The 57,329-nt window shown below is 38.3% G+C and carries 60 protein-coding genes (2 of these 60 cut by a window edge); 38 read left to right on the forward strand and 22 right to left on the reverse strand.

The genetic code is table 11. The annotated features are described in order from the left end of the window. The 13 genes from map to ACLCDV_RS02585 all read left to right on the forward strand — a co-directional run. Nucleotides 1-251: the 3' portion of a type I methionyl aminopeptidase gene (gene map / locus ACLCDV_RS02525; RefSeq protein ID WP_411972848.1), read on the forward strand. Its footprint begins 532 nt before the window's first position; only the last 251 of its 783 coding nucleotides appear in the window; its start codon lies beyond the left edge, outside the window; it ends in the stop codon at nt 249-251. Between the two features lie 74 nt (nt 252-325). Beyond that, nucleotides 326-544, forward strand: a complete 219-nt coding sequence (gene infA / locus ACLCDV_RS02530) for a translation initiation factor IF-1 (protein ID WP_002997456.1) — start codon at nt 326-328, stop codon at nt 542-544. A 45-nt stretch (nt 545-589) separates the two neighbouring features. Further along, nucleotides 590-706 carry a type B 50S ribosomal protein L36 gene (ykgO, locus tag ACLCDV_RS02535; protein ID WP_013665024.1) on the forward strand — a complete coding sequence of 39 codons (117 nt, stop codon included), beginning with the start codon at nt 590-592 and terminating at the stop codon, nt 704-706. A gap of 30 nt (nt 707-736) precedes the next feature. Further along, nucleotides 737-1,114, forward strand: coding sequence for a 30S ribosomal protein S13 (gene rpsM, locus ACLCDV_RS02540; protein ID WP_046674884.1), 378 nt, complete (start codon nt 737-739; stop codon nt 1,112-1,114). Between the two features lie 10 nt (nt 1,115-1,124). Continuing rightward, nucleotides 1,125-1,514: a 30S ribosomal protein S11 gene (gene rpsK / locus ACLCDV_RS02545; protein WP_046674885.1), complete on the forward strand. Its 390-nt coding sequence runs from the start codon at nt 1,125-1,127 to the stop codon at nt 1,512-1,514. A gap of 60 nt (nt 1,515-1,574) precedes the next feature. Next, the gene (gene rpsD, locus ACLCDV_RS02550; RefSeq protein WP_046674886.1) at nt 1,575-2,183 is read left to right on the forward strand and encodes a 30S ribosomal protein S4; all 609 of its coding nucleotides are present in this window, start codon (nt 1,575-1,577) and stop codon (nt 2,181-2,183) included. A gap of 95 nt (nt 2,184-2,278) precedes the next feature. After that, a complete protein-coding gene (locus tag ACLCDV_RS02555; RefSeq protein WP_046674887.1) occupies nt 2,279-3,271 on the forward strand; it encodes a DNA-directed RNA polymerase subunit alpha in 993 nt (330 codons plus the stop codon). 108 nt (nt 3,272-3,379) lie between these two features. Further along, nucleotides 3,380-3,886, forward strand: a complete 507-nt coding sequence (gene rplQ / locus ACLCDV_RS02560; protein WP_333576942.1) for a 50S ribosomal protein L17 — start codon at nt 3,380-3,382, stop codon at nt 3,884-3,886. A gap of 157 nt (nt 3,887-4,043) precedes the next feature. Further along, entirely contained in the window at nt 4,044-5,189 is a 1,146-nt protein-coding gene (locus ACLCDV_RS02565; RefSeq protein ID WP_317668564.1) for an aspartate aminotransferase family protein, read from the forward strand. A gap of 144 nt (nt 5,190-5,333) precedes the next feature. Next, nucleotides 5,334-6,296 carry an acetylornithine carbamoyltransferase gene (locus ACLCDV_RS02570; RefSeq protein WP_075990879.1) on the forward strand — a complete coding sequence of 321 codons (963 nt, stop codon included), beginning with the start codon at nt 5,334-5,336 and terminating at the stop codon, nt 6,294-6,296. A 51-nt stretch (nt 6,297-6,347) separates the two neighbouring features. Beyond that, complete coding sequence (argB, locus tag ACLCDV_RS02575; RefSeq protein WP_070570388.1) at nt 6,348-7,145, forward strand: acetylglutamate kinase; 798 nt, start codon at nt 6,348-6,350, stop codon at nt 7,143-7,145. Nucleotides 7,146-7,172: 27 nt separating this feature from the next. Next, entirely contained in the window at nt 7,173-7,979 is an 807-nt protein-coding gene (gene proC, locus ACLCDV_RS02580; RefSeq protein ID WP_411972849.1) for a pyrroline-5-carboxylate reductase, read from the forward strand. Next, nucleotides 7,969-9,033: a M20 family metallo-hydrolase gene (locus ACLCDV_RS02585; protein ID WP_317668563.1), complete on the forward strand. Its 1,065-nt coding sequence runs from the start codon at nt 7,969-7,971 to the stop codon at nt 9,031-9,033. Before proC ends, ACLCDV_RS02585 begins: the two co-directional genes overlap by 11 nt. 37 nt (nt 9,034-9,070) lie before the next feature. Here the strand turns inward: ACLCDV_RS02585 and ACLCDV_RS02590 are convergent, their stop codons facing one another. Beyond that, nucleotides 9,071-9,544, reverse strand: coding sequence for an Lrp/AsnC ligand binding domain-containing protein (locus ACLCDV_RS02590; RefSeq protein WP_046674894.1), 474 nt, complete (start codon nt 9,542-9,544; stop codon nt 9,071-9,073). Between the two features lie 387 nt (nt 9,545-9,931). On the opposite strand from ACLCDV_RS02590, the gene ACLCDV_RS02595 reads away from it, so the two are divergent. Then, nucleotides 9,932-10,978 carry a hypothetical protein gene (locus tag ACLCDV_RS02595; protein WP_046674895.1) on the forward strand — a complete coding sequence of 349 codons (1,047 nt, stop codon included), beginning with the start codon at nt 9,932-9,934 and terminating at the stop codon, nt 10,976-10,978. On the opposite strand, the gene ruvC is transcribed toward ACLCDV_RS02595, so the two are convergent. Further along, nucleotides 10,979-11,545 carry a crossover junction endodeoxyribonuclease RuvC gene (gene ruvC / locus ACLCDV_RS02600; RefSeq protein WP_088160095.1) on the reverse strand — a complete coding sequence of 189 codons (567 nt, stop codon included), beginning with the start codon at nt 11,543-11,545 and terminating at the stop codon, nt 10,979-10,981. It lies immediately after the preceding gene. A gap of 100 nt (nt 11,546-11,645) precedes the next feature. On the opposite strand from ruvC, the gene ACLCDV_RS02605 reads away from it, so the two are divergent. Continuing rightward, nucleotides 11,646-12,620 carry a lysylphosphatidylglycerol synthase domain-containing protein gene (locus ACLCDV_RS02605; RefSeq protein ID WP_411972850.1) on the forward strand — a complete coding sequence of 325 codons (975 nt, stop codon included), beginning with the start codon at nt 11,646-11,648 and terminating at the stop codon, nt 12,618-12,620. Next, nucleotides 12,604-13,734: a glycosyltransferase gene (locus tag ACLCDV_RS02610; protein WP_317668560.1), complete on the forward strand. Its 1,131-nt coding sequence runs from the start codon at nt 12,604-12,606 to the stop codon at nt 13,732-13,734. The genes ACLCDV_RS02605 and ACLCDV_RS02610 overlap by 17 nt, the downstream gene beginning before the upstream one ends. Before the next feature lie 7 nt (nt 13,735-13,741). On the opposite strand, the gene ACLCDV_RS02615 is transcribed toward ACLCDV_RS02610, so the two are convergent. Next, nucleotides 13,742-14,476, reverse strand: a complete 735-nt coding sequence (locus ACLCDV_RS02615; RefSeq protein WP_317668559.1) for a lysophospholipid acyltransferase family protein — start codon at nt 14,474-14,476, stop codon at nt 13,742-13,744. Between the two features lie 123 nt (nt 14,477-14,599). Between ACLCDV_RS02615 and ACLCDV_RS02620 the strand changes: the two genes are divergently transcribed. Genes ACLCDV_RS02620 through ACLCDV_RS02635 form a run of 4 tightly spaced genes read left to right on the forward strand, consistent with a single transcriptional unit; the run spans nt 14,600 to nt 17,396 of the window. Beyond that, nucleotides 14,600-14,899, forward strand: coding sequence for a DUF2089 family protein (locus ACLCDV_RS02620; protein WP_411972851.1), 300 nt, complete (start codon nt 14,600-14,602; stop codon nt 14,897-14,899). Nucleotides 14,900-14,944: 45 nt separating this feature from the next. Next, nucleotides 14,945-15,436, forward strand: coding sequence for a hypothetical protein (locus ACLCDV_RS02625; protein ID WP_317668557.1), 492 nt, complete (start codon nt 14,945-14,947; stop codon nt 15,434-15,436). After that, on the forward strand, nt 15,426-16,010 hold the full coding sequence (locus ACLCDV_RS02630; protein WP_317668556.1) for a YIP1 family protein: 585 nt from the start codon (nt 15,426-15,428) through the stop codon (nt 16,008-16,010). Before ACLCDV_RS02625 ends, ACLCDV_RS02630 begins: the two co-directional genes overlap by 11 nt. Before the next feature lie 12 nt (nt 16,011-16,022). Continuing rightward, nucleotides 16,023-17,396 (forward strand): alpha/beta hydrolase family protein, encoded by a 1,374-nt coding sequence (locus ACLCDV_RS02635; protein WP_411972852.1) that lies wholly within the window; start codon nt 16,023-16,025, stop codon nt 17,394-17,396. A gap of 159 nt (nt 17,397-17,555) precedes the next feature. Here ACLCDV_RS02635 and ACLCDV_RS02640 read toward each other — a convergent pair whose 3' ends face one another. From ACLCDV_RS02640 to ACLCDV_RS02650, 3 genes are all read right to left on the reverse strand, one after another. Further along, a complete protein-coding gene (locus ACLCDV_RS02640; protein WP_411972853.1) occupies nt 17,556-18,263 on the reverse strand; it encodes an SDR family NAD(P)-dependent oxidoreductase in 708 nt (235 codons plus the stop codon). Between the two features lie 2 nt (nt 18,264-18,265). Further along, on the reverse strand, nt 18,266-19,180 hold the full coding sequence (locus tag ACLCDV_RS02645; protein WP_411972854.1) for a lysylphosphatidylglycerol synthase transmembrane domain-containing protein: 915 nt from the start codon (nt 19,178-19,180) through the stop codon (nt 18,266-18,268). Nucleotides 19,181-19,267: 87 nt separating this feature from the next. Beyond that, nucleotides 19,268-19,600 carry a hypothetical protein gene (locus tag ACLCDV_RS02650; RefSeq protein ID WP_313188686.1) on the reverse strand — a complete coding sequence of 111 codons (333 nt, stop codon included), beginning with the start codon at nt 19,598-19,600 and terminating at the stop codon, nt 19,268-19,270. 54 nt (nt 19,601-19,654) lie between these two features. Between ACLCDV_RS02650 and ACLCDV_RS02655 the strand changes: the two genes are divergently transcribed. The 3 genes from ACLCDV_RS02655 (at nt 19,655) to ACLCDV_RS02665 (ending at nt 22,635) form a co-directional block, all read left to right on the forward strand. Next, nucleotides 19,655-20,209, forward strand: coding sequence for a lipocalin family protein (locus tag ACLCDV_RS02655; protein ID WP_075994619.1), 555 nt, complete (start codon nt 19,655-19,657; stop codon nt 20,207-20,209). Nucleotides 20,210-20,457: 248 nt separating this feature from the next. Beyond that, complete coding sequence (gene gmd / locus ACLCDV_RS02660; protein ID WP_046674906.1) at nt 20,458-21,609, forward strand: GDP-mannose 4,6-dehydratase; 1,152 nt, start codon at nt 20,458-20,460, stop codon at nt 21,607-21,609. Between the two features lie 99 nt (nt 21,610-21,708). Continuing rightward, nucleotides 21,709-22,635, forward strand: coding sequence for a hypothetical protein (locus ACLCDV_RS02665; protein WP_317668552.1), 927 nt, complete (start codon nt 21,709-21,711; stop codon nt 22,633-22,635). 309 nt (nt 22,636-22,944) lie between these two features. On the opposite strand, the gene ACLCDV_RS02670 is transcribed toward ACLCDV_RS02665, so the two are convergent. From ACLCDV_RS02670 to ACLCDV_RS02690, 5 genes are all read right to left on the reverse strand, one after another. Further along, nucleotides 22,945-26,697 (reverse strand): ATP-binding protein, encoded by a 3,753-nt coding sequence (locus tag ACLCDV_RS02670; RefSeq protein WP_411972855.1) that lies wholly within the window; start codon nt 26,695-26,697, stop codon nt 22,945-22,947. A gap of 162 nt (nt 26,698-26,859) precedes the next feature. Beyond that, entirely contained in the window at nt 26,860-27,633 is a 774-nt protein-coding gene (locus tag ACLCDV_RS02675) for a succinate dehydrogenase/fumarate reductase iron-sulfur subunit (RefSeq protein WP_317668550.1), read from the reverse strand. A 14-nt stretch (nt 27,634-27,647) separates the two neighbouring features. Then, a complete protein-coding gene (locus ACLCDV_RS02680) occupies nt 27,648-29,582 on the reverse strand; it encodes a fumarate reductase/succinate dehydrogenase flavoprotein subunit (protein ID WP_317668549.1) in 1,935 nt (644 codons plus the stop codon). 57 nt (nt 29,583-29,639) lie between these two features. Continuing rightward, the gene (locus ACLCDV_RS02685) at nt 29,640-30,410 is read right to left on the reverse strand and encodes a succinate dehydrogenase cytochrome b subunit (protein WP_333576944.1); all 771 of its coding nucleotides are present in this window, start codon (nt 30,408-30,410) and stop codon (nt 29,640-29,642) included. A gap of 171 nt (nt 30,411-30,581) precedes the next feature. Further along, entirely contained in the window at nt 30,582-31,178 is a 597-nt protein-coding gene (locus ACLCDV_RS02690) for a porin family protein (protein ID WP_411972856.1), read from the reverse strand. Between the two features lie 87 nt (nt 31,179-31,265). Here ACLCDV_RS02690 and ACLCDV_RS02695 point away from each other — a divergent pair, with 87 nt between their 5' ends. The 6 genes from ACLCDV_RS02695 to pruA all read left to right on the forward strand — a co-directional run bounded on the left by ACLCDV_RS02695 (nt 31,266) and on the right by pruA (nt 35,620). After that, entirely contained in the window at nt 31,266-31,475 is a 210-nt protein-coding gene (locus ACLCDV_RS02695) for a hypothetical protein (protein ID WP_120333145.1), read from the forward strand. After that, nucleotides 31,472-31,813: a tRNA-binding protein gene (locus tag ACLCDV_RS02700; protein WP_411972857.1), complete on the forward strand. Its 342-nt coding sequence runs from the start codon at nt 31,472-31,474 to the stop codon at nt 31,811-31,813. Before ACLCDV_RS02695 ends, ACLCDV_RS02700 begins: the two co-directional genes overlap by 4 nt. A 9-nt stretch (nt 31,814-31,822) precedes the next feature. Further along, the gene (locus ACLCDV_RS02705; protein ID WP_411972858.1) at nt 31,823-32,290 is read left to right on the forward strand and encodes a nucleoside deaminase; all 468 of its coding nucleotides are present in this window, start codon (nt 31,823-31,825) and stop codon (nt 32,288-32,290) included. Nucleotides 32,291-32,391: 101 nt separating this feature from the next. Next, nucleotides 32,392-33,000, forward strand: coding sequence for a superoxide dismutase (locus ACLCDV_RS02710; protein ID WP_411972859.1), 609 nt, complete (start codon nt 32,392-32,394; stop codon nt 32,998-33,000). A 155-nt stretch (nt 33,001-33,155) separates the two neighbouring features. Continuing rightward, on the forward strand, nt 33,156-33,815 hold the full coding sequence (gene msrA, locus ACLCDV_RS02715; RefSeq protein WP_411972860.1) for a peptide-methionine (S)-S-oxide reductase MsrA: 660 nt from the start codon (nt 33,156-33,158) through the stop codon (nt 33,813-33,815). 167 nt (nt 33,816-33,982) lie between these two features. Beyond that, complete coding sequence (gene pruA, locus ACLCDV_RS02720) at nt 33,983-35,620, forward strand: L-glutamate gamma-semialdehyde dehydrogenase (RefSeq protein WP_411972861.1); 1,638 nt, start codon at nt 33,983-33,985, stop codon at nt 35,618-35,620. 63 nt (nt 35,621-35,683) lie between these two features. On the opposite strand, the gene ACLCDV_RS02725 is transcribed toward pruA, so the two are convergent. The 5 genes from ACLCDV_RS02725 to ACLCDV_RS02745 all read right to left on the reverse strand — a co-directional run bounded on the left by ACLCDV_RS02725 (nt 35,684) and on the right by ACLCDV_RS02745 (nt 41,680). Continuing rightward, nucleotides 35,684-36,865, reverse strand: coding sequence for a metallophosphoesterase family protein (locus ACLCDV_RS02725; protein ID WP_336836800.1), 1,182 nt, complete (start codon nt 36,863-36,865; stop codon nt 35,684-35,686). Nucleotides 36,866-36,884: 19 nt separating this feature from the next. Next, nucleotides 36,885-37,652 carry an endonuclease/exonuclease/phosphatase family protein gene (locus ACLCDV_RS02730; protein ID WP_411972862.1) on the reverse strand — a complete coding sequence of 256 codons (768 nt, stop codon included), beginning with the start codon at nt 37,650-37,652 and terminating at the stop codon, nt 36,885-36,887. Between the two features lie 193 nt (nt 37,653-37,845). Further along, on the reverse strand, nt 37,846-38,871 hold the full coding sequence (gene recA, locus ACLCDV_RS02735) for a recombinase RecA (protein ID WP_411972863.1): 1,026 nt from the start codon (nt 38,869-38,871) through the stop codon (nt 37,846-37,848). Between the two features lie 91 nt (nt 38,872-38,962). Beyond that, nucleotides 38,963-39,616, reverse strand: a complete 654-nt coding sequence (gene nth / locus ACLCDV_RS02740) for an endonuclease III (RefSeq protein ID WP_411973924.1) — start codon at nt 39,614-39,616, stop codon at nt 38,963-38,965. Nucleotides 39,617-40,054: 438 nt separating this feature from the next. Next, complete coding sequence (locus tag ACLCDV_RS02745; protein ID WP_411972864.1) at nt 40,055-41,680, reverse strand: S8 family peptidase; 1,626 nt, start codon at nt 41,678-41,680, stop codon at nt 40,055-40,057. Nucleotides 41,681-42,006: 326 nt separating this feature from the next. On the opposite strand from ACLCDV_RS02745, the gene ACLCDV_RS02750 reads away from it, so the two are divergent. After that, nucleotides 42,007-44,115, forward strand: coding sequence for a S9 family peptidase (locus tag ACLCDV_RS02750; RefSeq protein WP_411972865.1), 2,109 nt, complete (start codon nt 42,007-42,009; stop codon nt 44,113-44,115). Nucleotides 44,116-44,137: 22 nt separating this feature from the next. Here ACLCDV_RS02750 and ACLCDV_RS02755 read toward each other — a convergent pair whose 3' ends face one another. After that, complete coding sequence (locus tag ACLCDV_RS02755) at nt 44,138-44,401, reverse strand: hypothetical protein (RefSeq protein WP_075990905.1); 264 nt, start codon at nt 44,399-44,401, stop codon at nt 44,138-44,140. Nucleotides 44,402-44,976: 575 nt separating this feature from the next. Here ACLCDV_RS02755 and ACLCDV_RS02760 point away from each other — a divergent pair. From ACLCDV_RS02760 to argC, 3 genes are all read left to right on the forward strand, one after another. After that, entirely contained in the window at nt 44,977-45,693 is a 717-nt protein-coding gene (locus tag ACLCDV_RS02760; RefSeq protein ID WP_070561978.1) for a GNAT family N-acetyltransferase, read from the forward strand. Between the two features lie 161 nt (nt 45,694-45,854). Continuing rightward, nucleotides 45,855-47,039 (forward strand): argininosuccinate synthase, encoded by a 1,185-nt coding sequence (argG, locus tag ACLCDV_RS02765; protein WP_411972866.1) that lies wholly within the window; start codon nt 45,855-45,857, stop codon nt 47,037-47,039. A gap of 102 nt (nt 47,040-47,141) precedes the next feature. Beyond that, entirely contained in the window at nt 47,142-48,155 is a 1,014-nt protein-coding gene (argC, locus tag ACLCDV_RS02770) for an N-acetyl-gamma-glutamyl-phosphate reductase (protein ID WP_317668536.1), read from the forward strand. Nucleotides 48,156-48,592: 437 nt separating this feature from the next. On the opposite strand, the gene ACLCDV_RS02775 is transcribed toward argC, so the two are convergent. Further along, a complete protein-coding gene (locus ACLCDV_RS02775) occupies nt 48,593-48,727 on the reverse strand; it encodes a hypothetical protein (RefSeq protein ID WP_411972867.1) in 135 nt (44 codons plus the stop codon). A 359-nt stretch (nt 48,728-49,086) separates the two neighbouring features. Between ACLCDV_RS02775 and ACLCDV_RS02780 the strand changes: the two genes are divergently transcribed. Beyond that, complete coding sequence (locus tag ACLCDV_RS02780) at nt 49,087-50,379, forward strand: DUF3472 domain-containing protein (protein ID WP_317668534.1); 1,293 nt, start codon at nt 49,087-49,089, stop codon at nt 50,377-50,379. A 105-nt stretch (nt 50,380-50,484) separates the two neighbouring features. Here ACLCDV_RS02780 and ACLCDV_RS02785 read toward each other — a convergent pair whose 3' ends face one another. Continuing rightward, nucleotides 50,485-51,321, reverse strand: coding sequence for a hypothetical protein (locus ACLCDV_RS02785; protein WP_317668533.1), 837 nt, complete (start codon nt 51,319-51,321; stop codon nt 50,485-50,487). Nucleotides 51,322-51,593: 272 nt separating this feature from the next. On the opposite strand from ACLCDV_RS02785, the gene ACLCDV_RS02790 reads away from it, so the two are divergent. Genes ACLCDV_RS02790 through ACLCDV_RS02805 form a run of 4 tightly spaced genes read left to right on the forward strand, consistent with a single transcriptional unit; the run spans nt 51,594 to nt 53,920 of the window. Then, nucleotides 51,594-52,109, forward strand: a complete 516-nt coding sequence (locus tag ACLCDV_RS02790) for an RNA polymerase sigma factor (protein WP_120333163.1) — start codon at nt 51,594-51,596, stop codon at nt 52,107-52,109. A gap of 41 nt (nt 52,110-52,150) precedes the next feature. Then, entirely contained in the window at nt 52,151-52,840 is a 690-nt protein-coding gene (locus ACLCDV_RS02795; protein WP_411972868.1) for a hypothetical protein, read from the forward strand. 6 nt (nt 52,841-52,846) lie between these two features. Then, on the forward strand, nt 52,847-53,368 hold the full coding sequence (locus ACLCDV_RS02800) for a DUF4252 domain-containing protein (protein ID WP_120333165.1): 522 nt from the start codon (nt 52,847-52,849) through the stop codon (nt 53,366-53,368). Nucleotides 53,369-53,374: 6 nt separating this feature from the next. Continuing rightward, entirely contained in the window at nt 53,375-53,920 is a 546-nt protein-coding gene (locus ACLCDV_RS02805) for a DUF4252 domain-containing protein (RefSeq protein ID WP_317668531.1), read from the forward strand. A 92-nt stretch (nt 53,921-54,012) separates the two neighbouring features. On the opposite strand, the gene hemL is transcribed toward ACLCDV_RS02805, so the two are convergent. The 3 genes from hemL to hemC form a co-directional block, all read right to left on the reverse strand. After that, nucleotides 54,013-55,323 carry a glutamate-1-semialdehyde 2,1-aminomutase gene (gene hemL, locus ACLCDV_RS02810; RefSeq protein ID WP_317668530.1) on the reverse strand — a complete coding sequence of 437 codons (1,311 nt, stop codon included), beginning with the start codon at nt 55,321-55,323 and terminating at the stop codon, nt 54,013-54,015. Nucleotides 55,324-55,326: 3 nt separating this feature from the next. Beyond that, entirely contained in the window at nt 55,327-56,310 is a 984-nt protein-coding gene (hemB, locus tag ACLCDV_RS02815; RefSeq protein ID WP_317668529.1) for a porphobilinogen synthase, read from the reverse strand. Nucleotides 56,311-56,400: 90 nt separating this feature from the next. Further along, nucleotides 56,401-57,329 carry the 3' portion of a hydroxymethylbilane synthase gene (gene hemC, locus ACLCDV_RS02820; RefSeq protein WP_317668528.1) on the reverse strand. 658 nt of this gene lie beyond the right edge of the window, so 929 of the gene's 1,587 nt are visible here — the last part of the coding sequence; its start codon lies off the right edge, out of view — the gene reads right to left on this strand; its stop codon occupies nt 56,401-56,403.

Here is a 57,329-nt window from a genome sequence, read left to right on the forward strand (position 1 = left end):
AAAAACCTGAAGTTCCCAACTACGGAAAACGTGGTGCAGGTCCTAAATTGGAAGAAGGTTTGGTTATTTGTATCGAGCCGATGATCAATGCGGGGCGCGCAGGTGTTCGTTTTTGGGATGATGGTTGGACAGTAAGTACAGTGGATGGAAAATTATCGGCGCACTTCGAACAGATGGTTGCAATCCGTAAAGGTGAACCACATGTGTTGCTGACATTCGAACATGTAGAGAAAGTTTTGGGTAAAAAGTAATTGGTTTTCAATTATTTTTATTTATCTTTGCACTCCTGTTCGCAGGCTTTTAAATTAAATTTAATCGAGAATATATGGCTAAACAAGCCTCAATAGAACAAGACGGTATAATTAGAGAGGCACTTTCTAATGCTATGTTTAGGGTAGAGTTGGAAAATGGACATGAAATCATTGCCCATATTTCTGGTAAAATGCGTATGCACTATATCAAAATTTTACCTGGTGATAAAGTTAAATTGGAAATGTCTCCGTATGATTTGACTAAAGGAAGGATTACTTATCGCTATAAATAGCTGTAAGTCCTTGTATTAGCGCAAGCTTTTGAAAAAATAAATATCATGAAAGTAAGAGCATCAATAAAAAAACGTAGCGCGGACTGTAAGATCATCCGTCGTAAAGGTAAAGTTTTTGTAATCAACAAAAAGAACCCAAAGTTTAAACAACGTCAGGGTTAATTCATTTAAAAAATAATAGCTTAATATTATATGGCAAGGATAGCAGGTATTGATTTACCTAAAAACAAAAGAGGTGTGATCGGCCTTACCTATATTTTTGGTATCGGTCGTACAAGAGCTGAATATATCTTGGAAAAAGCTGGTATCAGCGAAGATGTGAAGGTACAAGAGTGGAATGATGAACAATTGGCAGCAATTCGTACCATCATTAACGACGAATTGAAAGTTGAAGGTGCATTGCGTTCTGAAATTCAATTAAACATCAAACGTTTAATGGATATCGGTTGTTACCGCGGATTGCGTCACCGTAAACACTTACCAGTTCGTGGTCAACGTACTAAAAACAACTCACGTACTCGTAAAGGTAAACGTAAGACAGTTGCAAACAAGAAAAAAGCTACTAAATAATAAATAAGAAATGGCTAAAACTAAAAAAGCTGCAAAAAAGCGTATCGTTGTTATCGAACCTGTAGGTCAGGCTCACATTAACGCAACGTTTAACAATATCATTGTAACTTTGACAAATAATCAAGGTCAAACTATTTCTTGGTCTAGTGCTGGTAAAATGGGTTTCCGTGGTTCTAAAAAGAACACTCCATACGCTGCTGGTCAAGCTGCACAAGACTGTGGAAAAGTTGCTCACGACTTGGGTTTACGTAAAGTTGAAGTGTTTGTTAAAGGACCTGGTGCTGGTCGTGAATCAGCAATCAGAACATTGCAAACAGTAGGAATCGATGTGACTACTATTAAAGATATCACTCCACTTCCTCACAACGGTTGTCGTCCTCCAAAACGCAGAAGAGTTTAATTAATTTAAAGATAAGATTCATCGGCTATAGGCTGATAGATACTTTAATTGTAAAAGAAAATGGCTAGATATACAGGACCTAAGTCCAAAATTGCCCGTAAATTTAGAGAGCCGATCTTCGGCCCAGATAAAGCGTTAGAAAAGAAAAATTACCCTCCTGGACAACACGGAGCTTCTAAACGCAGAGGTAAACAATCTGAATATGCTATTCAGTTGTTAGAAAAACAAAAAGCAAAATACACTTACGGTGTATTGGAGCGTCAGTTCTCAAACCTATTTGTTAAAGCTGCCTCTAAACAAGGTATTACAGGTGAGATCTTCTTGAAATTGTTAGAAGCTCGCTTGGATAACGTAGTTTACCGTTTAGGTATCGCTACTTCTCGTGCCGCTGCTCGTCAGTTGGTATCCCATAAACACGTTACTGTTAACGGCGAAGTTGTTAACATTCCATCATATAGCTTGCGTCCAGGTGACGTTGTAGCAGTTCGTGAACGTTCTCAAACACTTGAAGCCATCACAAATTCAGTTGCAGGTCGTACTGTAAACAAATTTTCTTGGTTAGAGTGGAATGCGAAAGAATTGACAGGTACTTTCTTAAGCTATCCAGAAAGAGCTGACATTCCTGAAAACATCAAAGAGAACTTAATCGTTGAGTTATACTCTAAATAATAAATAAAATAGAAGAATGCATAGTCCAATTTTGGGGTATGCATCTTCTATTGTATTACAATTATTATTACAAATAAAACATTAAAAGAAAATAAATGGCAATTTTAGCATTTCAAAGACCGGATAAAGTTATCATGCAAAAATCTACGGATTTTGATGGTACGTTTGAATTTCGTCCATTGGAGCCTGGTTTTGGTGTAACCATTGGTAATGCTTTGCGCCGTATTCTATTGTCCTCTTTAGAAGGATATGCAATTACGTCGATAAGGTTTTCTGGCGTTTCGCACGAATTTTCAACGATCAAAGGTGTTGTTGAAGACGTAACTGAAATTATCTTGAACTTGAAACAAATTCGTTTCAAAAAAACAGGTGAGATTGGTGACAACGAAAAGGTATTTGTAGTAATCAATGGTCAAGAGCAGTTCTTAGCTGGTGATATCACAAAATTCTCTAATAACTTTACGGTCTTAAACCCAGACATGGTAATCTGTAACATGGATAATTCAGTGACAATTGAATTGGAATTGAGTATTGCCAAAGGTCGTGGATACGTAAATGCTGATGAGAATAAAGTTGTTGATGCTCCAGTAGGTGTTATCGCAATCGATTCGATCTTTACTCCGATCAAGAATGTTAAATATACCATTGAGAATTACCGTGTAGAGCAAAAAACTGACTACGAGAAATTGTTGTTGGATATCTCTACTGATGGCTCAATTCATCCCGAAGAAGCTTTGAAAGAAGCTGCTAAGATCTTAATTCAACACTTTATTTTATTCTCTGATGAGAATATGCTTCTTGAGTCTCAAACGAAAGAAGAAACTAAAGTTGTTGACGAAGAAATCTTACATATGCGTAAGATCTTGAAAACAGAATTAGTAGATCTTGATCTTTCAGTTCGTGCATTGAACTGTTTGAAAGCTGCGGATATTCGCACATTGGCTGAGTTAGTAACTTATGACGTAGCTGATATGTTGAAATTCAGAAACTTCGGTAAAAAATCGTTAAGTGAAATCCAAGAGTTGGTTAAATCGAAAGGTTTATCATTCGGAATGAACTTGGCAAAATACAAATTAGACGAAGAATAATAATTTATTAAGCGACCACTAGTCGTAATTCCTTTTGGCTGTCTGGATATGTGATGTTCGCATAAATGACATATACAAAAACGGTACGATTAGTATAATAAAATCAAAATGAGACACGGAAAAAAAGTAAATCACTTAGGCCGTACGGATAGCCATAGAAAAGCAATGTTGGCTAACATGGCAACATCATTAATCCTACACAAACGTATTACAACTACTTTGGCTAAAGCTAAAGCATTACGTACGTATGTTGAGCCTTTGATTACTAAATCTAAAAACGACACAACACACTCTCGTCGTACAGTATTCGCTTATTTGAAAGATAAAGACGCTGTTTCTATCTTATTCCGCGAAATTTCTGAAAAAGTAGCTAACCGTCCAGGTGGTTACACTCGTATCATCAAAATGGAAAACCGTTTAGGTGATAACGCAGAGATGGCTTTCATCGAACTAGTTGATTACAACGAAATCTACGGTAAAAAAGCTGCTGCTGCTGAGAAAAAAGCTACTCGTCGTCGTGGTGGTGCTAAAAAAGCTGCTACTACTGCTGAAACTGAAGCTCCGGCAGAAGTTAAAGCTGAAGTAGAAGGTGAAGAAAAAGTAGACGGAGAATAGTCTTCTTCTGATCTAGCATAAAAAAGTCCTCTTTTTAAGGGGACTTTTTTTATTTTATGACCATTCCTACCGTTATAACTAATATATTTGTATTGCTAAAATCTGATAGCTTTTTCTATTACTAGCTATTTCGTTTATCAATCTATAATTCATTAAGATGAAACCATTTGATGTTTATCCCATTAATCCCATTAACATAGTAAAGGCTAATGGATCAACGGTGTGGGATGCCGAAGGAAATGCTTACTTGGACTTGTATGGTGGCCATGCTGTGATATCGATCGGACACACGCACCCACATTATGTACAACGCATCACAGAACAATTGAACCGTATTGGGTTCTATTCCAACTCTGTCGAGATTCCAATTCAGCGTGAACTTGCCCGATTGTTAGGGGAAGTTTCGGGAAAGGTTGATTATGATTTATTTCTTTGCAATTCGGGTGCGGAAGCAAACGAAAACGCATTGAAGCTGGCTTCTTTTTACAATAAGCGGAAAAAGGTCGTAGCGTTTTCAAAAGCTTTTCATGGAAGAACCTCATTGGCCGTAGCGGCAACAGATAACCCGAGTATCGTGGCTCCTGTCAACGAGACCGATAATATTGTATTTCTTCCTTTCAATGATGAAGCGGCTTTAACGGAGGCTTTCGCATCATATGGTAATGAAATTTCATCTGTTATCGTAGAAAGTATTCAGGGCGTAGGTGGAATCAGGGAAGCGTCAGTATCGTTTCTTCAGTTGATTCGCTCTCTTTGTGATCAATATAATGCCGTGTTTATTGCAGATGAAGTACAATGTGGGTATGGAAGAACAGGCTTATTCTATGCGCAGGATTATTCGGGCGTTGAAGCTGATATTTACACGATGGCAAAAGGGATGGGCAATGGTTTTCCAATTGGTGCAATCAGTATATCGCCCAAATTTAAGGCGACTTACGGGAGTCTGGGAACGACATTTGGTGGCAATCATCTCGCATGTGCTGCCGCACTGGCTGTATTGGAAGTTATCCAACAAGATAAGTTGATGGAGAATGCGGCGCAAGTCGGACAATATCTTATTGATGAGCTTAAACAAATCGAAGATATTGTTGAAGTGAGGGGAAGAGGATTAATGATCGGTATAGAACTACCTGAATCTTTGGCTCATGTAAAGAAAGATCTATTGCTAAAGAACCGTATCTTTACAGGGGAGGCTAAACCTTTCGTGATCCGCTTGTTGCCTGCTTTGAATATTACGAAAGATCATGCTGATCAGTTTTTATCAGCATTGAAAGCACATATCAAAGCAGTAACGGTTGCATAGAACCTTAAAGCTGTCGATCAAATCGTCCAATAGCCGCACATCGGCTAGTGTAAATTTGATTGCGCTGTAGTAGTTAGAATATATACTGAGTGTGACAGGCCTATTAATTGCCCGTTGAAAATGCACTCGAATAAATAGATATAGATGAAAAAGTTTTTCTCTGTTAAGGATGTGTCTAGTGTAGCAGACGTTGTTCAAGAAGCGTTAGCTTTGAAAGCGGCACCATATGACAATCAGGACCTTGGTCAACATAAAACGTTGGGACTTGTATTTTTGAATCCGAGTTTGCGTACGCGTTTGAGCACACAAAAAGCGGCAATGAATTTGGGTATGAATGTGATGGTCATGAATATGGATAAAGATGGTTGGGCGCTTGAAACACAGGATGGTGTTGTGATGAACGGGACAACTGTTGAACATATCCGCGAGGCCGCTGCTGTTATGGGCGAGTATTGTGATATTTTGGGACTACGTTCCTTTCCAAAATTGAAAGATCGTGAAGAGGATTATAGCGAAGACCTGTTCAACAAATTCATTAAGTACTGTGGTGTTCCTGTTGTTTCCTTAGAGAGTGCAACACGCCATCCACTGCAGAGTTTGACAGATATGATTACCATTACTGAGTACAAGAAGACTGAAAAGCCGAAAGTGGTATTGGCTTGGGCCCCACACGTTAAGGCATTACCTCAGGCGGTACCTAATTCTTTCGCAGAATGGATGTGCAAAGCACAAGAAGAGGGATTGGTCGATTTTACGATAGCTCAGCCTATGGGCTATGAGTTAAGTGAAGAATTTACCGCTGGAGCAACCATATCTAATAATCTTGAGGAAAGTTTAAAGAATGCTGATTTTGTCTATGTGAAAAACTGGTCTTCTTATCAAGAATATGGCGAGGTATATGGTGTTGATGAAGATTGGATGATGGATAACAAGAAGCTCAATTTGACGAATGATGCCAAAGTAATGCATTGTTTGCCAGTACGAAGAGATCTTGAATTGTCTTCTGAGATTTTAGATGGACCAAATTCACTCGTGATTAAAGAGGCTAGCAACCGCGTATGGGCTGCTCAGGTTGTTTTGAAACGTATGTTAGAGGATTTGGCATAGTCCAATCCTATAAATTATTGAAAAACTATTTTTATTGGGAAAAGTTGCGTAATGGCTAATAGTGTATTAAATATAATTAAAATTGGCGGGAATATTATTGATGATGAACGCCAATTGGATTCTTTTTTGGAAAAGTTCTCTGCATTGTCAGGGAAAAAGATTCTTGTACATGGCGGTGGTAAAATAGCGACTCGCCTTGCTAGTGAACTGGGAATTGAAGCCCAAATGATAGAAGGGCGTCGTGTGACAAATGAGGAAATGTTACGCATTGTAACAATGGTGTACGCTGGCTTGACAAACAAGACAATCGTTGCTAAGTTGCAAAATTTGAAATGCGATGCTGTTGGATTAACCGGAGCTGATGGGGATGTCATAAAAGCTATAAAGCGTCCTGTAAAAGATGTCGATTATGGCTTTGTAGGTGATTTGTTGCATGACTCTGTAAATACCCTAGCCATCAAGAAGTTTTTGGAAGCAGGGTTTGTTCCTGTGTTTTCAGCTATTACACACAATGGCCTTGGACAATTGCTCAATACCAACGCGGATACTATAGCTTCTTCATTGGCGGTGTCTTTGGCTTCATTATATGAAACTTCTTTGGTTTATTGTTTCGAGAAGAACGGCGTTTTACGCGATGTAACGGATGAGAATTCAGTAATCCCAACGATTAAGTCAGAAGAGTTTGAACATCTTAAGGAGTCCGGCGTGGTGAATGACGGGATGATCCCTAAGTTGCAAAATGCATTCAATGCTATAAATAAAGGTGTTCAAGAGGTCTATATTGGAAATGCTAATAATTTACATTTGTTTCAACAAGGACAATTTGGTACCTGCTTGACATTAAAATAAAAATCTAACCTAAACCCAACGATCGCTATGAAAAAGGTCACCATTATCGGAAGCGGTAATATCGGTCTTTCCTTGGCAAAAGGACTTGTAAAAAGTGAATTTGCAAATGCTGCCGATATTACATTGACGAGGAGAAATTTGAATGCATTGGCCGAAGAGGCGAGCCAGGGCTTCTCAGTAAGTAATGATAATAGTCTCGCTGTAAAGGGGGCTGATATTGTTGTTTTCGCAATACTACCTCAGCAACTAAAGAAGGTATTGGTGGAAGTGGCGCCTGTAATTGAAAAGACAAATCAGATTTTTGTCTCCATCGTGTCAGGAGTCTCTTGTGCCGATTTAAAAGCAGAGTTGGGGGCGGATGCCACGGTTATACGGGCAATGCCCAACACAGCAATAGCAATAGCGCAATCAATGACTTGTATCGCCAGCGACAATGCTTCAGACGATAGTTTGAAGGAGGTTGAAAAGATGTTTGAAACTGTCGGTTCAGTGGTTGTTATTAATGAAGACCTTATGACATCGGCAACGGCATTGTGTGCCTGCGGTATCGCATTCTTCCTACGTGCTATTCGTGCTGCTTCACAAGGTGGAGTTGAGATCGGATTTCATGCGCATGACGCATTAAAAATGGCCGTGCAAACTGCAAAAGGTGCTGCCGATTTGTTATTGCATACCAATGCTCATCCGGAAGGCGAGATTGATAAGGTAACATCACCAAAGGGCTGTACAATAGCGGGATTGAACGAAATGGAACATAACGGTTTTAGTTCTGCTTTTATAAAAGGAATTAAACTGTCTGCGGATAAAGCAGGAGGACTATACCATGAAGGATAAACAGCGTCTATTTGAAGATGCTCTAGCCCTTTTAAAACAATTAATTGGACTGTCGTCTTTAAGTAAGGAGGAAGAGTTCACGGCAGATTTAATTGATCGCTTCTTTCAGGAGCGTGCTATCAAAACACATCGGAAAGGCAATAATATCTGGGTGTATAACGCCCATTATGATAGCACTAAACCTACGATATTGCTTAATTCCCATCACGATACAGTAAAACCAAATACAGGTTATACAAGAGATCCTTTGGCGGCCACTGTAGAGGAAGGTAAATTGTTCGGCTTGGGAAGCAATGATGCTGGGGGCTGTTTGGTATCATTGATAGCTACATTTTTGTATTTTTACCAGCAGACGGAATTGAAGTATAACTTCTGTCTGGTCGCCAGTGCCGAAGAAGAGATCTCAGGTAAGAACGGTGTAGAATCTGTTTTGGATGATATTGGTCCAATTGATTTTGCAATTGTGGGTGAACCAACCTTATTGGATTTGGCGATTGCAGAAAAGGGACTCATGGTGTTGGATTGCACCGCTTTAGGGACGGCTGGACATGCCGCACGTAATGAGGGCGATAATGCGATCTATAAAGCGATCAAGGATATTGAATGGTTTCAAAATTATACATTTGAGAAAACTTCGTCAACTTTAGGCCCAATTAAGATGTCGGTAACCGTAATTCAGGCGGGATCACAGCACAATGTGGTACCGGCTACTTGTAACTTTGTTGTCGATGTCAGAACCACAGATGCTTATTCGAATGAAGAGACGTTGGATATTATCAAGTCTCATGTAAAATCAGAGGTCACAGCGAGATCGACGCGCCTGAAATCTTCTTCTATTCCTGAAACGCATCCAATCGTCAAAGCAGGTATTGTACTGGGACGTAAAGTATATGGTTCACCGACGATGAGCGATCAGGCTCTTATTCCTGTCCCTTCTCTGAAGCTGGGACCTGGTGATAGCGCGCGGTCGCATATGGCAGATGAGTTTATCTATATCGATGAAATTAGAGCAGGGATCGATCTCTATATCGCAATGTTAGAAAAGATAGTATAAAAAAAAGCTTCCATTTTTATGGAAGCTTTTTTTTATACTAGACTAAGCTGATTTGGCGTTTGATACTCTCTTCGAGAGAGATGATCGTCTCGGTACGTTGAATCCCCGGTACGGATTGAATATCTTCATTCAATACTTTTCTCAGGTGAACTGTATCTCTACAGATAATTTTTGCAAAAATACTGTATTGGCCAGTACAATAGTGTAATTCGACCACTTCTTTGATTTCTTTCAATTTATCTACCGCATCTGCATATTGTGAACCTTTTTCAAGATAGATACCCAAAAAGGCCGTGATATCAAATCCGACTTTTTGAGGATTGATAATTAGATTTGACCCTCTAATGATACCTAGTTCTTCCATCTTCTTCATTCTAACGTGAATTGTGCCACCTGATACAATTAGCTTTTTTGCTATTTCTGTATAAGGAATAGAGGCATCGTTCATTAGAATAGACAAGATTTGGATATCCAAATTGTCTAGATCATAGTTTGCATATTGATTTTCCATTAACAATGGTTTTTGTGTTCATTAATTGGTCGTTACATCAAGATCTGACCAATAGCTAAAATAATTAAATTTATTTCAAAATTACTAAGAATTTTCGGTTTATAGATGTAAATTTAATAAAAAATACTTATTCATATTGATAATGTTATATGTTTTTGATTGAAAGTGATTATAATTGTTTCATGGTGATCTTATTATAGGTTAAGTGATTGTTTTCATGTTTGATATCAAGATTATGATCAATTTATTTAGTATTGCCTTTTTTAGAAGTAGGAAAAACAGTTGGCATATTGAAGATCTAATCAGTTCAAATTTATAATATGATGGGGCAAAATGTAGCAAAATGTGTGATGTTTAAGTAAACGAAAAATAAAATACGGAATAGAGATGGAAGAAGTTCAAGATGTAAAGATTTCGAAAAAGAAACCAATTTTTGAAGTAGGGGAAGGACTTCATAAATACCTTAAGCTGTATCAGCGAGACGAAAAGTTACCGATAGGATACAAAGATCTACTGAATTTTACGGAGACAGTACCTGTCATGGATAAATTTGGCAATGATACTTTTTGGGAGACTCCACTGTATCCGCAATATCTTATCGACCAATTGTATGACGGATTAAAGGTGATATATGCTAAACTGAAAGCATCGGGTAATACGCGAATCGTACAACATAAATATATTGATCGTGTAGAGTACTGCGGTTTTGGTAATACGAAACCATTTCGTATTCGTATCGTAAATCGTTTAAATGATGTGTACGATTATTTTTACATCAAGCAGGCCGATGCGTCGCGAATATATGGATTGGAGCTAGAAGAAATATTGTCGCCCAATCAGGTGAATTATATGGTAGACCATGATACTTTGGTTGAAGAACATATAGTTGGAATTCCCGGGGACACTTTTTCGAAAACACGTATGTTCTCGCCTGATTATAATCTGACACGGATTTCCAAAGAATTTGTCAAGTTTAATGAACGATGTATTATTACGTTGTTGGGGGATATGAGGGCCTACAATTTTGTGATGCAGATTACACCAGATTTTGATGATTTCCAGTTTCGAATTCGGGCCATAGATTTTGACCAGCAGTTTTATGAAGGAAATCCGAAAGTATATATGCCACAATTTTTTAAGGAGAATCTTCCCTATGTCAAATTAGCGATGGAACATCTAAATGAAAAAACTGTGTTGCAATATCAACAGGAGGAGCGTTCTTCCATTGTGCATAGAGTCCGGAGTGAAAGACATCGGATCGCTGATCTGAGGGATGCTTCGCAAACGCAGGTCCTTTCGACGCAGGAGAATATCAAACAGCTACGTGAGGGCTATGCTGAATTTTATCAAAATAACTCTTACCTCAAATGCAAAACAATGACTGATATTGTTGAGTTGAATGTAAAGAATGTGATTCGTCAGGTGCAAATGTAATTATTTGATCCGATCTTTGTTGTCTTTGATAAATGCGGACCATCCAGTGTACGACTTGCTGCTGCCTGATACTGCATTTTTCTGAAAGGAGTGACAGACAGCGATTGCCAATCCGTCGGTGGCATCTAAAAATTGTGGTGTTTCCTCAAATTTTAATAGATTTTTTAGCATAGCGGAAACCTGCTCCTTTGTAGCATTTCCATTCCCTGTAACGGATTGTTTTATTTTTCTTGGAGAATATTCAAAGATTGGGATATCTTGCGCCAGCGCCGCCGCCATGGCAACACCTTGAGCTCGCCCTAATTTGAGCATGACCTGTATGTTTTTGCCATAAAATGGTGATTCAAGAGCTACGCAGTCGGGATTATATTCCTGCATTAGAGCAGAAGTTTTTTTGAATATACGTTGTAGTTTTAGGGCATGGTCATCTAAATGTCCCATTTTGATGACCCCCATGGAGACCAAGGATATGTTATTGCCGACTTCTTTGATGATACCATACCCAAGTATTACTGTTCCGGGGTCTATACCTAAAATTATTCTTTCTTTCGCCTTTTCCTTCTGCATATACAATAATACAAATTTTGCGTTTTATTCGCGGATTGCGTTCGACAAAACTTAATCATTTGGCTAAAATTTAGTAACATTGCTCTCTAATTATCAAAAGTTGACTGGAAGACAAAAAAAATACATCAGTCTTTTATTGAAGATACTGGTTTTCGCCCTAGCGACCTGGTATATCGTTGTGAAGGTATCCGATAGAAGCAATATTGAGAAGTTCAAAACCCTAATTGCTGGTTTGGAGCAGCATTCGGTTGTTTGGACCCTTGTTTTAATTGTGGTTTTAATGCTTGTCAATTGGTTGCTTGAAGTTGTGAAATGGCGGTATCTTGCATCTAAACTGGAGCATATTTCATTTTGGAAGGCTTTCCAATCCGTTTTCTGCGGGCTTACCTGGGCTATTTTTACACCCAATAGGATTGGAGAATATGGCGGGCGGGTACTTTTTCTACAGCCCCAACATCGAGCAAAGGGAGCCGTAGCGATGGGCGTTGGATTATTTGCGCAATTGGTGCTTACAAGCGTTGCGGGATCACTAAGTATCGCTTGGTTTATCTGTAAATTTCTTTCTACTCCTTTAACAGTACAATTTGGGGTATGGCTACTTGCTATTATCTATGCTGCAGGATTTGTCATCTTATATTTCAATGTAAAATGGATCGATTTATTGGTCGGTAAAATTAAGTTTTTGACGCGAATTAAACCCTTCTTTGAAGTGTTGGAGCATTATTCACTGCGCGAGCTCAGTATTGTTCTTTTAAATTCTTTGGCGCGATTTGTTATTTTTACTTCGCAGTATATCATCTTGATGAAGCTAACTTTGCCTGAGTTACCACTTTTATCCATGATTCTGATGATTTTTATCCTGTTTTTTGTTCAGGCAGCTCTACCTACATTGGATATTTTTGATTTCAGTGTGAGAAGTTTTGTTGCCAGCAATCTATATAGCTATATTACCACACAAGAGATTGCTGTAATGGCTATTGTTTCCTGTATTTGGTTCGTTAATTTGATTCTTCCAGCTATATTTGGTTCTATTTTTGTTTTTAAGATTAATTTTTTCGGTGATACAAATTCTTAACTATTTATTGATCATTTTTGCCTGCGTATATGCAATTCTAGTTTTATGGATGCGCAGAGGCTGGTCCTTGATTTCGGAACCTAACAATTCTATTAGGCCAACAATGACCGTATCTGTGATTATCGCTGCGCGGAATGAGGAGTTAAATATTAGACGCACCATTGAATCCATACTCGGGCAGAATTATCCTAATGAGCTCCTGGAGCTCATTATTATCGATGACCATTCAGACGACAATACGTCTTTGATTGTGAAAGAATATGAAGAGAAAGGTGTTAAGCTTATTCAATTGAATGAAAACGGACGTTTGAATTCGTATAAGAAACTAGCAATTTCAAGGGCGATAGAATGCTGTCAAGGTGAAATTATTATTACCACTGATGCAGATTGCCGCATGGGATCGAATTGGTTAGCAACGGTTATCAGCACATTTGAGAAAGAAGGTGCTTATCTACAATCTTCTCCAGTGGTGTATTCAGAAGAAAAGAGTTTTTTTGAACGACTGCAGACCCTGGAATTTTTGTATTTGATAGGTCTGGGCGCTGCAGGTATTGGTAACAAAAAACCAACGACCTGTAATGGTGCTAATTTGGCCTATCGAAAGGATATTTTTAAACAAATGGGCGGATTTAAAGGGATCGACGAGCTTGCATCCGGTGATGATGAACTTTTTTTACATAAGGTAGCAGAACAATACCCCGAGCGAATAACGTTTTGTAAATCAAAAGATGCTGTTGTTTATACGGATGCCAAACCGGATTTGAAGTCATTCATTAGCCAGCGAAGACGCTGGGCTTCAAAAAGTACCAAATATAAAAATAAAGGTGTCATCGCATTGGGGATTTCCATTTGGTTCTTTAATTTATTGATTTTGGTAGCTTCAGTTCTTGCTCTTTTCGGTGTGAAATTCGTTGCTTGGGTTGTACTTTTTGCATTGCTATTAAAGATGGTCGTCGAATTTATTTTTATTGAACCTTTGACAAGGTTCGCAAGCAGAAAGGAACTCTTATGGTATCTTCCTTTATTGAGCTTGGCTCATATCCTTTATCTGGCTTATATAGGCATATTGGGCAATGTAGGGAAGTACGACTGGAAAGGAAGGCAGGTCAAGTAGCTTATTCCTATTTTTCGACCTTTAGTTTTATTGCTTCCTCAGCTAATTTAACGATCTCTTCAATATTCTTACCCTCCGTATCCAAAGGATCTAGCACTTCCCAGGTCATATGAAGAAATGGCGTTAATGGATACATGCCATATTGTACCATTTCATATGACCCTCTAATGGCAATAGGAACAACGAGTGCATTCGGATTTTTCTTTAGTAAAGTGGCAATTCCACCAACATGAAAGGCCTTCATTTTTCCGGTTTTCGATCTTGTTCCCTCTGGAAAAATAAACGCGGACCAGTTTTTGGTTTTCATATTATTGGCAAGTTTCAATATTTCAGCAATAGATTGCTTGGGATCATTGCGATCTATATTTGCGGCACCACCATGTTTTAAGTTGAAGGAGATGCTAGGTATGCCACTGGCAAGTTCTATTTTAGAAATAAATTTCCCATGAAATCTACGCAAGAAATAGATCATTGGAGGAATATCAAAAGTACTTTGGTGATTTGCTACAAAGACAATGGGTTGTCCTGTTGGAATACTTTTATTGTCAATAAATGTCACCCGATTAAATAGCGTGTAATAGCAGGCAACGAGGCATGCATTTAATATATCTACACTCTTTTTATGTGCATTGTATCCACCCAGCTTTAAACATAACCACTGTATGGGGTGGAAAATAATTAGGGATAAACCAAAACAAAACCAAAATATAATAGATAGGAAATAGCCTAAAAACTTCTTCATAAACGTTATTTAATGATACAAATATATCATTAAGCAATGATTTTTGAAAAATATTGATTTTATAATCTTTTATTTTAACATTATTAATATTATCTTTAACAATGTTAATAATGTTATTATTTAATGAAAAAAATACCGGTTGATTGTCCTTGTTGTGAGGCGAAGTTAAAAGTCGCTAAATTGGTGTGTGACTCCTGTGAAACCGAAGTTGTAGGTAAGTTTTCTTTACCTGCGTTGATGCAGCTTACTGTAGAGGAGCAAGAATTTGTTTTGAATTTTTTGATGCACTCAGGTAGTTTAAAAGAAATGGCAAGTCAGATGGGCAAATCTTATCCGACGGTCCGTAATATTCTCGATGATCTGATTCGCAAATTGAAATCGCTTGATCATACAAACAATGGTGGCAGAAATAGAAGTATTTAGCAGTCTGGGCAATCGAATGATTGATAAACAAAGAATTATATCAAGATGAAAAATAATACGCTTTATACCGAAAGCCAGTCTTTTTTTAGCTGGTGGCTCTGTCTGATCCTGTTATCTGTCAGTGTGGCCAGTTTTTCTGTGCACTGGCATGAACTCTTGCGGTTGAATTTTGCTCCATTATTTCAATTACCGGGGTTTTGGATCAATGTGGTATTATGGGGATTGTTTGGCGTTCTACGATTAAGAACTACTATTCGTGAAGATGGAATTGAAGTCTTTTTTTTTCCGTTTAATTTCTATCGTAAAAGGATACGTTGGACAGATATTCGTGCTGTTGAGGTACGAAAATATAACCCGATTGGTGAGTTTGGTGGATGGGGTTTTCGGAGAGGGCAGAAAGGGCTGGCTTTTTCAGCTCGTGGTAATATGGGCTTACAACTTAGATTGGAAACTGATAAGATATTACTTATTGGGACCCAAAATCCAGTAGAAATCGAAAAGTTGAGCTTATCTCAATTCTTAAAAAATGAAAGTTAAACAGATTTTTCAGAATCCATTTGCGGAATTGCCGGAGTGGAAACTATTCTTTGCTGGTGTTATCGGATTTTTGTTATCAAGCTATATTATTTATTTATCGGGCCAGCAGTTTAATGGATTTATGCATTTCTATCAGCCAGATAAAGGGGTTTCTATATGGGCTGTCTTGGGCGTTCATGCCTGTATGGTTTTGGCTCCTTTTACACTTCTTTACGGTGCAGGGATGTTATTAAACAGAAGGACCAGAATCATTGATGTCATGAATGTCGTTTTGATTATACCATTTCCGCTCTATCTTGCCTTATTTTTAGGGAAGTTGTTACACCAGGATAAATTCACTGATCAAGTATTAAAAGCAGTGCAAAACGGCGATCATACATTGGCCGGAGTTGATAAAACTGAGCTATTTTTATTTGGTATGTTTGGAATAATCAGTTTGCTATTGCTATTCTACCAATTCTATTTATTGGTTAAGGGTATGAATGTAGCCGTTAATAATAAGAAGATTGGAATTAGTATAGTATTTGTGGCATTATATTTTATATTGGATTTATGCATACAGTTTAATTTCTAGTAAAAAACGACAATGAGAAAAATTTTATACCTATTTATCATTTGTTTTCATTTTTCATGTACCCACGCGCAGACATTTGATGGCTCATGGAAGGGCGAGGTTGAGGTTTCGGGGCAGAAGCTGCTGCTGGTGTTCAATATTCAAAAAGATAGCACAGGGAAGTGGAATGGAACCTTTGAGAGTCCGATGCAAACAGCGCAAAAATTTGCAATCACTCAAATACGTATAGAGCACGATTCCATTTGGATGGACGTTAGGAATATAGGTCTTCTGTATGCTGGCTTTTTAGATCGGGACAAAGATGTGATGAAAGGGGTGATGAAACAGGGAACGTTCGAATCTGCGATGATTCTGGTTAGAAGTGAAAATGAGCAGAGTGGACTTTCTCGCAAGCAGGATGTTTTTCCTCCATATAGTTATGTAGAGGAGGAGGTGTCGTTCAAAAATAGTAAGGGCAACGCATTTTTGACAGGATCTTTGACATATCCAAAGAGTGGAGGACCATTTCCAGCTGTGGTATTGGTCAACGGCAGCGGACAGCAGAACAGAGATTCTGAAATGTTTGGCCACAGACCTTTTAAAGTGCTCGCAGATCATCTTACGAAAAATGGTTTTGCTGTATTACGCTACGACGATCGTGGTATAGGAGGTTCCAAAGGAGAAGTTAATTTAGCGACAACGATTAACTTTGCTTCTGATGCCAATGCTGCAGTTGATTTTCTAAGCAAAAAAGCTGTAGTTGATGTGGATAAAATCGGGATGATTGGCCATAGTGAGGGAGCGCTAATTGCCGAAATCGTGGCATCCGAGAATAGTAAAGTAAACTATATTGCACTCCTGTCTGGACCTGTGATCAAAGGAGATTCTTTGCTGATTTTACAGAGCTATGCTTTAGGAAAAGCGGGTGGATTATCTGAAGCTGCTTTGCAGACCAATAAAGCAAATAATCGAAAATTGTATACGATTCTATCGGAAGACGAGCCACCAAAAGTATTGGCCGAATCGTTGGAAAAAGAACTTATTCAGCAAAATAACGGGAATCCACTGACTCCTGATATGAAGATTAAACTTAGTCCAATGATGAGCCCCTGGTTTAGAACGTTTCTTCGCATCGATCCAGCTTATTATCTGAAGCAGGTGAAAGTACCGATTTTCGCTTCCTTCGGCGGAAAGGATGTTCAAGTCCCGGCGAATGAAAACATTTATTGTCTCCAACACCTGCGTTTAAACACCACTAACGTCACCATTAAGGATTATCCTAATTTGAATCACCTTTTTCAAAATGCGCAAACAGGAAAAATTGAAGAATATTTTGAAAACTCAGAGAGCTTTAATGAACAATTGATGGATGATCTGACAAAGTGGCTTAAACTGAAAACAAATTGATTTAATCAACTAAAGGCCGCGAATTTTAATATTTTTTCCGGATCAAATAGGTTTAAAAAAATCGGGACCATTTAATAGTACATTAAATGGTCCTGACTATATTAGATCAACCTGAGTGTATTAGAACAAGGGATATCTCTTTGAAGTGCGCTATTCCAATTAGGGTGTTGTTTTGGCGACAGGAAGTATTTTTCCATTGAAATAGTGATGCCCATTTTGAGCGAAATCTGCGATATAGCGTCCCATTTCAAAGGCTAAAGTACCCGCTTCAACGCCTGGAAAAGCAGCTTCGAACATTTCAGTCTGTGCAGATCCTAAGGCTAGACAGTTCACTTTGATTCCTTTTTCCTTAAATTCCTCCGCTAAGCATTCTGTAAGCACTGCTAATGCAGCTTTGCTGGTTGAATATGCCGAAAGTCCGGAAAACTTCATGGATCCCTGAAATCCGCCCATACTGCTAATATTGACAATATGTGAGCCTGATTGCATCATGGGAACAATGTGTTGTATCATATTGACGTGTCCCATCACATTGGTTTGTAGCATTTCAGCAAAATCCTTTCCATCAGTTTCCATAAATGGCTTATTGATGAGTGCTCCAGCATTGTTAATCAAGATATCAACCTTATCAAATTTTGATTGGATGAAGGGAACAAGAGTAGCATAGTCATCGTAAACAATATCAAATTGGGCCGGATATAAAGTGCCACCATCATAATTGAGCTGACCGGCAATTTCATGGAGTTTTCTCAGTTTGTCCGCTGATCTAGCCAATGCAATTACTTTATTGTCCTTTTTAGAGGTCAAATCCAGTACCGCTTCAAATCCAACACCACTGCTTGCGCCTGTAATAATAATATTTGCCATGTTTATTCTTCTAGTTTTTGACTTTGTTCAACTTCTTCTGCGGAAGGTAATTTGTCCTCTCCAATTGCCTGCGGATGAAAGATAAAATAAATTCCCGAAAGAGCAACGAAAGCGGAAATAATATAAAATAACAAGGTGATTAAAACAGCATTGTGTGAGTCGACCTGGAATATGCCGGCTCCCCACATAATCACAAGTTCGCGCATGCCCAATCCCCCAACAGAAAACGGAATAATTGAAACCAAAGAAGATGCAAGGAATAAAAATAGGTACGGAGAGAACTTGCCGCTAAAACCTAAGGCATAAAGAATGAGGATTGCTGCGATAACCTGCATTGATTGTACACCAATAGCTTTTAAATGCGCGCTTAGAAATGTTGCCTTGTATTCCTTAAAGAACTTGGTTACGATAAAGTAATAGAGAATGCTCCCTATAATAAATAAAATGATGGTCAGATAGTTTGGAATCCCTAGCTGTGGCATATAGGTGACTAGCGCTGCAATGATTAGGCATAGTGCCCATAGTCCGCTTAATCTATCTAAAAATAAGGCTGTAAATAATTTTCGTCCTTTAATATAGAATCGTTTCCTGAGGAAGAATATCTTATAACCATCTCCCCCAACGCCACCTGGTAAAATGAGGTTGTAAAATAAGCCAAGTTGGTATAGTTTTAAATTATATTTTTCCGTAACATCCAAACCTATTGCCTTTAAAAAGGTCAATAAGCGCGAAGAGGAAATAAAAATAGAGATACTATAAGCAACTAGAGCAAAGAATAGATAGAGTGGATTGGAGTTGATTACCGCTTCTTTCAGATCCTTGAGAGATACCTTGCTGAATACCCAGTATAAGGCCCCTACAGTAACGACAATCTTTGCTATATTTTTGGCTATTTTGAGCCCTTTTTTTTTATCCATATAAATTATACATCCAATCTTGTTCGGCTGTAATTAGCGTTTTGGAGAATCCAAAGTTAGAAACTTTGGCGAATTGTGCAATTACACTTAAGCAATCGTTGGGTAAATTCTTGAATACAATAATATCAAATATAAAATACCAAAGATAGTCGCAAGAGAAAATAGCCAATTTAGGTCAATTCTGTTATATTTGTGCTTGAGCACAGCGATCATTAATCCAATGATGAAGCAAAATAACAAGATAGGAGCGATGAGAGCTATCTTGTTCGTAAAAGCAAGGCTGATTTGATTCAATTTCCCTTTTGCTTCCTGTCCTAAAAAAAGCGGATAAGAAGCAAAGGCCAATAAAATGATAAATAACCTTAACAGCGTTTTTGCGATTATTTTGCTTATGGTATGATTTTTGGCTGTGATTTTCATGTTTTGTGGATTAATTTACCCCAAAAATACAATTTGAAATTAAAATTTATAGATATGAATCGATTCGTTTTATCATTAGCAACTATTTTTGCTACGGTGACCTTATTTTCTTGTGGAGCACAAAAGCAAGGTACATCAACTGGAAATCCTTCTTCCAACACGAGTGCAGCTTCTGGTCCAAGTGCTTCGGATTGGAAATCCGCTGTAAAAGGTACATGGACGTTGAATACAATCGATAGAGAGAATTTACCTTCTTCATTCACGATTAAAAGTGTATTTGAAGAAGCTCCTGCAGAATGTTTCGTAGGTAGTACATGGAATTTTATTGGAAATGGTAAAGGATCTATTACTTTTAATGCACAAGGAACTTTATGTGCTCCGGGCGCATCACGTGAGATCTTTTGGTCTATCTATAATCCTGGAAAAGGCTTAGGAGAACCTCAGTTTCAATTTAAAAAGATCTATGCAGGCGATAAGGCGAAGAATGTAACAACAGGTTACCGTTTGGATTTATCTTATTCGGATGGGAATAAATTAGTTATGCGTATGCCATTGACTGTTGCTAACGGAGAAGCCTATTTAGTATTTAATTTTACGCGTTCGAACTAAACGTAAACGATAAAAGAAGAATTACAGAAAGCTATAGGAATTCCTATGGCTTTTTTTGTTTAAAATTTAATACTTTTACACTCCCAATTCATTATGATTTATTTGTGTCATAGGCTGCGGAATTTACCGATACAGTGAAAAAGCCAACTATGCATGATAATCTTGTGAGCGGATAAGCTTATTTTAAGTATGAAAATGGGATATATACCTAACGATTTCGTCAGGTATTGCTTAATCTAGAGAGAAACATGGCTGAACAAAACACGAAAACTGCTTTAATAACAGGTATAACAGGACAAGATGGTGCCTATCTAGCAGAATTCCTATTGAAGAAAGGTTACAAAGTACACGGTTTGAAGCGTCGCAGTTCTTTATTCAATACAGATCGTATTGATCATCTTTATCAAGATCCCCATCTTGACAATAGAAATTTCACCTTGCATTTTGGTGATTTGACGGATTCAACCAACTTAATTCGTATTATACAGGAAACACAGCCTGACGAAATTTACAATCTTGCGGCGCAATCTCACGTAAAAGTTAGTTTTGATACACCGGAATATACTGCAAATGCCGATGGTATCGGTACATTGCGGATTCTTGAAGCAGTCCGATTATTGGGAATGATTGAGAAAACCCGTATCTATCAGGCTTCTACTTCCGAGCTGTATGGATTGGTGCAAGCGGTTCCACAAAGTGAAACAACACCTTTTTATCCGCGAAGTCCTTATGCTGTAGCAAAAATGTACGGTTATTGGATTACTGTCAATTATCGTGAAGCCTATAAGATGTATGCTTGTAATGGAATTTTATTCAATCACGAGAGCCCTGTAAGGGGAGAGACTTTTGTGACACGTAAAATTACCCGAGCTGTGGCAAAAATCGCGCTAGGGCTACAGGATAAATTATATCTTGGTAATCTATCGGCACAACGCGACTGGGGGCATGCCAAAGATTATGTAGAAGCAATGTGGTTGATTCTACAACAAGAAACCGCAGAAGATTTTGTAATTGCTACAGGTGTGACAACAACTGTAAGAGACTTTGTTCGCATGGCTTTTGCAGAATTGGGAATCGAGATTGAGTTCAGTGGAAAGGGAGAGCAGGAGAAGGGGGTAATTATCGATATTGACGAGGAGCGCCTAGCCCAGTTAAATATTGATAAATCGCTGATTAAATTCGGTCAGACAGTTGTCAAAGTTGATCCAGCATATTATAGGCCAACTGAAGTCGATTTATTAATTGGTGATCCGACTAAAGCAAATACAAAACTTGGATGGACGCCTAAATATGATCTTCAGATGTTGGTAACAGATATGGTACAATCCGATCTTCACCTGATGAGAAAGGAAGAATACTTAAAACAAGGCGGATTTGAGACCTTGAATTATTTTGAATAATTCATAATTGGTAATAAAAAATAAAACTGGAATAATTTTTGTTTAAACATTCAATAGTATAAATTTATAGATTTATACCTATGAATATGACAGTATATTATGATAAATTCAGAAGTTGTTTCGAGTAAGAAAGAAGAAGAAAAGAAGAAAGATTCTTCGAAGATTTACTTCTTTATCATTGCGATAGCAGCATTACTTGCAACGAACATATATTTTTATGTCAAGTTTAAGACCAATGGTGAAAAGGTCTATACACTTACAGTTGAAAAAGAAAATTTGCAGGTACAAATCGATCGTATTGAAGCTGAATTGGATAAAATTGATGTAGAAAATGTCCAATTGACTCCAGAGATGTCCGTGCAGAAGGATGATTCTAGAGCTGAGATCGCAGAGCTTCGTAAAAAGCTTGAAAATAAGAGTATTACTCCAAAAGATATCGATGAAGCACAGCATAAGATCAATCAGCTTAAGAAGCAGGTGGATACTTATCGTGTAAATGTGCAACGGCTGATTCAGGAAAATCAGATTTTATCGAAGCAAAACTCCAATTTGAGCGAATCTGTTGTCGAAAAGGAAAAACAGATTACTTCATTAGTTACATCAAATTCGGATCTGAAAGAGAAGGTTGCGACTGCTTCAGCATTAAAGGTTTCAAGTATCAGTATAAATGGCCTTCAGGTCAAAAAGAATGGAAAGGAATTTGTAGAAGAGCGTGCTAAAAAAATCGATAAGTTAAAAATCAACTTTACCATTGCTGATAATCCGTTGGCTAAAAGTGGAGAACGTGATATATATGTCAGAATTATAGATCCACAAGGAAATTTGGTCGTACAAGGCGATAATATTTTCTATGTACACGGTGAGAAATTGCAATATACTTTTAAACATAATATTCTATTTACCAACAAAGGCGAGGATTATATCGTTTATTGGGCAGCAGAGGATGGATTTTCTAAAGGAGCCTATACTGTTTTGCTATATGAAGATAATGCAATCATGGGACGATCTACTGTTGTATTGCGTTAAAAATAGATATACTATAAACAAAAAAGCTCTTTGCATGACCGCAAAGAGCTTTTTTGTTTATAGTATACTGTTCTTGTTATCTGATCCTTAAAATATAATAATAAGGCTATCCATTAACTGTTAGTTTTATGCTATCAGATTTAAGTTGTGCCCTAATTGAGTGCTATATTTTTATTTACATCAGTTGGTGTGACGGCCCCTTCTTTACACAAATGGAGCGGCAGGTCCTTATTATTTAGAGACACTGAAGATGGAGCGCATATAAGCTTTCTTCGATGTCTTATTTTTGTTGACTGCTATCTTCACATATTAAGACTCTATCTGTTGCAAAGGAAGCAGTATATGGAAGGTTGTACCTTCGCCTTCTACAGTCTCAAAATAAATTTGTCCATTACTGGCTTCAATTGTTTTTTTGACAAGAACTAGCCCTAAACCGTTTCCTGAACTCTTTGTCGTGAAATTAATCTGGAAAATCTTATCCTGCATCTCTTTGGGAATTCCATAACCATTGTCTTTGATGTCGATCTTGACAAATTTGTCTGAGTAGCGTTCAATGGAAATCTCGATCTTCATGTTTTTTCGCCCATAACCGCCTTCAATCGCATTTTTTATTAAATTATTGAAGGTTCTCAATAATTCATTACCATCCGCCTTAACAATAAGGGTTTTGTGATCGACATTGTTAATGAGACGAATACTTACATTTGGTGTATTGTTGTACAAGGAAATGGACTTTGTTACTTTTTCTACAATATTGATGTTTTCCATTACCGTATTTGGGAATTTTGCGAAGTGCGAAAATTCTGAGGCAATATGCGTCAATGCATCGATTTGTTCGATAAATGAAGTGGAGAATTTATTGAAGCGATCTGGAAATTTAGGATCCTCGTCTTTGTACGATCTGCGGAGTTGCTGAATGCCTAATTTCATAGGTGTCAGCGGATTTTTGATTTCATGGGCTATTTGTTGAGCCATCTCGCGCCAAGTGGATTCACGTTCCGTATCTTTGATTTTATTAGCGTAGTCCTCAAGTTTGATGATCATGAGATTATATTCTTTGATCAATGTACCTATTTCATCATTGCGTTGCCAAAACAGAGGTTCGTTGGGTTGTCCCAGGCGTAGTTGTGAGATCTTCTTACTGATGATGCTCAAGGGATTGGTGACACTGTTGGCCACAAATGTCGCATAAAAACCAAAGCCTATGATGATCAGCGAATAAATGTTCACTATCGTATTTAAAAGAAGATTTTTATTGATGTTTTCTTCCTTCTGAAGCGAGAAGTTTGGTATCCCTATATAAGCCAGTGTATTATAGTTTTTATCCCTGATGGTGGCATAACTGGTCTCAAATTGAAAAGTGCCTATACGCTCATCTTCAATCGTCTCCGATTTTTTTAAGATAGAAAGATTCTTCAGTGCAGCTGGATTAATGAATGTAGAGAAAAGCTCCAGATCGTAGATTCTACGCTGTGAGCTATAAAGTAACCTGCCTGATTTGGAATAAAGATTGAAGTCTTTGGAAATAGTTTCAGATAATGTCTTGAGCATGCTGATAAGCTGCGTTTCGGTGGATGTTTCATCCGTGTAGGTCAACATATTTTCCATCCGTTTGCCTAATTCGATAATAAAACGTTCCTTACTTGCTCTATTATTATTATAAAGCTGCTTGTTGATACTTATATACGAAATTACCGCCGATATAAGGATCGCCAGTATTACTGATGAGATAATGGAGGTCTGAATACGTGTAGAATACTGTATTTTATTTATTATTTTGTAGAACTGATATTTTAAATTACGGAACGTTAGCTTGGTGTTCTTAAGAAAGATATAGAATGATTTTATAAAATGGAAAAACATGAAAATCATAAAAAATACCAAGAACAAAAATGAAGTAGTCGCTAGATAATCCCAAAAAGAAGGTTTCTGTTTACTGATAACATATGTTGAGAATTTATTGGCAACATAAGCCATGTGTAGGTATGCATCACGGTCCAGTACTTGAATATATTCTCCTGGAACACCTTTCAGCCCCCTTAAATTGTTCTCGTAGGTATATTTTCCAAACTGTGTTATTAAAGAGCCTCCTTTATAGAGGGCTATCGAATAATCCCCTTTATTATAATATTGTGAATTGTTGATCCGCATATCAGTGAGGATTTCGGGATAGGGAACCGTATAACTAAAATCTTTATTGGAAAGATTGATGATGACATTGACAACCCTATTTTGGTCAATGGCGACAGGAATAATGGAGAAGTATTCATGCGTACCTAATTCCGCACTGGCACGGTAGAAGTTCTGCGTGACTTTTATCGATTTGTTGATTACCTTTTCTCGATATTCATTGATCTTATTCTGACTGGCTGGATTGAGCGGAATATTATTTTGATCATAATAATATGCTTTGAACTCATACTTGGAAAGATAGCCACTAAAATACTTTTTCTTGATAAAATCGTTGATCCCTTCGGTATTGGTATAGGGTAGACTGATATTAAATAAATGTTTTAATTCTTGATCGTTTGCTATGCTGCTTTCAATATCAGAGAATAATGAAACAGCATTGACATCATCTTCTGATTGTAGATTACTCAACAAGATTTTCATGTCGATTAAGTTCCGTTCCTGATAGAAACGTGCGTGCGTGATCGCACTTATGATTGCCCAAAGTATCAGTACCGCGATATAATTTGTTAATATATGTCGGTCGAAATACTTCTCGCCAAATGATTTAATAAGGATGATCAGCGCGAGTAACAAATTGACCAGGCTATTTTTCTCTATATAGAAGGAAATGATCAGGATGACAAAAATGACACATGCCAGTTGAATATTGAGTAGCTGCGTCGGTTTTAATTCTAATTTTTTAAGAAAAAATAGTACGAGATCAATGTAGATACTTAAGGCCAAAATACCCATGCCAACAATGCCTAGATCTACCCAACTTAAGAAATGTAAATCGACAAGTTTTGTGAAATCAAAATAGATATTGTTGGAGTGTGTAATCAATGTACCAGCGATATCATACAATAGACCGAAGGATAGATATATACTTAGAATAAATCCGATTGCGATAGGAATTCTAAAGAGCCGGATGTTTTTTATTTTGTCAAAGTTGAGCTCTTTGCGAATTGAATAGATAAATAGAACCAACCATAGTACCAATATGGTGGTGGACATCACGGACCATATATTGGGGAAGAAGCGATTATAGGCGTAATTTCGCGAATCGAAAATTGAAAATGTCGCATTCTCGGACAGCAGGTTCCATTTAAGATCGGCAAATTTGACAAGGCTAAATACCGACAATAGCAATACCGCAGACCACCAGGCCCTTCCTGTCTTGGCCATATGTAAGCAGAGGCTATTGAAGAAGATCAGTAACGCGATCCAGGCAAGTAGCCAACAGAAGAATTGCAAAATTGTATAGGCATTTTCATGCTCTCCATCTTTTAGCTTAACGGAGAACAGATAAGACCCTTCATTGCTATAGATATTTTTAATCGTGACCGTGTCTGTATAGGAGGCAATGTCAATATTTCTGGAGTCGAAGAAGTTTCTCCGCAAAGAGCTATTTAAATAGGGGTTGTTATTATTTGTATAGCCTTTTACAATAATATAAGCGAGTATACTGATATTGCCAATTGTTTTTTTTCGAACAACGTAAGAGCGGTTATCATCCTGAATAAAATTGGATTTTTCTGGGAATCCCTGATCTGTGATAGGCACGAATAGATGTGTGCTCCACATTTTAGGTTCATGGTCCTTAAAAAGAAATAGAAAAACCTTCTCGTTGGTTTTAAATTTTTCAAAAGCCTGATAAACTGCTATCGGATACTGATCGTAGTTTTTAAATGTTTTGAGCAGGAGTGAATCATTGAAAATACGATCGACTTTTTTTTCTTGTTGCGCGATGTAGTCATTGAGTGATTTTGTATCAATGTCTAGTATTTCCTTATTGGTAACAGATTCTTTAATGGTGATAGCTGTTCCTATAAAGCATAAAGTCAAGATAAGTAAGAGTAGTCGAATTTTTATACCAGAATTCACGTTCATCAATTTACATTATTGTAAATATAAAAAAAAGTCCTTGCTTTCTTAGGGCAAGGACTTTTATATTATTTTTCTGGATTGCTTATTTCCAATGGTCAGAAAGGATCTTCAGTGAGTTTTCGCCGCTATTGATGCTAACGAAACCACGGAAGATGGAAAATGCAACTAAACGTGAGGCTCTTCTTGTCTGAAGATTTTAGCAGTCAAATACTCGCGGTTTAAACGAGCAATGTTTGTTAATTTGATGCCTACAGGACATTCAGCTTCGCAAGCTCCCGTGTTTGTACAGTTACCGAAACCTTCTGCGTCCATTTGATCTACCATTGCCTGCGCACGTTCGTAACGTTCGGTTTGACCTTGTGGTAACAAGGCAAATTGAGATACTTTTGCAGACACAAATAACATTGCAGAAGCATTTTTACACGCTGCAACACAAGCACCACAACCTATACATGTTGCCGATTCGAAAGCTTCGTCAGCAATACGTTTAGGAATAGGAATAACATTCGCATCAGGAACACCGCCAGTATTGATATTTACATATCCTCCGGCTTGTTGAATGCGGTCAAAAGCAGTACGGTCAACTGCAAGGTCTTTCAATACCGGGAATGCAGCAGCTCTCCATGGTTCAATTACGATAGTTTGTCCGTCGTGGAAGCTACGCATGTGCAATTGACATGTTGTTGTACCTTCTTTAGGACCGTGGGGGCGACCATTGATTACTAATGAACACATCCCGCAGATACCTTCACGACAGTCGTGATCGAAATATACAGGATCTTCTCCTTTACGAGTCAACTCTTCATTGACAATATCAAGCATCTCTAAGAAAGACATATCATCAGCGATATTGTTTGCCTGATAAGTTACAAATTGACCTTTATCTTTATCATTTTTTTGACGCCAAACTTTCAGCGTTAAATTCATATGTTGTGCCATGATAATTTTCCTTCTTATTTATAACTTCTTTGTGTTAACTGAACGTTCTCGAATACCAAGTCTTCCTTGTGTAATTCCTCAGGTACATTGTCTCCTTTGTATTCCCAAGCAGATACATAGGCGAATTCATCATCGTTACGTTTTGCTTCACCTTCTTCAGTTTGGCTTTCAAGACGGAAGTGACCACCACAAGACTCAGCACGTTGCAATGCATCAACAACCATTAACTCACCTAACTCTAAGAAGTCTGCTACGCGACCAGCTTTTTCTAAAGAAAGATTTAATTCTTCGTTCTCTCCAAGAACTCTAACGTTTGTCCAGAATTCTTTTTTCAATTCTTGGATCAAACCTTGTGCTTTTTGTAATCCTTCGGCTGTACGAGCCATACCACAATATTCCCACATGATGAGACCTAATTTTTTGTGGATATCATCAACAGTTTGTGTACCGTTTAACGACAACAATTTGTTGATTTTATCTTCAACTTCTTTACGAGTAGTCTCGAAAGCAGGATGGGTATGATCTACTGGTGCGAATGAACCTAATTTAGCTAAGTAATCACCCACAGTGTAAGGAATTACGAAATAACCATCGGCAAGACCTTGCATCAATGCAGATGCACCTAAACGGTTTGCACCGTGGTCAGAGAAGTTACACTCACCTAAAGCATACAAACCGGGGATTGTAGTCATCAAGTTGTAATCAACCCATACACCACCCATTGTGTAGTGAACAGCAGGGTAGATACGCATTGGTTGTTTATAAGGGTTCTCATCAGTGATTTGGTAGTACATGTCAAATAAGTTACCGTATTTAGCACGTACTGCATCTTCGCCTAGACGACCGATAGCTTCTTTAAAATCCAAGAATACAGCGAAACCTGTTTTACCAACACCACGACCATCATCAACAGCTTCTTTTGCATTTCGAGAGGCCACGTCACGCGGTACCAAGTTACCGAATGAAGGGTATTTACGCTCCAAGAAATAATCTCTGTCGTCTTCTTTGATATCATTGGCTTTGATCTCACCTTTACGTAATCTTTCTGCCATTTCTTGAGTTTTAGGAACCCATACACGGCCGTCATTACGTAAAGACTCTGACATCAATGTCAATTTAGATTGGTGATCTCCTGTTACCGGGATACACGTTGGGTGAATTTGAGTATAACAAGGGTTCGCAAAATAAGCACCACGTTTGTGTGCTCTCCAAGCTGCTGTAACGTTACATCCCATTGCATTTGTAGACAAGAAGAATACGTTACCATAACCACCAGTACACATCAATACTGCATGTGCAGCATGAGTTTCTATTTTACCTGAAACTAGGTCACGAGTTACGATACCTTTAGCATGACCATCGATCATAACCAAGTCCAACATCTCATGACGTGTATACGATTTTACTTTTCCTTTTTTAATTTGACGGTTTAACGCTGAATAAGCACCCAACAACAACTGTTGTCCCGTTTGACCACGTGCATAGAACGTACGGCTAACTTGCGCACCACCGAAAGAACGGTTGTCTAATAGACCTCCGTATTCACGTGCAAATGGAACACCTTGAGCAACACATTGGTCAATGATGTTGACAGACACTTCTGCCAAACGGTAAACGTTTGCCTCACGCGAGCGGTAGTCACCACCTTTGATTGTATCGTAGAATAAACGGAAAACTGAGTCCCCGTCATTTTGGTAACTTTTTGCTGCATTGATACCACCTTGTGCTGCAATAGAGTGCGCACGACGAGGTGAATCTTGATAACAGAAGGTAATTACATTATATCCTAATTCAGCTAAAGATGCCGCAGCAGAGGCTCCAGCAAGACCTGTACCAACAACAATAACAGTAAATTTACGTTTGTTAGCAGGGTTAACCAACTTAAGATTAAATTTATGATTTGACCACTTTTGGGCTAATGGGCCCGCTGGTACTTTTGAATCTAACATATCTCTTAATTTTATATTGATCGATAAAGCCTGAGCTTTATCTTAAAAGATTCTGAATTATTTAAAGAAGAAAAACAATGGCATTATTGCAAAGCCAATTGGAATTAATACCCCAAATACCCAAACACCGATTGCTCTGATGATTCCAATATATCTTCTGTGGTTAAAACCTAAAGTTTGGAACGCAGATTGGAAACCATGAATTAAGTGGAATGCCAAAGCTGCCATCGCAATAACATACAAAGCGACCAATGCAACATTTTTGAATGCAAAGTCAACTTGCTTATACAAATCTCTTGCCTTTAAGATTTGAACGTTGTTTTCTACCGTTTCTTGGTAGTCGTGGAATTCAGAAGCTTGAAGTTCTCTCACTGTGGTTTGTCCAGTTGCCAAATCAGTACGGTATTCGATGTACGGTACTTCATCATTGTGAAATTTCCACCAAAAATTAGACATGTGCGTAGCTAAGAATACTAAAATGACAGTACCTAAGATACCCATGTTGCGTGAATTCCACTTGCTGTTTGCTTGACCATCATATTTGGCATAACCAATAGGACGAGCGGCTTTGTTTTTCATCGACAATGTAATAGCGTAGATGACGTGAACAATTACCGAAGCATACAATAAGTAAGAAACAACTTTGATTGGTGTAAAGTGAGTCATAAAATAGGCGTACTTGTTGAACGCTAGACCCGCATCATCTTTAAATAATTGCAAGTTACCAACCAAGTGAACAACTAGGAATAAACATAGGAAGATTCCTGTTAAGCTCATGATTAGCTTCTTCCCAATCGAAGAACTGAAAACTGGCTTTGATTTACTCATTATCCTTGTAATTTAATTTGAATTAGGCAAATCTACTATTTGCTATTAAATATGATACCATTTTGACAAGAAAAAGCAATAATTTAGAACGGTTCTAAAGTTTATTGAAATAAAAAGTCCGTTTTGAATAAAAACGGACTTTCTAACGGTATATGAACAGTGTTTAATGAACTATAGAATACTGAATAACCTATAGCCTAAACCGATACTCCACATGTTAATTTTCGGATTAGCCTGGCTCTCGTTGTTGACTTTATTTAAGCCCATTTCGTAACGTAGATCTACACGCAAGCTTGAAATATCAGCGCCTACACCAAATGCCCAAGACGTGCCACTTTTTTTGTAGTTATTTGGGTTCAATTGGTCAATGACTTTATCTTGCTTATCATCTACTTTAAACGAAAATATCGGGCCAGTTTGAATCCTTGCTCCAATCGGACCCAAGCCAAAGCGTTTGCCTAATAATACTGGAACATCGACCGTTGTAAATTTTACATCTGTCGATTCGCCATTTTCTGCTTTCACGGTCGTGTTTTTACCTGTTAAGTAAACTTCAGGCTGAATATGGAATCCCAATACACCAACACGTCCGTAAAGACCTGCTTGGTAGCCTGCTTTTGTGTCAGAATTGAAATATTTGCCATCGCTCTTAAGCTTAGAGAAGTTCAGGCCTCCTTTTAAACCCACCTCAAACCCAGGCAGAAGCTGTGCCTGTGCCGTTGCAACGCTACCACAAATCAAAAGTAATGCTGGTAAAATCTTTTTCATAATCTTTTATTTATGTATATATTGTATCTTTAAACAAACTTTTACAGTTCAGTAAAGATATACAAATTTTATACCTAAATCTGAGTTATGCTGAAAATTAACGAAGAACAATGGCAAGTAGCCAAAGAAAAACTCCGTCGCAAGTACAACCACTTAAGTGATGAAGATTTAGCTTTTCAAGCAGGAGAGGAAGATAAACTGATCAATAGATTGTCTTTGCGTTTGGGACGGAAGCCTTCCTATGTTTTATTTACGATAGGTAAAGAAATTGAGGATATTAGTAGCAACCGATTATGAGTGATGCTATTAGTTGGAGCGATTTTGAGAAAGTGGATTTACGGGTAGGAACGATTTTAGAAGCAAAAGACTTTCCAAGAGCTAAAAAGCCAGCATATCAATTGAAACTTGATTTCGGAGATGAAATTGGTGTATTACAGAGTAGTGCCCAGATTACAGTACACTACAACAAAGAGGAGTTGATTGGCAGGCAAGTTGTTGCAGTTGTGAACTTCCCCAAAAAGCAGATCGCTAATTTCTTTTCTGAGTGTCTAGTGACCGGATTTCCTGACGAAAATGGAGATATTATTTTGACATCTGTCGATAAAAAATTACCAAATGGATCTAAACTTAGTTAAGTTTGTACCATGACATTTATAGATTTTGAAGGAACACAACTCATCGATAGTGACGAGTCGTTCATGCGTATGGCATTGAATGAAGCGAAGATCGCGTACGAAGAGGGGGAGGTACCTATTGGGGCAGTTATTGTTCATCGGGGCCGTGTTATAGGGAAAGGTCATAATTTGACGCAGCGATTGAATGATGTGACAGCTCACGCTGAAATGCAGGCTTTTACAGCAGCAGCAAATTACCTTGGGGGCAAATACCTGGATGAATGTACATTATACGTTACCATTGAGCCTTGTATTATGTGTGCCGGGGCGGCCTATTGGACACATATTGGTAAAATAGTCTATGGAGCCAAAGATGAAAAGCGTGGCTATTCCCATTTTCACGATAAAATATTACATCCCAAAACGGTCATTACCCATGGTGTTTTGCAGGATGAATGTGCTGATTTGGTAAAATCATTTTTTCGTCAAAAACGGTAGCGAAATATTGGATTTATTGTAACACATAAAAACATAACCGTGTATATTATGTTATATTTGTATATATAAACGAAGTAATAAACATTTAAATTAAAATAGATATGGCATTTGAATTAGAAGCGTTACCATACGCAGCCGACGCATTGGAACCACATATTGACAAAACTACAATGGAAATCCACCATGACAGACACCATCAGGCATATGTGGATAACTTAAATAAAGCAATCGCAGGAACAGAGGCAGAAAATTTATCCCTATTGGATATTATTAAAAATGTAAGTAAATACAGCGCAGCAGTACGTAATAATGGTGGTGGTCACTACAACCACTCTTTGTTTTGGAAGGTTTTAGGCCCAAATGCAGGTGGAGCTCCAACAGGTGAATTAGCCGAAGCAATCAATGCTACATTTGGTTCATTTGATGAGTTGAAAAAGCAACTTCAAGCTGCTGGTGCAACTCGTTTTGGCTCAGGATGGGCTTGGTTAATCGTTGGTGCTGATGGTAAATTGGCCGTAACTTCTACACCAAACCAAGACAATCCATTGATGGATGTTGCTGAGGTAAAAGGTACGCCTATCTTAGGTATCGACGTTTGGGAGCATGCTTATTATTTGAAATTCCAAAATAAACGTCCAGCGTATTTAGAGGAAATCTTTAATGTTATCAATTGGGATGCCGTAGCACAAAACTATGCTGCAGCTAAATAGTTGATCATTTGATAGAAAAATAGAAAAGCGACAATAATAACTTATTGTCGCTTTTCTATTTTATAAACAAAACCTAGTGGGTATTTGTTTATAGGGCATGAATTTAACTCCAATAATTCGGGGAACATAAACGGAAGGAAGAAGGGTAATTATTTATGAGAAATATTCTGATACTTTTAACAGCGCTTTTTGTATTGAACTCTTGCCAGGGGCAGCAGCAAGGGCTTCGGGTAAAAAAAACTGATTTCACCAAATTGCCTGCTAAAAATACGGCGAGTTTGGATACAGCAACATTTGCAGCAGGGTGTTTTTGGTGTACTGAGGCACAATTTAAAGAGTTAAAGGGTGTCGTAAATGTTATTTCAGGATATACTGGCGGATGGGTGGCAAATCCGAGTTATGCGCAGGTTTGTACCGGGAGTACAGGACATGCGGAAGCGACCAATATTATTTTTGATCCAAAAGTGATCAGCTACGACAAACTATTGGAAGCCTTTTTTGTAGCACACGATCCAACGGAGCTCAATCGTCAAGGGAATGATGTTGGCACCCAATATCGTTCAGCTATTTTTGTACACAATAAAGAGCAGCTTGATAAGACGCAATATTATCTTTCGGCGTTAGAGAAGGAGCATGTTTTTAATAAACCTATTGTAACAGAAGTAGTTCCGGCAACAGTATTTTATCCGGCAGAGGACTATCATCAAGATTATTATAGATTAAATGGAAAAGAGCCATACTGCCAGTTGGTGATTAAACCGAAATTGGAAAAATTTAAACGTATCTTTTCCAAGGTGCTCAAAGAGGGACAGTAACTTTGGGTATTCATAAAATTTGAGGTAATTTTACTTCTATTAACGCTATTTAGTGTGATGCTAACAGGTTGAAACCATGGTTTCTGATGCAAATAATGGAATGAACGGACTTGTTCGCTTCACGATTCATAAATAGTATTTTTTGGTGAATAATTAATAATTGTAATATGTCTAAAGGATTTTTTACAGTTCCTGTTCCTGCCAATGAACCGGTGTATACATACGCTGTCGGAACGAAAGAACGTAAATTGTTGAAAGCAGCAATTGATGAGGCACGTTCGAAACAAATCGATATCCCAATGTATATTGGTGGTAAAGAAATCACTACTTCTAAAAAAGTAAACATAGCTCCTCCACATGACCACCAACATATTTTAGGTCAATACAATCAAGGTGATAAATCTCATGTAACAGATGCAATCAATGCAGCTTTAGCGGCAAAAAAGGATTGGGAAAACCTTACTTGGGAAGATCGTGCTGCGATATTCTTAAAAGCTGCTGAATTGATTTCAGGTAAATACCGTTATGAGTTGAATGCTGCAACAATGTTGGGACAATCAAAGAACCCATATCAGGCAGAAATTGATTCGGCATGTGAGATTGTGGATTTCTTGCGTTTCAATGTACAATACATGAGCGAAATCTATAAACAACAACCTCCTATATCAGGTAAAGGTGTTTGGAACCGTGTAGAACAACGTCCTCTTGAAGGTTTTGTATTTGCATTGACTCCATTCAATTTTACAGCTATTGCGGGTAATCTACCTTCCTGTGTTGCAATGATGGGTAATGTTGTGGTATGGAAACCATCCAATACCCAGATCTATTCAGCAAATGTATTGATGAAAATTTTCCGTGAAGCTGGTCTTCCGGATGGTGTTATCAACTTGGTGTATGTTTCAGGTCCTGACGCTGGTGATGTGATTTTCCAACACCCAGATTTCGCAGGTATCCACTTCACTGGTTCAACAGGAGTATTTCAGGATATTTGGAAGACGATCGGTAATAATATCCACCGTTATAAAACGTATCCACGTATCGTCGGTGAGACTGGTGGTAAGGATTTTATCGTTGTACACCCTTCGGCCGATTTGAAAGCTGCAAATACAGCTTTGGTTCGTGGTGCTTTCGAATACCAAGGTCAAAAATGTTCTGCGGCATCACGTGCATACATTCCTAAATCGTTGTGGCCTGCATTGAAAGAATCTATGACGACTGACGTAAAATCTTTTACAATCGGTGGAACAGAAGATTTTACAAACTTTTTCAATGCTGTAATTGATGAGAAGTCATTTGATAAATTAGCGAAGTATATCGACAGAGCTAAAGAATCTAATGATGCAGAAATTGTAGTTGGTGGTACATACGATAAATCTAAAGGATATTTCATTCATCCAACAATCATTGAGGCTTCAAAACCAGATTACGAGACAATGGTTGAGGAATTGTTTGGACCTGTCCTGACCGTATATGTTTACGAGGATGCTAAGTTTGAAGAAACGTTAGATATTGTTGACACAACATCGATTTATGCCTTGACTGGATCAATCATTGCGCAAGATCGCTATGCGATTAATTTAGCAACAGATAAATTGAGACATGCCGCTGGTAACTTCTACGTGAATGATAAGTGTACAGGTGCTGTCGTAGGTCAACAACCGTTTGGTGGTGCTAGAGGCTCGGGTACAAACGACAAAGCGGGATCAATGATCAATTTGATTCGTTGGGTGTCTCCTCGTACAATCAAAGAGACATTTAATCCAGATACAGATTATCGATACCCTTTCTTGGAAAAGGGAGAATAAGGAAGCTCGCATAGCAGCTTTCTTCAATCAAAATAGAAAAGGGCGCTTATCAAGCGCCCTTTTCTATTTCTTAAATAATCCCAGTTCTGTGCCATCGTCTCTAGTCATCCGTATGTTCAATGACTTGTTGTTCCCGGCTACATCGATGATAGTTCTTTTCCCAACTTTTGGACCTCCGCCTATAAATACAGGATAATTGTGGTCTTTATCTGCTGGATAGTATCCATATTGATGTGTGTGGCCAGAGATCATGGCATCAATTTTATATTTCTGAAACAAGGGATGAAAACATGCTCTGTTATTCAAGGTACCATGCCAGTCATCCGAATGAAAAATCGGTATATGGCTAATAACAACAGTATGTTGTGCACGCTTTCTTTCCTTGGATTGTAGAACCTTTTCCAGCCATTGAGCCTGTTCTTTTCTGTAGTTATCATAATCGACTGTTCCGGCGTATACCTCATGATTGTCGGGCTTGTCTTCGCCACTGTCCAGCATGATCCAAAAAATAGGACCTCTTTTAAAGGCTTGGTAATACTTGTTGTCAGGATAACCAAAATATCGTTTGAAATTACGTGCGAAGGATCCCCTTGTCTCATGGTTTCCCCGATTCATAATGAATGGTTTTCCTGTCGCAAAAAATTCAATTGGCTTTAGTAGTTTCTCCGTAATATCTTGCTGATTGGTGACATAATGAAAGGAATCACCATTCAGTACAAAAAAATCGTAGGGTGAAATATCCTGACGCGGAATAAGGTCACGATAGCTGCTTTTTTCCTCATGTACATCGTTATAGACCAGACATCGAATCTGCTCTTGATTGCTCTTGGCTAATTTAGCCTCGAAAATAGCGGTTTCTATTTCTTGACCGTATACGATTTTATAAGGATCGAATTTTTGGATTTCCTTCGCCTTGATGCGATAGCGAAACGATCGGGGCGCGTCTTCAATCGTAAAATGAAAGAAATCAGTATTGGCATTGATCATCCCATCCTCGGATTGGTAGATCTTTTTTTGGACATTCCCTGTGTTGTCGAGAATCTCGAGCCAAGCAAAGGCATCTTTGCTCAAAATCGTAAAAATACTGATTCCTGTCTCGGTTTGATTTTGTAGATAGGCAGGTACGACAAAGCTGAACTCGCCGTCTGCCTCATTTGCTTCTTTTTCTTGCGCGATGCTGATATTGGGCAGTGTAATCCCAGCCAGTGCTAGGGCTTCCAAAAATCTTCTTCTGTTAAAATTCATATTTAAAGGTCACAAGTGGTTATTTAATGTTTATCTCGACATATAATGGCCGATGATCACTGGCGTATTGTTCGTTCAGAATACGGTGGTTGGAGAACTTTGCGGCAGATGTTGTATTGATCATGATATAGTCGATTTCAGTAGTGGGTTTATCTTGAGGAAACGTAAATCCGTTAGCAATGCTGCTTTTTGTGAATATTTTGCTAAGTTCAGTAATCGCTGGGTCATTGGGTTCGGAGTTCAGGTCACCGACAAGGATAGTGGGTAACTTTTCGTTTTTGAAACGCTGGGTGATGAATTTTGCCTGTTCGATTTTGTTTTTGTCTTTCAGGTCAAGGTGTGTATTTGCAAATAAAAGTTTTCTTTTGTGTATCGTGACTTCGATTACAGATAAACTACGTGTTTCGCTTTCCACAGGGGAAGGTAGAAAGTGTTTCTCTACACGTTCAATTGGATTTTTTGATAAGATGGCGGTACCATATTCACCTTTATCCAGGTCTATCCCTTTGGAAAATATATAGTGCATGCCTGTTAATTCGGCTAATTTTTTGGCTTGATTTTCAAAATATGATCTACCGAGATTGACATCGATTTCCTGAAGACCTACGAGGTCAGCTTTTGAATTTTTAATAATTTTGGCAATTGTGTCAAGGTTGATAACTGATTCTTTTTCGGTGGGTGGGTTTCCGTGGTGGATATTAAAGGAGAGTACGCGTATCGTTTGCGCATGTAGATGAAATACTGAGCCTATCAGTATTAAAAGAAATAAAATTAGTTTACGATTCATTGTTTATATTAAGTTTAGCATTTGGATGTCAGGCGTTTTTAGCTCGACCTGCTAAAATTAATAAAATCTATTAGTACAAATTGAAAACTTTGGACATGTAACAAAATAATCATCTAAGCACTTGAATTTTCGCAAAAAAAATAGCCATCCTAAACAGGATGGCTACCTACATTATACTAATTTTTACAGCAAACTAGTCTTCGTTTTCCTCGATGTTAAGCATTGGATCTTCTCCTGTCACTTCAGCACGGATTTTAGCTTCAAGTTCGTCCATTAAATCTGGATTGTCGAATAATAAGGCTTTAACAGCATCTCGACCTTGTCCTAATTTGGTCTCACCATAGCTAAACCAAGAGCCTGCTTTTTTAATAATACCATATTCAACACCTAGATCAATGATTTCACCTACTTTAGAGATACCTTCACCAAAGATGATATCAAATTCCGCAATGCGGAACGGAGGGGCTACTTTGTTTTTTACAATCTTCACTTTTACGCGGTTACCCGATACTTCGTCAGAGTCTTTGATTTGTGATGTACGACGGATATCTAAACGTACAGAAGCGTAGAATTTTAATGCATTACCACCAGTTGTTGTTTCTGGGTTGCCAAACATCACACCAATTTTTTCACGCAATTGGTTGATGAAAATACAACAACAGTTTGTTTTTGCAATTGTACCGGTCAATTTACGTAAAGCTTGGGACATTAAACGAGCTTGAAGCCCCATTTTAGAATCTCCCATTTCCCCTTCGATCTCACCTTTTGGTACCAAAGCTGCAACGGAGTCAATGACAATAACGTCAATTGCGCCAGAACGGATCAGGTTATCAGCAATTTCCAAACCTTGCTCACCATTATCTGGCTGAGAAATCAATAAATTTTCTACATCTACGCCTAATTTCTGAGCGTAATATTTATCAAAGGCATGTTCCGCATCAATGATTGCTGCAATACCGCCTTTTTTTTGCGCCTCTGCAACAATGTGAGTTGCTAAAGTCGTTTTACCTGAAGATTCAGGCCCATATATTTCAATAATGCGACCTTTTGGCACACCGCCAATTCCTAAAGCGATATCCAAGCCTAGAGATCCTGTAGAAATAGCCTCGATCGGCTCAACAGCAGTATCACCTAATTTCATAATTGAACCTTTTCCAAAGTTCTTTTCCAATTTATCTAACGTCAGCTGTAAAGCTTTTAGTTTATCTGTGTTGCTCATATTTTTAGTATATATTTCTCAAAATTAAAAATTAAAAATCATAAACCAAATATTTTCACTAAAAAAATTAGTTTTCTGTCTCTGTTATAGCTTAGACACTTTTTATATGGTGATTTTTTTCAAAGTATTTGCACATATAAGTGATCGGGCATTTCTCACACATTGGCTTTCGGGCCAGACATATATAACGTCCATGTAAGATTAGCCAATGATGGGCGATCGCAATTGTATCTTTAGGTAGATTTTTTACCAGCTGTTTTTCCACGGCCAATGGTGTTGTTGCACGATAGGTTAGCCCAAGACGGTTTGCAACACGGAAAACATGTGTATCTACGGCCATAGCCGGATTATGATAAACAACAGAAGAAATAACATTAGCAGTTTTTCGACCCACACCCGGAAGTTTCACAAGATCCTCAATTTTTTCGGGGACAATATTGTCGAACTTTTCAATGAGTAGCTGAGCCATTCCTACTAGGTGTTTGGCCTTATTATTTGGATAGCTTACCGATCTGATATAGCTAAATACTTCATCTACACTAGAGGCTGCCAAGCTGTGTGCATCTGGGTAGCGTGCAAACAATTTGGGCGTGACTTGGTTGATCCTTTTATCTGTACACTGTGCAGATAAAATAACAGCAACCAGTAATTCAAATGGATTGCTATAGTTGAGTTCTGTCTGTGCGTCAGGACTATTTTTGGAGAAATAATCTACGAAAGCCTTGTATCGTTCTTGTTTTAACATCGGTTCAAAACTAGCCAAAATTTCCATCAAAAAAGAAATTTTGACGTCTAGTAAAAGTGGAATAGTCTGATTTTAGCGCGCAAAGCGGAAAGCAAGTTCCGACCGTTTTAGACTGCAGGTAAATCAAGGCGATATTAAGATTAAAAAATAAGGCCTAATCTACAGATTAGGCCTTTCTTTTTTCCAGTTGTTTAGAATATGCTAGGATATTCTCTATACATCTTTTGCTTGGATGAAGCAACATTTTTGGCAATTGAAGTTTCAATTCATTTTCTATGTCCTCGTCTGTCATTACCTTCTCGTTTTGGGTTAGCAAATTTTGAACTTCGTTTTCTGATTGGGTAAAGTTTTCTACCATAAGCATCTGTTGTTTTGTCTCTGTAAGTTAAATAATTAAACGGACAAAAGATAGTTTTGGTATAAAAAACGAGAAAATATTTATTTTTTCTTTCTGTTGGTGTATTCCTCTGCTTTAATGATGGCATTATACGCATTGACTATACCCCCAGTGACAGAAATATCTGCTAAACGAACAGTTTTTGTCGCATCTTCACCTACTTTTACCTGTACAAGTTGATCAGGCTTTTCCACAGATTCCATAATAATCTGTTTGGTTTCTACAGCACTTAAATTGGGATAATAAGAACGGATCATTGCGGCTAATCCTGCAACAACAGGAGCAGCCATACTCGTACCCTGTTCTTCTTTATATTTGGAATCTGGCACAGTAGAGTTAATATGGACTCCCGGCGCGAAAACATCGACAGTCTTTTTACCATAATTGGAAAAATCAGCCAAAAGTTCATTATCCAAATGAAGGCCAGTTGCGCCAACTGTGATCCAAGCATTGGCAACCCCGGTTGTATCACCTTTTACATCCGTATAATACTTCATCGGAAAATTAGGCTCTATATCGTTATCTTCACTGTCATTCCCCGCAGCATGCACCATCAGTACATCTTTGGATTCAGCATATTTGATCGCGTCATCTACAGCTTGTTTATTATAGGCATAGCTCTTTCCAAAGCTCATGTTAAGTACTTTGGCGCCATTGTCTGCTGCATAGCGAATGGCATTTGCGACGTCTTTATCACGCTCATCACCATCAGGGACAAGTCTAACTGTGAGTATTTTAACATTGTCCGCTACTCCGTTGATACCAATATTATTATTACGTTTTGCACCAATGATTCCTGCGACATGGCTGCCATGTAATGCGTCCGGTCCTTTTACATCAGCATTTCCGTAGTGTCGCTCTGAAGCATCTTCATAATTATCTCCAACAATAGGTCGAGAATCGTATGCTTTGTTTAAATGATAATCAACTTGATTGTTGAAATATTTTGCGCCTTCGGTGATATCATCAAAAAATTTGGCGAAGCCGCCGTTGTTGATTTCATCCTTTGCATAGCCAAGTGCGATACGTTGCGTGTTTGTGGTCGCTTTGAAATTGTCTATATCATCCTGTGTGATATCTTCGGGTTTTTTACCAATTTCACGGACGACAGCATCTATGTTGCGTTTGAGCGCATCGTAGGAAAATTGGCCCATCTTAGCTTCTTCTAGCTTGTTTTTATATTTGGCAAGCATCTTTTGATAACTAGTGAAAGCTTTTCGGCCAGCTTCATTGAGTTCTGTTGCTGCTGTAATATTTGCAAACTTTTTATCCAGGATCCTAAGTTGTCTTGTCAATTCCAAGTTGTCGAATTGCACATCTTTTCCATCTGCGTTACCAATGAAGTTCCACCCGTATTTATCATTAATATAGCCATTGCCATCATTATCTATACCATTCGCGAGACTATCTTTCGTATTGATCCACACAACATCTTTGAGATCCTCGTGATAAACATCAACACCTCCATCCAATACCCCAACAATGACTGGAGTAGATTTTCTTCCTTTCAATAACGTTTTATACGTTTTTTCGGTACTGATTCCCATGACCCCATCTGTTTTATAATCCAAATTGAACCAATTTGCTGGAATGGTATCAGATTGTCCGAAAGAGATAAGTGGCAATGATCCTAAAGCAATTAGATATAGTGATTTTTTTAAATTCATATGTAAATAATTCTTAATGAAGTGTCTGCTTTCATTTGTTGCAATGCACGCGTTCCACCTGGTTATTCTCTCCTGTTTATTTTAAATTTTCTTCATGAGCTTGTAAACTCGCATATTCCTGCCTATAGCAGAATAGCAAAGATAATGCTAATGCCTCTTCTGAACTGTTAATTTTTATTAAAAGTATTTATAATCCATCTCTCTTAGCAAACTGTTGACGAAATATCTTAAATTCAAACCATTTCTAAGAGTCTCCTGTTTTATTTAGACGATCTAGATAGCTAGGATAAGAAAGAATATATATTGATTAGTGTATAATAGAGCGAATGCAACAAAATAAGAAAATAGTTTGGCCTAATGTGATGGCCCCAGTGGCAGCAGTTTACCCCCATGTCAGAAAGATACATGATGATACTGTGCAAGATGATTATTACTGGATGATTGATTACTTTAAAAAAGGAGAAAAATCGCAAGAAGTTATTGACTATCTGGAAGAGGAAAACAATTATACCAATTTAATGCTTCAAGATACGGTAGATTTACAGGAAAATCTTTTTCATGAATTGAAATCCCGGATTAAGGAAAAGGACGAGTCTGTGCCTTATTACAAAAATGGCTATTATTATTATAGCCGGACAGAAGAGGGAAAACAATATTTTAAATTCTGTCGGAAAAAGGGGACACTGGAGGGCGAAGAGGAAGTGCTGTTGGATGTAGATCAGCTTGCCGAAGGGCACGCATATTATACGGCAAAAGGATTTTCTGTGAGTCCGGATAATCGTTTGCTTGCCTTTAGTGTGGATACTGTCTCTCGGAGAGAATATACCATATTTATCAAAAATATCGAGACCGGAGAAATCTATCCCGACCAGATAAAGAATACAGAGGGAGCCGCTATTTGGGGAAATGATAATCGAACCTTGTTCTATACGGCCAAGAACCCTGTTACCTTGCTTAGTGAAAAGATTATGCGGCATACATTGGGGGGCGATCCGGCAGCAGATGTGCTTGTGTACGAAGAAAAAGATAACACAAATTATATCGGAGTTGGTAAATCCAAAAATGGAAAATATATTATGATCAATTCTGAAGGAACATTGTCCTCAGAAATATGGTTATTAAATGCTGATTCACCACAATCGGAATTTCGTATTTTTCAGCCTAGGATACAGGATGTTCTCTATTCGGTTGTTGCATTGGAAGATCGGTTCTTAATACTGACCAATGATGGAGCTATTAATTTCCGAATCATGCAATGTCCCTTAGATCGTACAGATCGCAGCTACTGGCAGCCATTCATAGACCATCGACCGGATGTATTGGTCAGCGATATTGAAGAGTTTAAGGATTTTCTGGCGATTGCTGAAAGGAAAAATGGATTGACCCAATTGGCAATTTATAATTTAAAGAGTCAGCATCAGCACTATTTGGATTTCGGAGAAGTTGCCTATACGGTATATCCGGGTATTAATGTTGAATACAACAGCGATAAGTTACGATATGGCTATACTTCTTTAGTGACACCAAGCTCAGTCTATGAATATGATATGGCTAAGCAGAACAAAGTATTGTTAAAACAACAGGAGATTTTGGGCGGGTATGACCAAACCGCATATACCACCGAACGTGTTTTTGCAACAGCAAGAGATGGTGTTCAGGTGCCCATTTCTATTGTTTATAAAAAAGGAACCAAACTTGATGGTTCAGCTCCATTATTGCAATATGCCTACGGATCTTATGGTGCGTCGATGGATCCCACTTTTTCGAGCAATCGACTGAGTCTGTTGGATCGTGGATTTATTTATGCCTTGGCACATATCAGGGGCGGTGAGGAAATGGGGCGCCATTGGTATGAAGATGGAAAAATGATGCACAAGATGAATACCTTTTATGATTTTGTGGATTGTGGTAAATACCTGATTGATCAACATTATTGTATGCCCGAACATCTCTATGCGCAAGGGGGAAGTGCCGGAGGTTTGCTGATGGGTGTAATCGCTAATATTGCGCCTGAGCAATATCATGGTATCATAGCTCAGGTGCCATTTGTAGATGTGGTGAATACCATGTTGGATGATACAATACCGTTGACTACAAATGAGTATGATGAATGGGGTAACCCCAATGAGAAGGAAGCCTATAATTATATGAAGGCCTATTCTCCATATGAAAACATTGAAGCAAAAGAATACCCTAATTTATTGGTCACAACCGGGCTGCACGATAGTCAGGTGCAGTATTTTGAACCAGCAAAATGGGTAGCAAAACTGAGAGCTACTAAAATAGGAGATGCGGTTTTACTGTTGAAAACAGATATGGATTATGGTCATGGTGGGGCATCGGGTCGATTTGACTATTTAAAGGAAATTGCATTGGAATATGCTTTTCTCTTTAAATTGGAAGGGATTATTCCAATTTATACAAACGAACAATAAAAAAGCGGCATTAGCCGCTTTTTTATTGTTGAGCATGATTAATGCTATCCTGTTGTTTTTGTAAACGCTCTTCCCGCTCGATCTCTCTAGAATCGATCTGATGCTGTTGATAATTGTCCATGGCCACTTTACTGGCTTTCTGCGATACGTAGATCGCTAATAGGGCAACAATAGTAATGATTGCTATTCCCCAGGCATATTTATGTTTGTCCTGTTTGACGAGCCAATACATAAAGATAATGTAAGGGACGGCAAAAATAATATAGAAAATTAAACTCGGTGACATACTATTCTCCATTAAATGATCCCTACAAAAGTATCGTTTTTGACTAAAAATAACGAACCGATAGAAAAAACAACAATTTCAATTGATAAAGCCTTAAACCTTTATCCGTTTTATTGTCAAATTAATATCGCTAATGTGATGGTTCTATTACCGACTTGTTGTGGATTAATTGCTTGAAAATGAAGCTTACAGGAGGGTTTTGACGGTGGATTGTAAATTTTTAATTTTTGCAAAAAATCAAAGAGAATATTGTGGAAAAGAAAAAAATATTTTTATACATTTGCATCGTCAGAAACAATTGACAGAGCATAGAGAAATGAAACAGAACAAAAAGAACGATTATTCTTATATTCAAACTTTTGAGAAGTTTATGAAGAAGGTTTTTTGTGCTTTCATTTTTGTAGAAATACCTGTTTTACGCCTCCGACGACCTATACTACCTCGGGCTTGATTTGAGGTAGTGAATCTTTCCAAGCAAGACCATGATTGTCCGATGGTTTTGAATCCATTATTTTAATTTATTTAGTAACAAAACACAACAGTAGTTGTTGTTTTATTATTAGGGTCGTAAGTCAATGACTATATCAGATTTTTTAATTATCCCGGCTAAACCTGAGCATGCACATTATGCAGAGGTTATTTGCGACGAAATGTTCGAGTCTGCAAAGGCTCGTGGTACTGGTATTGCGCGTCGTAAACCAGAATACGTTGCCAACAAGATGAATGAAGGTAAAGCAGTGATTGCTTTACATAGAGATGGCCGATGGGCAGGTTTTTGTTATATAGAAACTTGGGGTCATGGTGATTATGTCGCTAACTCAGGTTTGATTGTCAATCCCGAATTCAGAAAAGTCGGTTTGGCAAAAGCAATCAAAAAAAGAGTCTTTGAGCTTTCACGTGAGAAATACCCTAAAGCGAAGATCTTTGGTTTGACAACCGGATTCGCCGTGATGAAAATCAATTCAGAACTAGGCTATGAACCGGTTCCCTATTCCGAATTGACTTCCGATGATGAATTTTGGAAGGGCTGTCAGAGCTGCGTGAATTATGAGATCCTGATGAGTAAAGACCGTAAAAACTGCATGTGTACCGCCATGCTTTGGGATCCCGAAGAGAAAGAACGTGAATTGCGGGAGAAGATCCAGCGCAAGCATGAAGCGAAAGAACGTTTGGAAAGAATTACACAAAAACAGTCTCTGCTAAAGCGTATACAGGCGAAGTTTTGGAAATCGGCCAATAAATTTATTGCTGTCAATTTTCCGAAGCATAACAAAGTCGCAAAAGGATATTAAGCTAAGGCCGAGCGATTATATTGAAAATAGATGTAACAGGTAACTGAAGATGTTCATAATAACGAGATCAGTTCAAGGTTCTCTCAACATAATACTAAAAAACCGAGTGAAACGAGCTTAAATCAGCCGTTGAAAACAAACACTCATAAAATAACATTCTAATGAAAAAAGTAGTTTTAGCATTTAGTGGCGGATTAGATACTTCATTCTGTTGTATTTATCTTACACAAGATTTAGGTTTAGAAGTTCATTCCGTAGTTGTAAATACAGGTGGTTTTTCGGATGAAGAATTAAAAAATATTGAAGAACGTGCTTATGCTTTAGGTGTGAAATCACATACAGCTATAGACGAGACGGCAGACTATTACCGCGAAACTATTAAATTTTTGATTTTTGGCAATGTGTTAAAAAATGCAACTTATCCATTGTCTGTATCTGCCGAGCGTGTATGCCAAGCAACCGCAATTGCAAACTACGCAAAGAAAATTGGTGCTGAATGTGTTGCTCACGGATCTACAGGTGCAGGAAACGACCAAGTACGTTTTGATATGATTTTCCAGACCCTGATTCCAGGAGTGGAAATTATCACCCCAATCCGTGATCTACAATTGTCGCGTGAAGCTGAAATTGAGTATTTGAATAAGCATGGTGTAGAGTATTCTGCTGAAAAAGCAAAATACTCCATCAATAAAGGTCTTTGGGGTACTTCTGTTGGTGGAGCAGAAACATTGACATCCAACCAATACTTACCAGAGTCGGCATGGCCAACTCCAGTGACTTCTTCAGAGCCGCAGCAAATTACTATCGATTTTGAAAAGGGAGAGCCTATTGCATTAAATGGTGAGAAAATGGCTTCTGTTAAAGTGATCCAAGAATTGCAGGCAATCGCCCAACCATATGGTATTGGCCGTGATATCCACGTTGGTGATACGATCATTGGTATCAAAGGTCGTGTGGGGTTTGAAGCTGCAGCTTCTGTTATTTTAATCAAGGCACACCATACCTTAGAAAAACATACCTTAACCAAGTGGCAATTGTCGTGGAAAGACCAAATCGCAGCATTCTACGGAAATTATATGCACGAAGGTCAAATGCACGATCCTGTGATGCGCGATATCGAAGCTTTCTTACAATCTTCACAAGAAACAGTGACTGGCCGAGTGATTGTCGAACTTCATCCATACCGTTTTGTCGTTATTGGTGTCGAGTCTGATCACGATTTGATGTCGAATAAATTCGGAAGCTACGGTGAAATGAATAAAGGCTATACAGGTGATGATGTGAAAGGTTTCTCCAAAATTTTTGGAAATCAAACCATCATTTGGCACAAAGTGAATAAAAAATAAACCTTGTTTGGTGCAATGTATTTTTTCCTGCGGTAGAATTCTTCGGAAAAAATACATTGCCCAACATTTGATAACGCATACCTAAATACTAAATTCAAGAAAATGATAAGAGTAGGAATAATTGGTTCGGCAGGATATACTGGTGGTGAATTATTACGTGTATTGATTTATCATCCTGAGGTGGAAATCGTATTTGCTAATAGCGCTTCCAATGCAGGAAATAAGTTATATGAAGTTCACAATGATTTATTTGGTGATACTGAATTGACCTTCTCTTCGGACTTTCACTCAGCTATTGATGTCTTGTTTTTATGTGTTGGTCATGGTGATGCACGCAAATTTTTAGATGCAAATCCAATCGATGTATCCGTGAAGATTATTGATCTCTCGCAAGATTATCGTCTTCGTGCGAATACGGCTTATCAAGGGCAACAATTTGTATATGGACTTCCAGAACTTAACAAAGAAGCAATCAAGACGGCACAATATATCGCTAATCCAGGATGCTTTGCAACAAATATCCAATTGGCTTTATTGCCATTAGCGAGTAAAGGCTTATTACCTGATCAAATCCATGTTAATGCAACAACTGGATCAACAGGAGCGGGACAAAAACCCGGAGCAACAACACATTTCTCTTGGCGTAACAATAACCTTTCTGCTTACAAATCTTTTGAACATCAGCATTTGCAGGAAATTTCTGAGTCATTGGATCAGCTTCAAGTGGGATTTTTACCGGTGTCAGAAGGATCATTGTTGGAACGTGCTGCTGCAAAAATTAATTTTGTTCCACAACGTGGCGATTTTGCCCGGGGAATTTTCTCGGCAATTTATGTAGACACTGATTTGTCTGAAGAGCAGGCCTATGCATTGTACGAGAGCTATTATGCTGCTCATCCTTTTACACATGTCAGTCCTAAAAATATTGACCTCAAACAGGTCGTTAATACAAATAAAAGTATTATCCACCTCGAAAAGCACGGAAATAAGCTACTTATTTTAAATGCGACCGATAATTTGCTGAAAGGCGCATCCGGTCAAGCTGTACAAAATATGAACTTAATGTTCGGTTTAGACGAGCGCACAGGATTAAACTTGAAAAGCGTTGGTTTTTAGCCATTTTTAAGATATCAAACAGCAATATAAACAAGTTGTGAGTAACTTGAGGGATCACCTTAAAAACGAAATGAGGTTTTCAACATTTTATTAACATCGTGTGGAAAAGTGAAGGGTAGATCCTTCACTTTTTTTTATGTCATTCCTGCTGAAGAAAGTGCGTTGTCTATCTTGTAGCTCCACTCGTATATTCTTAATCTTAGAGCCATTCAACACAGGTTCCGATAAACTTAGTTTATCTTACAGGCGGAACCACGTTCAACCTGAGCTCGGGATAAGAAAAAGTCAGGGTCAAAAAAAACGCAATTTTATGCTTCACTCAAGCCTGAAACAAGAAACATACTACATCGACTAAAGGATCACCCCTACCTTAGCCCTTGTTAAGCTCAAAGATCACTCTTGTTGAGGTCAAGGCGCCCTGAGTTTAGCTGTCATTTTTAACCGTTTTCCATCGGATTTAGGCGTATTTCTTCGCCGCTGTCTGCTGCTATTGACATCGCTTGATTTCGGGTACATATTTGTATCGTCAAGGTAATGAGGGCCGAGGAAACTAGAAAGATGCGTTGTGCCATCGTACAGATGTTGATGTACAAGCTTAGATTGTGGATCTATTGACAGAAGTTGTTATAAATTTTGTCATGTACTTAGATAAATTTTACACAATCGATTGATATACATTTCCTTTCTTTTTCTGTAAATCTAAGCCTTATCTTCATCAAATAATCCAGTTTCACAAACCGATACCCTCTTTATTCAAGAGTAAAGTGCAACAGAAAGGTAGTTGATAAATTGAGTTTCAGAACAGCTAAAGGAGTTTGGTTTCGTGAAGTATTCGAGTATGGCAGCATCTCGAATTCATGGCAAGCATTAATAACCGCAGGTAGTATAACTAGCCTAGGGTTGATATATAAATTGATAAAAAAAATAAAGTATGAAAAGAAAACACTTTATCCAGTATCTCTTTATGGGAGCTTTATCCTGTCTTTCGATAAGCGGTATAGCGCAGACAGTAGGGGAGACTTATGCCGTACCACTTGCTGGGAATGCTTTCATTACCGCAGGACAAGCTGGTGAAGCGGAAATTTCCGGTCGTAATGGCCTTGTAAAATGGTCAAGCGATCAGGAAGTGGCATCAGTTTATTTTCGGGCTCAGAAAGCTGGAAAATTAACATTAAAGCTCAAAGCAAAAAATGATGCTGGGAAATCTAAAATAGAAATTGATGCACTAGGGAAAAAGGCGATCGTGAATGTGGAAAGTACTGAGCTGTCGGAAACAGCACCTCTGTCCATTGAGGTAAAGTCGCCCGGTTACGTTCAGGTTAATTTAAAAGGCTTAAGTAAATCGGGAAGCAATTTTGCCAATGTAACCGAATTGCTTGTGAGCGGCGAAGCGGCTTCGGGAGGTCTTCTATTTTCCAATGATCCTGAGTATTACTATTGGTCCAGAAGAGGCCCTTCTTGTCATCTAAATTATACTGTTCCTACGGAGGGTAACGTTAGTTACTATTATAACGAAGTAACCGTCCCTCAAGGAGAAGATAAAGTTGGTTCCTATTTTATGGCGAATGGTTTTGGCGAAGGCTACTTTGGTATACAGGTTAATTCAGAAACCGAGCGACGGATCTTATTTTCCGTATGGAGTCCATTTCACACAGATGACCCGAAAAGTATTCCAGATGAGCAAAAAATCCATCTACTAAAAAAAGGAAAGGATGTGCATTCGGGTGAGTTTGGAAATGAAGGGTCAGGCGGACAGAGTTACCGTAAGTACTTTTGGAAAGCAGGGGTAACCTATAAGTTTCTCTTGAAAGGCGTGCCCGATGGAAAAGGGAATACTGATTATACGGCTTGGTTTTTTGTACCCGAAGAGAATGCATGGAATGTGATCGCAAGCTTCAAACGTCCACAGACAAATACCTACCTGAAACGATTCCATAGTTTCTTAGAGAACTTTAGTCCTAATCAAGGCTACCTGGGTAGAAAGGTAGAGTTTGGCAATCAATGGGTCTATGATGGACAATGGAAAGCTGTACAGGAGGCTTCTTTCAGTGTCGATAATACCTATCGTGCAAATCAACGCATTGATGCAATCGGCGGCATTACGAAAAACGGATACTTCCTTAGAAATGGCGGTTTCTTTAATGACGTTGTTAAGCCAGGAAGTAAGTTTGAATTCCGGAATAAAAATAATGCACCGAAAATTGATTTTGACAAACTGCCTTAATCAAAAAGGAATAAAGACAATGTCTTTTTGTCGCTCAAAGTTTGTCCTAAACACAAAAGAGTCGCATTAAAATGCGACTCTTTTGTGTTTAGGACAGTCCTCAATTTATTTTTCAGACAGTTTGATATCACGTTCTACCGAAACGTTATCTCCGGTAACAGCATTACCATCCTTATCTACTAGGGTCAATTTTACTTTATTGTTGCCCATTGGCAGGCCTTTTATCTCATAAGGTCCCCATTTGTCCAATGTAAATGTCTGGCCATTGATATCTGCCATTACCTTGTTGCCGTCTGGAGCAAGTTTGGTATTGACGATGTAAAAATCTAACAGGAGATTTTTTGTTTCATCTCCTTTATACTCACCTTTAGGTCGCGAATAGAAAAGTGATGGTTCCTTTGGTGTTGCATCTGTCGTTAATTTACCCGTTGCATCAATCTTAAATTTTACCAATTTAGAAGCTTCAGTGGTTTTTATGGATTCATGATAGGATCTTGATAAAAAGGAGAGCAGGTAATGTTCCGAATTCAAAGGTACTGTTACGGAATTCTCAGGCTTATAAAGAGCCGTGTAAGGTTTATTGTCTAAAATAAAATGAATATGTTGTCCATCATGCGAATTTGCCATATGGGCAGCATGGGCATCATCAGTCATCTCAGTCAATTTGAAATTCTTAATCGCATATTTTACAGTTACTTTTGCGGAGTCTGTTCCTACCTTTTCTGCAGTGATCGAGGCGATCTGCAAATCAGCTCCAGGAAATTCTTTCGAGTCTGCAATAGGACTAACGGTGATCGAGTCCATTTTTTGTGCAGTATTTGTGTCCATACTGCTGCTTGAGTCAGCTCCACCTGTACTTTTCGTAGAAGAGTTGTTACACCCAACAGCGCCTACTAGGAGCGCTACTGCAGCAGTAATACCTGTAATTCTGTAATACTTCATAATTTTTTTGTTTAATTTTTTAATCATTCAGCATCTTAAGTAACAGTCTATGTTCCTATTTTGTTTGTAATAAGGTTAAAAATAGGCCGTTAGGGCTACGCATTGAAGTTTAATACACAGTGAATTAAATATTTTTAAAAAAATAGTCATATTAGATGTAATAAATCGATCTGCTGAAATGTCTTGATTATATAAAAGGCACGGGTGATATTGAGATGGAGCATAAGCCGATTAAAAATTAAAATAGCGTAAGTCTCAATATTGACGATAACATGAATCAAGAGCAATTTAAAAATACCGTTTTCATCCATAAAGATAAGCTATTTCGCTTTGCGAAACGGATCTTGATTGATGATGACGAGGCTTTTGATGCGGTACAAAATGTGATGATGCGGTTGTGGCAATTAAAAGATCAGTTGCTTCAATACAAAAATATGGAAGCCTTCTGCATGCAGAGTGTGAAAAATGAAGCACTCAATCGCTTAAAAAGAGAAAAGGTCCGGGCGGATTTTGTTGAACAGCATCAGGTTGTTGCGATGACCGAACATACCGTTGGGAATACGAAAGAAATTATTCTGGAGATGATCAATTCTCTTCCCGAAAAACAACGGCTTGTTATGCATCTGCGCGATGTTGAGGATTATGACATCGATGAAATCGGTGAAGTATTGGAGATGGGGGAGTCAGCAGTCAGAGTGAATCTGATGCGTGCAAGACAGAAGGTAAAAGAACAATTGACAAGATTATTCGATTATGAAACCACGCGGATTTATTCAGGTAAAAAATAAACCCGATTGTTTCATCTTCTTTGAAAATAAGATATACAGTGATGAAAGATAAGAAATTAAAAGAACTGGAAGAGAAGTACTTTAATGGCCAGTCGTCATTAGAGGAAGAAAGAACATTGAAAAACTCGGACAATGCTTTTTTTCAATCATTGAATCAGGAAAAAAATAAGACAATGGACTGGTCCTTTGAGGACTTCCAAAGTGAGATCAATGAGGATAAGAAACGTATTGTATGGTGGAAAAATAGCTGGATCAAATATGCAGCAGCAGCCATGTTGTTAATGACTATTGGAATTGCGCTATTCCTAAATCAGGAACCAACAACGCGAGTACCGGTATTTGCCGAAAAGGAAATGAAAGAGCTAAAATCCACGGACAAGCAGCTAATCGAAGATCAAAATAAAGAAACAGTAGTTCATAACTCTAATGATAGCTTCCGTTCGGCGAAAAGGGGTAAGACGTTACAGATCGCAGAAACGTTCAAACGCCCTAAAGTGAAAAAACAAGCGAAGGAATGGACTGAAAAGAAGAAAATAGTTGCTGAAGGTCTGCAGTCAGTCGAAAGTGAATCCTACCGGGCAGATTATGTTGTTTTGAATGGGAAACCTGTCGCGAACGAACAGGAAGCTGTTGAACTGACCCTAAAATCTTTAGGTTTACTGGCAAATAATTTGGAAAATGGTGTAGATAAAGCAATGAATATAAAACAAATGTCAATAACGATTAACTAAAATAAGATGAAAGGATTTTTAATAGCTTGCCTTCTACTTGTAGCAAGTATGGCAAATGCACAAATTTCAAAATTGGATAAACTTTTTGAACAATATCAAGGAAAGAAAGGTGTGACAACACTCAAAATCGGGGCGCCGATGTTCAAACTATTGGGTAATTTGAAAATAGACGATGAGGATATGCAGACAATTACACCACTGCTTAAGAATGTTAAATCGTTGCGGATGCTGATTGTTGAGGATGGAGAAGATAAAGCTTTAACAGGTATTATTCGGGGAGCGGTGTCTAATTTAAAATATGAAGAGCTTATGTCGCTAAACAGTGATGGGCAAGATATCCGATTCATGGTAGAAAATATGTCTGCAAATGCAGATATCCTAAACAATCTGTTACTTACAATCAATGGAGATGGGCAAAACCTATTTATGATTCTTGACGGGGCTATACCGTTGAAAGATGTGACTAGCTTGGTCAACGAAGGGAACAATAAGGTAAATAAGAACAAAGGAGATAACAACAAAAAGTAGAAAATTATGAAAAGATTACTAACCTTGTTGTGCCTAGTTGGCGTTCTTTTCTCCATGCAATCATGCATGATAAAAAAAGCGTCCAATATGGACTTCGTCAGTCGGTCTAATGTATCTGAAGATGCTGAGATTGTTGCGATCAATTTACCGATGTGGTTAACAAAACCCTTTATGAAAAAAGCCTTAAAAGATGATAACGATGAAGATACTCGTGCAATGGCCGAAATTGTAAAGAAATTGAAGAAGTTCAGGATGCTGACGCTTTCGAATAATGATAAAACAAAGAATGCGCGTATTTTGGACGATTACCATAAGTTTTTAAAGAAAAATAAATTTGAGGAACTTCTGGTTATTAACACCGATGGCCAGGAAATTTCGCTAAACGCTCGTATTGATAAGAACAATGTCATCCAGCGGGTTTCTTTACTGGTCCATGATGATGAAGATGAAAGTGTGTTTATGGATATCAAAGGTAAGTTTTCGTTGGATGAACTTATCGCCGGATTAAACAAGATGAAATCCAAAGATAAGAAGTTGGCAAATAAACTTTAATAAGTACGCTGATTCAAACCGAAACTTCCGCTAACCTATAAAAAAAGCCCTCTAGTATATTTCTGGAGGGCTTTTTTATAGTAGTTTGATTTTTATACGCTAAAGACAATGTCCAACGCATCGAAAATATGTTTTTTTGCCTGGTCAAGATCCGCTGCTGTATGTGCATCAGAAACAAAACCTACTTCATAGCCTGAAGGGCCAAAATAAACGCCGCGATTTAACAACTCGCGGTGCATAATTTTATAAGATTCCATCGATTTAGGATCGATTTCACTCGCTTTTTTAATTTCTTGCTGTTCAGTGAATGCAAACCAAAAAATAGAAGCAACATGGAAAAGTTGAACTTTATATCCTTTCTCAGCAATATAAGTACGCATATCATTGACGAAGGCCTCTGTTTTGGCATTTAAATTTGTGTAGAAATCCTTTTGAGCCAAGATACCCAATGCAGCAATGCCGGCAGCCATAGCAACTGGATTTCCGGATAAAGTTCCCGCTTGGTAAACTGCACCATCAGGAGATATACAGGCCATCAATTCTTTTGAGGCTCCATAAGCACCGACAGGCATTCCGCCACCAATAATTTTTCCATAGGTAATAATATCAGGTTGTACATCATAGTAAGCTGAAGCACCTTCAAAACCAATACGGAATCCTGTGATCACTTCATCCATAATCAACATTGCACCATGTTCTTTGGTGATATTACGTAAGAAGTGAACATACTCCTTAGTTTGCAACAATAAACCATTGTTTGCAGGTATACCCTCAATGATAACTGCCGCAATCTGATCTTTAAACTCTGCAAAAGCAGCTTCTAAAGCTTGCTTATCGTTTAATTCGATGACAATGGTTTCGTCTGCAAATGCTTTAGGTACACCCGCCGAAGATGTCTCACCAAAGGTTACCAGGCCAGAACCAGCTTTCACCAAAAGAGAATCGGAGTGGCCATGATAACAGCCGTCAAATTTGATGATCTTATCACGTTTCGTATAGCCTCTAGCCAAACGGATAGCAGACATTACAGCCTCGGTTCCAGAACTGACAAAGCGAATTTTCTCAATAAATCTATTGTTTTCGATAATCAACTCAGCCAGTTGGTTTTCCAACGCAGTAGGAGCGCCAAAACTTAAGCCTTTCCCGAGTTGTGCCGCTACAGCTTCACGAACTTGATCATTATTGTGCCCTAAAATTAGGGGACCCCATGAACAACAAAAATCGATGAATTCATTCCCGTCCGCATCCCAAAGATGTGCCTTGTCGCCACGCTCAATAAATAATGGGGTACCATATACGGATTTGAAGGCCCTAACAGGAGAGTTTACGCCTCCAGGGAAATATTGTTTTGCTTTTTCAAATAGCTCAGCAGATTTTGCTCTTGAAATATCAGGTGCTTGCATAGTCTAAATAGTTGAATGCGAAATAAAACCTTTCTCCAATACTTCTTTGGAGTGGTAGGATAAGATTGCTGTAGCGCCAGCACGTCTGAAGCTCAATAACGTTTCTAGAATGACACGTTCGTCTAACCAGCCGTTTTGAATAGCCGCCTTTAACATCGCATATTCTCCGCTGACATTATACACCGCAATTGGTAGATCGAAGTTATCTGCAAGAAGTTTAACGATATCTAAGTAGGGAAGTCCTGGTTTTACCATCAGAAAATCTGCTCCTTCCTGTGCATCGAGCTGTGCTTCGATAAGCGCCTCTTTTGCATTGGCAGGATTCATCTGGTAGGTCTTTTTATCGCCATGCTTGGGCGCCGAGCCTAAGGCATCTCTAAAAGGACCATAATAGGCCGAAGCATATTTTGCCGTATAGGACATCAAAGAAACGTTTGTAAAACCATTATGGTCCAATAGCTCACGGATGTAACCGATGCGGCCATCCATCATATCTGATGGAGCAATGATATCTGCACCTGATTGCGCATGTGCCAAAGCCATCTTGCCCAATACCTCTAATGTCTCATCGTTTAGGATCTCACCGTTTTCGACAATTCCATCGTGCCCATCACTGCTGTAAGGGTCCATGGCAACATCCGTTACAATACAAGCTTCCGGAAAATTTTTCTTTACGGCTGCAATTGCACGTAAGTATAAACTTCCATCACGGTAGCTTTCTGTCGCATATTTGTCTTTTAAGGACTCTTCAATGTTAGGGAAAAGATCAAATGAGCGTAAGCCCAACTTTAGGCAACTTTCCACTTCTTTCAATAGATTGTCTATTGAATAGCGATAGATGCCAGGCATCGATTTAACCTCAGTTTTTTGATTTTGCCCATCGATGATAAAAAGTGGGAAAATCAAATTTGACGCGTCTAAACGTGTCTCTTGAATCATGTCGCGAATCACGGCAGATTTACGATTTCTTCTCGGACGTTGTAACATTATATTAAGATTATTTATGATCTATGTTGTTTATTCCAATGTCAGTGGAATCGTTTACCGACGTTGAAATACAAACTACTTTATACGATTCTAATACTCCAATCCAAAAACGGCTTCAGAAAGACCGATTTCATCTGGAGAATAAGGAAGTGTATAAGGGACATTCATCTCATCAAACTTTGCACCGGTAGAGCGGCCAATACAAATTACTTTCTGGCCCGGTTCCAACAAATTGTCCGCAAAATAAGCTTCCACGTTGCTTGGACTGGTAAAGACCAATACCTCCGCATTGGATGGATCTACATTTTCTTCTAAGACTGTTTCGTATACCGGTATATTGATGATTTTCGTCTCCGGGCTTAACGCTTTTTGGATTGTTTCCAAAGATTCTTTCGCACGAGGAATAAGCACGGTACCACCATTGGCCAATTCAGCAAATTTCTTCGCAATTTCCTCCATATTGATGCCCTCACTGTCGCCAGAGAAATCAGCAACGCGGTCATATTTACGCAAAATCTCCTCCGAGCCGCGGCCAATGACACCTATCTTAGTCTTTTTGCTCAAACGAGGTTCTAAATTGAAAAAGTGCTCAATACCATTTTTGCTTGAAAATATAATCCAGTCAACATGTTTTAGGATAAAAGGATCCAATTTATTGATAATGGGGAATATTTTGATCAAAGAGCGGCCCTCAATAGTAATATTGTGTTTGGCCATTGCTCTAGCGAAATAGGAGTTTTCGTCTACCTCTCGGGAGATAAATACAGATTGTGGCAGCTTTCTATCCTTTGCATACTTATTGAAAATACGCTCCGCTAAACGTGTCACATCAGTATCTCTAAGGTAAACACGATCAGGGAATTCTTCACTTGTTTCAGCAATAGAGGCCCAAGCTTCGTATTCATCACCGCTTTTGCGGCAATAACAGCCAAGTGGCGCATGACATCCGGCGTCAAATTTATTTAATACCAAACGTTCTACGGAGATTGTTTTTGCTACTTCTTCATTATTCAGGGGCT

This window comes from Sphingobacterium sp. Lzh-3 (assembly GCF_046764375.1).
Lineage (GTDB): Bacteria > Bacteroidota > Bacteroidia > Sphingobacteriales > Sphingobacteriaceae > Sphingobacterium.

Bases quoted from the DNA above. Each gene is read 5' to 3' on its own strand.
- ACLCDV_RS02630 (WP_317668556.1), top strand. From the start codon at position 15,426: ATGAAAGTTAAACAGATTTTTCAGAATCCATTTGCGGAATTGCCGGAG.
- ACLCDV_RS02590 (WP_046674894.1), bottom strand. From the start codon at position 9,544: ATGGAAAATCAATATGCAAACTATGATCTAGACAATTTGGATATCCAA.
- ACLCDV_RS02775 (WP_411972867.1), bottom strand. From the start codon at position 48,727: ATGGCACAACGCATCTTTCTAGTTTCCTCGGCCCTCATTACCTTGACG.
- gmd (WP_046674906.1), top strand. From the start codon at position 20,458: ATGGCTGAACAAAACACGAAAACTGCTTTAATAACAGGTATAACAGGA.
- ACLCDV_RS02635 (WP_411972852.1), top strand. From the start codon at position 16,023: ATGAGAAAAATTTTATACCTATTTATCATTTGTTTTCATTTTTCATGT.
- rpsK (WP_046674885.1), top strand. From the start codon at position 1,125: ATGGCTAAAACTAAAAAAGCTGCAAAAAAGCGTATCGTTGTTATCGAA.
- rplQ (WP_333576942.1), top strand. From the start codon at position 3,380: ATGAGACACGGAAAAAAAGTAAATCACTTAGGCCGTACGGATAGCCAT.
- ACLCDV_RS02680 (WP_317668549.1), bottom strand. From the start codon at position 29,582: ATGTTAGATTCAAAAGTACCAGCGGGCCCATTAGCCCAAAAGTGGTCA.
- nth (WP_411973924.1), bottom strand. From the start codon at position 39,616: ATGTTAAAACAAGAACGATACAAGGCTTTCGTAGATTATTTCTCCAAA.
- ACLCDV_RS02670 (WP_411972855.1), bottom strand. From the start codon at position 26,697: ATGAACGTGAATTCTGGTATAAAAATTCGACTACTCTTACTTATCTTG.
- ACLCDV_RS02655 (WP_075994619.1), top strand. From the start codon at position 19,655: ATGAATCGATTCGTTTTATCATTAGCAACTATTTTTGCTACGGTGACC.
- ACLCDV_RS02745 (WP_411972864.1), bottom strand. From the start codon at position 41,680: ATGAATTTAAAAAAATCACTATATCTAATTGCTTTAGGATCATTGCCA.
- ACLCDV_RS02800 (WP_120333165.1), top strand. From the start codon at position 52,847: ATGAAAGGATTTTTAATAGCTTGCCTTCTACTTGTAGCAAGTATGGCA.
- ACLCDV_RS02730 (WP_411972862.1), bottom strand. From the start codon at position 37,652: ATGAATCGTAAACTAATTTTATTTCTTTTAATACTGATAGGCTCAGTA.
- ACLCDV_RS02755 (WP_075990905.1), bottom strand. From the start codon at position 44,401: ATGTCACCGAGTTTAATTTTCTATATTATTTTTGCCGTCCCTTACATT.
- infA (WP_002997456.1), top strand. From the start codon at position 326: ATGGCTAAACAAGCCTCAATAGAACAAGACGGTATAATTAGAGAGGCA.
- ACLCDV_RS02620 (WP_411972851.1), top strand. From the start codon at position 14,600: ATGAAAAAAATACCGGTTGATTGTCCTTGTTGTGAGGCGAAGTTAAAA.
- ACLCDV_RS02705 (WP_411972858.1), top strand. From the start codon at position 31,823: ATGACATTTATAGATTTTGAAGGAACACAACTCATCGATAGTGACGAG.
- rpsD (WP_046674886.1), top strand. From the start codon at position 1,575: ATGGCTAGATATACAGGACCTAAGTCCAAAATTGCCCGTAAATTTAGA.
- ACLCDV_RS02675 (WP_317668550.1), bottom strand. From the start codon at position 27,633: ATGGCACAACATATGAATTTAACGCTGAAAGTTTGGCGTCAAAAAAAT.
- ACLCDV_RS02650 (WP_313188686.1), bottom strand. From the start codon at position 19,600: ATGAAAATCACAGCCAAAAATCATACCATAAGCAAAATAATCGCAAAA.
- ACLCDV_RS02555 (WP_046674887.1), top strand. From the start codon at position 2,279: ATGGCAATTTTAGCATTTCAAAGACCGGATAAAGTTATCATGCAAAAA.
- pruA (WP_411972861.1), top strand. From the start codon at position 33,983: ATGTCTAAAGGATTTTTTACAGTTCCTGTTCCTGCCAATGAACCGGTG.
- msrA (WP_411972860.1), top strand. From the start codon at position 33,156: ATGAGAAATATTCTGATACTTTTAACAGCGCTTTTTGTATTGAACTCT.
- ACLCDV_RS02750 (WP_411972865.1), top strand. From the start codon at position 42,007: ATGCAACAAAATAAGAAAATAGTTTGGCCTAATGTGATGGCCCCAGTG.
- ykgO (WP_013665024.1), top strand. From the start codon at position 590: ATGAAAGTAAGAGCATCAATAAAAAAACGTAGCGCGGACTGTAAGATC.
- ACLCDV_RS02700 (WP_411972857.1), top strand. From the start codon at position 31,472: ATGAGTGATGCTATTAGTTGGAGCGATTTTGAGAAAGTGGATTTACGG.
- ACLCDV_RS02785 (WP_317668533.1), bottom strand. From the start codon at position 51,321: ATGAAGTATTACAGAATTACAGGTATTACTGCTGCAGTAGCGCTCCTA.
- ACLCDV_RS02595 (WP_046674895.1), top strand. From the start codon at position 9,932: ATGGAAGAAGTTCAAGATGTAAAGATTTCGAAAAAGAAACCAATTTTT.
- ACLCDV_RS02780 (WP_317668534.1), top strand. From the start codon at position 49,087: ATGAAAAGAAAACACTTTATCCAGTATCTCTTTATGGGAGCTTTATCC.
- ACLCDV_RS02805 (WP_317668531.1), top strand. From the start codon at position 53,375: ATGAAAAGATTACTAACCTTGTTGTGCCTAGTTGGCGTTCTTTTCTCC.
- hemB (WP_317668529.1), bottom strand. From the start codon at position 56,310: ATGTTACAACGTCCGAGAAGAAATCGTAAATCTGCCGTGATTCGCGAC.
- ACLCDV_RS02625 (WP_317668557.1), top strand. From the start codon at position 14,945: ATGAAAAATAATACGCTTTATACCGAAAGCCAGTCTTTTTTTAGCTGG.
- hemL (WP_317668530.1), bottom strand. From the start codon at position 55,323: ATGCAAGCACCTGATATTTCAAGAGCAAAATCTGCTGAGCTATTTGAA.
- ACLCDV_RS02760 (WP_070561978.1), top strand. From the start codon at position 44,977: ATGACTATATCAGATTTTTTAATTATCCCGGCTAAACCTGAGCATGCA.
- argC (WP_317668536.1), top strand. From the start codon at position 47,142: ATGATAAGAGTAGGAATAATTGGTTCGGCAGGATATACTGGTGGTGAA.
- ACLCDV_RS02695 (WP_120333145.1), top strand. From the start codon at position 31,266: ATGCTGAAAATTAACGAAGAACAATGGCAAGTAGCCAAAGAAAAACTC.
- ACLCDV_RS02645 (WP_411972854.1), bottom strand. From the start codon at position 19,180: ATGGATAAAAAAAAAGGGCTCAAAATAGCCAAAAATATAGCAAAGATT.
- ACLCDV_RS02790 (WP_120333163.1), top strand. From the start codon at position 51,594: ATGAATCAAGAGCAATTTAAAAATACCGTTTTCATCCATAAAGATAAG.
- proC (WP_411972849.1), top strand. From the start codon at position 7,173: ATGAAAAAGGTCACCATTATCGGAAGCGGTAATATCGGTCTTTCCTTG.
- argB (WP_070570388.1), top strand. From the start codon at position 6,348: ATGGCTAATAGTGTATTAAATATAATTAAAATTGGCGGGAATATTATT.
- ACLCDV_RS02710 (WP_411972859.1), top strand. From the start codon at position 32,392: ATGGCATTTGAATTAGAAGCGTTACCATACGCAGCCGACGCATTGGAA.
- ruvC (WP_088160095.1), bottom strand. From the start codon at position 11,545: ATGCAGAAGGAAAAGGCGAAAGAAAGAATAATTTTAGGTATAGACCCC.
- ACLCDV_RS02570 (WP_075990879.1), top strand. From the start codon at position 5,334: ATGAAAAAGTTTTTCTCTGTTAAGGATGTGTCTAGTGTAGCAGACGTT.
- ACLCDV_RS02725 (WP_336836800.1), bottom strand. From the start codon at position 36,865: ATGAATTTTAACAGAAGAAGATTTTTGGAAGCCCTAGCACTGGCTGGG.
- ACLCDV_RS02565 (WP_317668564.1), top strand. From the start codon at position 4,044: ATGAAACCATTTGATGTTTATCCCATTAATCCCATTAACATAGTAAAG.
- ACLCDV_RS02665 (WP_317668552.1), top strand. From the start codon at position 21,709: ATGATAAATTCAGAAGTTGTTTCGAGTAAGAAAGAAGAAGAAAAGAAG.
- ACLCDV_RS02690 (WP_411972856.1), bottom strand. From the start codon at position 31,178: ATGAAAAAGATTTTACCAGCATTACTTTTGATTTGTGGTAGCGTTGCA.
- recA (WP_411972863.1), bottom strand. From the start codon at position 38,871: ATGAGCAACACAGATAAACTAAAAGCTTTACAGCTGACGTTAGATAAA.
- ACLCDV_RS02615 (WP_317668559.1), bottom strand. From the start codon at position 14,476: ATGAAGAAGTTTTTAGGCTATTTCCTATCTATTATATTTTGGTTTTGT.
- ACLCDV_RS02685 (WP_333576944.1), bottom strand. From the start codon at position 30,410: ATGAGTAAATCAAAGCCAGTTTTCAGTTCTTCGATTGGGAAGAAGCTA.
- argG (WP_411972866.1), top strand. From the start codon at position 45,855: ATGAAAAAAGTAGTTTTAGCATTTAGTGGCGGATTAGATACTTCATTC.
- ACLCDV_RS02795 (WP_411972868.1), top strand. From the start codon at position 52,151: ATGAAAGATAAGAAATTAAAAGAACTGGAAGAGAAGTACTTTAATGGC.
- ACLCDV_RS02640 (WP_411972853.1), bottom strand. From the start codon at position 18,263: ATGGCAAATATTATTATTACAGGCGCAAGCAGTGGTGTTGGATTTGAA.
- rpsM (WP_046674884.1), top strand. From the start codon at position 737: ATGGCAAGGATAGCAGGTATTGATTTACCTAAAAACAAAAGAGGTGTG.
- ACLCDV_RS02585 (WP_317668563.1), top strand. From the start codon at position 7,969: ATGAAGGATAAACAGCGTCTATTTGAAGATGCTCTAGCCCTTTTAAAA.